A 55,013-nucleotide genomic window follows, 5' to 3' on the forward strand; every position below is an offset into this window, starting at 1 on the left:
GTGGTCAGCGGGGAGATCGGGGTGCACGGTATCGCGGTGATGAGTTGCCGCGAAGGCCTGGAGTTCGGGACGACGGTCCTCAGCGATACCGCGCCGCTGGGCGGCCTGGTGGCCGCCATGCTGGAGACGGGTGCCGATCTGCACGTCCTGCGCGACCCGACCCGCGGCGGGGTGGCCGCGACGCTGAACGAGATCGCCCGCGCCGCGGGGACGGGCATCGCGCTGGACGAGACGGCACTGCCGGTACCGGCGGCGGTCCGTGATGCCTGTGGGCTGCTCGGCCTGGACCCGATGTACGTCGCCAACGAGGGCAAACTGGTCGCTTTCGTACCGCCCGCGGACGGGGAGCGGGTACTGGCGGCGATGCGCGCCCATCCGCTCGGGGCGCATGCGGCGGTGATCGGCCGCTGTGTCGAGGAGCATCCGGGAATGGTGGTGGCGCGCACCGCGCTCGGCGGTACGCGGGTGGTCGATCTGCCCGCCGGTGAGCAGTTGCCGCGGATCTGTTGACACGGCGGGTCCGCGGGGACCACCGCCCGGAAGGAACGAGGTAGACCGACGGTGCGGAAATCGGTGGCGGCCCTGCGGGCGGGATGGTCGGATCTGGACCTCGCGCAGCGCCGCGGTGTGGCCGGGATGATTCTCACGATCGTCGCCTTACACCTCATCGGCTTCGCGACACTTCTGCTCCTGGTGGTCCCTGGCGGCTATCTCGTGGACGGCGCCGTTTTCGGCGCGGGTCTCGGAATCACCGCCTACACCCTGGGTATGCGGCACGCGTTCGACGCCGACCATATCGCCGCGATCGACAATACGACCCGCAAACTGGTGGCCGAGAATCAGAAGCCGCTGTCGGTCGGTTTCTGGTTCTCCCTCGGGCATTCCACCATCGTGTTCGTGCTGGTCGCCCTGCTGGCGGCCGGGGTGAAGGCGCTCGCGGTCAATCTGCAGGACGACAATTCGCGGTTGCAGCGGTGGACCGGCGTCTTCGGTACGGGTGTCTCGGGTACCTTCCTCATCCTGATCGGGTTGCTGAACCTGGTGTCGTTGATCGGGATCTGGCGCGTGTTCCGCGGTATGCGGGGCGGGGTGTACGACGAAGCCGAACTCGAACGCCGGCTGGACGACCGCGGCGCGCTGAACCGCGTCTTCGGTCCGCTGATGCGCGCGGTGCGCCGGCCCTGGCAGATGTATCCGGTCGGGTTGCTGTTCGGACTCGGCTTCGACACTGTCACCGAGGTGGGTCTGCTCGTGATCGCCGGTGGCGCGGCGGCCACCGATCTGCCCTGGTACGCGATTCTCGTACTGCCCGTCCTGTTCTCGGCGGGTATGTCGCTGTTCGACGCCCTGGACGGGACGTTCATGAACTTCGCCTACGGCTGGGCGTTCGCGGGCCCGGTCCGCAAGATCTACTACAACTTCGTGGTGACGGGCCTGTCGGTCGCGGTGGCCCTGTTGATCGGGGCGCAGGAGATCATCTCCATCCTGACCGAGAAGCTCGATCTGACCACCGGCCCGCTCGCCTGGATCGGTGCGCTCGATCTCGGTGCGATGGGGTTCATCATCGTCGGACTCTTCGTCCTGACCTGGACTGCCGCCGCGGCCGTCTGGCGGTTCGGCGACGTCGAGCAGCGGTGGCGGCGCGGGGTGCCGGTGGACCCATGAGCATGCCCGCCGAGGCCCGCAGTACCCGGGGAACGGAGATGTTCGCCCGGTATGCCTACGCGCCCAACCGGCTCGGCTACTGCGGCCCGGCCGAGATATCGGCCCTGCGCGGCGGTGCCGCGGACCGGGTGCGGGCCGCGGCGCGCCAATTCACCGGAGCATGGCCCTACCTGCGGGTGATGTCGCGCATGACCGGTATCGCCGATCCGCTCGATCTCCGGCTCGTCGAGTCGTACTGGATAGGCGGCGGCGTCGGCGCGGGACTGGATCCGGACGCATTCGTCACCGAGCTCCTCGCTGTGATCGGCCCGGCCGCGGGACACTATTGGCAGTACCTCGCCGAGGAGTCGCTGGCCGGCGAGGCGGCGGCCAACCACTGCTTCCACGTCTTCGGGATCTACCCCTGGAGCCGGCTGCTCGGTCGCGGCGGGGAGCAACCGATCCGGGTGCTCGACTGCTGCCGGATCAGCTGGGGCACAGTGACGGCCAGACACGACGACGAGCTGACGGTGCGGCGCCGCCGGCTGCGCTTCGACGAGGGACGGTTGCTGTTGAGCGAGCCGGCGGCGCTGTCGGTACCCGTGTGGGAGGACGGGTACTCCGCCGTGCCCGACGCGGCTCCGGGGCAGCTCGTCGCCCTGCACTGGGACCGGCTGTGCGGCCCCTTGACCCCGGTGCAACTACGCACACTCGCCGTGACGACCGCTCGGCAACTGCGGGTCACCAACCGGCGGCTGGCACATCAACCGACCGGCGTGGCCACCGCCGGTGATCGTCGTCGATGACGAAGGTGTGGGTGTGCCGGTAGCTGTTCGCGCCCACCGGTACCGCGTCGTGGAGATGCCCGGGATCGATCCGGCCGTCGTGGACGTGGCCGAGCGCGGCGGGATCGTGCCGGGGCCAGTACCGCACCGCCGCGACCAGCCCGGCGCCGGCGACGAGGCCCAGCACGATCCAGGTGGTGGCGAATCCCGTCGCGGTGGCGAGCCGCCCCGCGAGCGGATAGGTGAGCAACCAGCACAGATGCGATAGCGAGAACTGGGCCGCGAAGAGGGCCGGCCGGTCCTTCGCATGCGCCGAGCGCCGCAGTACCCGACCGGCGGGAGTGATCGCCAGCCCGGTGCCGGCGCCGATGACTGCCCAGACCGCGAGGGCGGCGGTCCGGCTCCCGGGCCCGCACAGCGCCATCGTTACGGCCGCCGCGATGCCGAGAACGAGGGTCCACGCCCCGGCGAGCACGATCGAGCGTTCACCGGCCCGGTCCAGTACCCGGGGCAGCGCCAGGGCCGCGAGCATCGTGCCGAAACCATTGGCCGCCAGCAGCACCGCGACATCGGAAGGCGAGCCGCCCAGCACATCGCGGACGTAGTTGACGGTATTGACCAGCACCACCGACCCCACCGCCGCCACTACGAGGTTCACCCCGAGCAGCCCCCGCAGCCGCGGAGTGGCGGCGAAGATCCGCATACCGGCGGCGGTCCGGTCCCATACTCCGGTCACCGCGCGGCGGACGGGATCCGGAATCGCCGTGCCCGCGACCAGTATCGCGGAGGCGAGGAAGCCGAGTGCGGTGCCGGCGAACAGCCGGTGGAAATCCAGTACGGTGAGCAACAGCGCCGCCAGCACCGGGCTGAGCAGGCTCTCCATCGTCGCGGCGAGTTGTGACGCGGACAGTGCCCGGGTGTAATCGTGTTCGTCGGGCAGGATATCGGGCAGTGCGGCCTGGAAGGCCGGGGTGAACACGGCCGAGGCGGTCTGCAGCACCGCGATCGACAGGTAGACCTGCCACACCTCGTGCACGAACGGCAGGGACAGCGCCGCCGCGACGCGCACCAGGTCCAGTGCCACCAGCAACCCGCGTCGCGGCAGCCGATCGGCGTAGGCCGCCGCCACGGGGGCGACAGTGACGTACACGGCCATCTTGATCGTCAGGGCGGTGCCGAGGACGAGTCCGGCGTCCTTCCCGGCCAGCTGATAGGCGAGCAGTCCCAGCGCCACGGTGGCCAGACCGGTGCCGCACAGGGCCGATACCTGCGCCGCGAACAGGCGCCGGTAGGCGCGGTGGGCGAACAGTGACAACCCTCGACTCCTCGATCCGTGCCGTGCAGGCAGAATATGTGCTCGTGTACGCACACGATTCTAGTAGCCATTGGTCCGAGCTTCCGGCCCCGGATCTCGTCGACGCGGCATCGACGGCACTGCGGATGCTGTCCGACCCCACCCGGCTGCGGCTGTTGTGGCTACTGAGCGGCGACGACGAACTGGACGTCGGTTCGCTGGCCGCACGGGTTTCGCTGGCCCGGCCGGCGGTCTCGCAACATCTGGCCAAGCTGGAACTGGCCGGGCTGGTGGTCCGGCGCCGGGCCGGCCGGCGCATGCTCTACCGAACCCGGGGTGGCCACGTGCGCCGTCTCCTGGTCGAGACGTTGAACGCCGCCGAGCATCGGGTGCGCGGAATACCGGACCACGACTGAGGTCCCGCGCCCACCGGCGGTGCCGGGCCGCCCGTTCCGGCCGGGCTCAGCCGGCCGCTTCGGGGCGGTCGGCGAGGCCCAGGCGGAGGTGTTCGCTGTGGTAGATCGCCTCGTCGAGCAGCTGGGCGACATGGCTGTCGTAGAGGCTGTAGACGATGCTGCGCCCGCTACGGGCGCCGGTGACCAGGCCGAGGTTGCGCAGGAGCCGTAGCTGGTGCGATACCGCCGACTGCTCCATCCCGACCGCCGTCGCGAGCTCGGTCACCGGGAGGGGCCCCTGACGTAGTTCGCTCAGGATGAGCAGCCGGCTCGGCGTGGCCAGTGCCTGCAGCGTGGTCGCGACGCGGGCCGCCGCGTCCCCGTCCAACCGCGCGATCGGGCGGTCCCGGCCTTCGACCCCGTGTCCCATAACACGACAGCATATCAACCAGCATAAATGAAGACGTCTTCATGTGTTCTGTTATGGTCGGTGAATCGTTCGTTCCCGCTGTGGAGGTGACCTGTGGCCGTTCCGACGCGTACGCCCGCCGATTCGACGCGCGTGCCCACCTCGGTGACCGTGCGCCGGACGAAACTGTTCGAGCTGCCCGAAACCCGTTGGGCGGCGACAGCGGTGATGCTCTTCGCGGCCGGAGTCGCGACGCAGCTGGCCGGTGGCCCGGCCTGGTCGTGGTGGACGCTGTACCTGGCCTGCTACGCCGCGGGCGGCTGGGAACCCGCCGTGGCCGGTCTGCGGGCGCTGCGGGAGCGGACGCTGGACGTGGATCTGCTGATGGTGGCCGCCGCGCTGGGCGCCGCGGCGATCGGGCAGGTCGGGGACGGCGCGCTGCTGATCGTCATCTTCGCCACCTCGGGCGCGCTGGAGGCCTTCGCGAGTGCGCGGACCGAGGATGCGGTGCGCGGGCTGCTGGATCTGGCGCCGGATACCGCGACCCGGGTCACCGCGAACGACGAGGAGACGGTCCCGGTCGCCGACCTGGAGATCGGCGATACGGTCGTGGTACGCCCCGGTGAACGGATCGCCGCCGACGCCACCGTGGTATCCGGCGGAAGCGAGGTCGATCAGGCCACCATCACCGGAGAGCCGCTGCCGGTGGACAGATCCGTCGGCGACGAGGTCTTCGCCGGCACCCTCAACGGCACCGGCGCCCTGTGGATCCGCGTCGACCGCCTGGCGCAGGATTCGGTTGTCGCCCGGATCGCGGCCCTGGTGGAGCAGGCGAGCCGGACCAAGGCCCGCACCCAGCTGTTCATCGAGAAGATCGAGCAGCGCTATTCGGTGGCGATGGTGGCCGCCACCCTGGCGATATTCGTGGTGCCACTGCTGTTCGGTGAGTCGCTGCAGCGGGCGCTGTTGCGTGCGATGACCTTCATGATCGTGGCCTCCCCGTGCGCGGTGGTGCTGGCGACCATGCCCCCGCTGCTGGCCGCCGTCGCGACCGCCGGGCGGCACGGGGTACTCGTCAAGTCCGCCGTCGTGATGGAGCGACTCGGGACCACCGACCTGCTCGCGTTCGACAAGACCGGAACCCTGACCCGCGGAGTTCCCGAATTGGTCGAGATACGGTGCACGACCGACTCGTTCGACGCCGAGGAGGTCCTGCGGCTCGCGGCGGCCGTGGAACGGCCCAGCGAACACCCGCTCGCCGCCTCCATCGTCCGGGCCGCTCGCGCGCGCGGGCTCGAGGTGCCCGCGGTCGGCGAATTCGCCGCCGAACCGGGGCGCGGAGTGAGCGCACGCGTCGGCGATCACCGCGTCGGGGTCGGATCACCGGCGGCGCTGGTCGCGGCGGCCGCGCCCTGCGCGGATACCGAGACGGCCACGGCCGCCGCGGCGGCCGTGCAGGCGCGTGGGTACACCGCGGTCGTGGTGACCTGCGACCACCGGCCGATCGGCGTCCTCGCCCTCGCCGACGAGATGCGCCCGGAAGCCGCTGCCGCGGTCGCGGCGGCGCGGCGGCTGACCGGGGCGAACCCGGTGCTGCTGACCGGCGACAATCGGGTGGCCGCCGAGCGGTTGGCCGCCCGGGTCGGCATCACTGACTTCCGGGCCGAGTTGCTGCCCGCGGACAAGGTCGCCGCCGTCCGGCAGTTGCGGGCCGGCGGCGCCGCGGTGACGGTGGTGGGCGACGGGGTCAACGACGCGCCCGCCCTCGCGGCCGCGCACGCCGGTATCGCCATGGGCGGCGCGGGTTCGGATCTGACGTTGCGGACCGCCGATGCCGTGGTGGTCCGCGACGATCTCACCGCCCTCCCCGCGGTGCTCGCGCTGGCCCGGCGGGCCCGCCGCATCGTGGTCGCGAACCTGGTGATCGCCGCGTCCTTCATCGCGGTGCTGGTGGTGTGGGACCTGGTGGGAACCCTGCCGCTGCCGCTCGGCGTGGCGGGACACGAGGGCTCCACGATCATCGTGGGTCTCAACGGCCTGCGGCTGCTGCGTGAGGCCGCGTGGCGCCGTGCGATGGGAGCCGGCTCGGCCACCTGACGGGTGGCCGGGAACGCGCTGCCGGCGGATCACCGTCCCGCGGCGGTTCGCCGATAAGGGCACATCCTCCGATTCGGGAGCACGGGCCCGGCCGGACTCAGCCCGGAAGCGGTGCGCGGAAATGGCTGGGCTCGGCATCGGCCGGTAGATCGGCGGCGGTGGCGAACGGTTCGACCTCGGCGCGCAGGTCCACGAGGTGACGGGCGTGGGCCGCCAGGGACCGGTCCTCGTCGGAGACCGGTGTCCACTGCTGGATGGGTCGCGCCTTGCCGGCGGCGTCCACCGCCACGACCACGGCCAGACCGTGCGCGGCGAGGGCCGGTTCGTCGGAATACGGGTCGGTCGCGGTGACGTGCACGCTGATGTGCATACTGCGCGGGCCGGTATGGATCAGCCGTGCGGTGACCTCCACGATATGGCCGATGACGATCGGCCGGTAGAAGCGGATCCCACCGAAATAGGAGGTGATCACATGCTGGCCGGCCCAGTCGGCGCCACAGACGTAGGCGGCTTCATCGATCCACCCCATCGTGCGGCCGCCGTGCACCTTGCCGCCCCAGTTGATGTCCGAGGGCGCCGCCAGGAATCGCAGCGTCGCGCTCGGGGCGGTGGAGGCGGCGGTGTAGCGCTGCGTGGCCATGGCCTCCTCGATGCGCTTGCGGACCGAGAGCCGGGCGCGGGCCTGCCGATGGCGCTGCAACTCGAGAATCGTGGCCGGTTCCCATTGGGGCACCGCGACCGTCCGCCGCGCCTCGTCGACGGCGACGAAGATGGTGAGGCACTGCGCCGTCTGGACCGGTTTCTGCCGGGTGGGGTCCGTCGAGTAGACGCTGACCAGAATGTGCATGCTCGTCCGGCCGGTATGGACGAGGTTCGCGTGCAACTCGACCAATTCGCCGACCGCGATCGGCCGGTCGAGGTGGATATTGCCCACATAGGCGGTGACGCAGTAGCGGCCGCTCCACTGGGCCGCCGCGGCATAGGCGACCTTGTCGATCCATTCGAGGAGCTTGCCGCCGTCCACCGCGCCCGCGATACCCGCGTCGGCAGGTTTGACGAGGAAGCGGTGGATCGCCTCGGACCGTCTACCGGACGCGGCCGGGGTCGGGAGGGGGTCGATGGTTGTGGCGTTCACGGGCCTGCCGATCTGCTCGGGTGGTGCGGAGGTACGGTTCCCGACTCCGTTGTCGTCGGAGCAGAATAGGCAGGTGCGGCGCTACGGGCGAGTAGGACACCGCCCGCGGCCGGGAACCCCGGCGATTCGCCCGGCGTACCAGGTCCCCGCCGGATACACGGGCGGCGCGGTGTCCGGGGAAAGGGCGCGGGCGGGTGTTTGAGGGGGCGCGCGGTGGTTATTCGCCCGACGATCGGCCAGACCGCCGGCCGGTCGCACCCGACGAGAGGGGACAGGCGATGAGTGCGAAGGACAAGCTCGACAACAAAGCCGAAGATCTCGCCGGCCAGGCCAAGGAAAAGCTCGGAAAGGCCACCGGCGACGAGGAGACGAAGAACGAAGGCAAGGCCGATCAGACCAAGTCCAACCTGAAGGACGCGGGCGAGAAGGTGAAGGACGCCTTCCGCGACTGATCGGGCCTGCGCACGGGCGACGCCGGGACACCGGCGTCGCCCGTGCGGTGTCCGGCCCGGAGTCGCGGATCCGGCTCAGCGGCCCCGGGGGCGGATCCCCCGAAGTCACGGGCCGAAGGGGACCGGTCCGTCCGCGCTCCCGGCGGGCCCGGGAATCGCCTCCGCGTCCGGCGATCGCCGGGGCGACGGGGTGTCGAATCCGGGTAACCGGCCGGCGACCAGCGGGATCATGAGCTGGATGAGCGGTCCGATGGCCACCGCGTAGACCACGGTGCCGAGACCGACGCTGCCGCCGAGCAGCCAGCCGGTGCTCAGGACCGACACCTCGAGGATCGTCCGGACGCGGCGGATGGACCATCCGGTCCGGCGGGCGAGCCCCGTCATCAGACCGTCGCGCGGACCCGGTCCGAGTCCCGCGCCGATGTACAGCACACTGGCCAGTGCGTTGAGTACGACCGCGAGCACCATCGCCCCCACTCGGACCGGCATCGACTCCCAGTGCGGGAGGAGCCAGAGTCCCGCGTCGACCGATACACCGACCAGCACCACATTGCTCACTGTTCCCACACCGGGCCACTGCCGCAGCGGAATCCAGGCCAGTAGTACCACCGCGCCGGTCAGCACGGTCACCGTGCCGAAGCTCATCGGCACCTGCCGGGTGACCCCCTGGTGGAAGACGTCCCACGGGTCCAAACCGACTGCGGCGCGGATCATCACGGCCATCGAGAAGCCGTACAGCCAGAGCCCGGCGAACAGTGCGGTGAGACGTCCGATCACGCCACGAGCTTTCCCGTATCTGGTCACTTCGTACAGAGCCACCTGTGTACAACTGGATACTCCTCTGGCCTCCGCCGCAGCCACTTCCCCTGTGGTCTGGGCCGAACCATGTCCCACGCAGGCCGCACCGGGCCCGCGTGTCGGGTGGTCGGCGCGTCGATGGGCAAAACGCCGGACCCGGTTGCACGGTGCCCGGGCGATGTGCATAAATTGTCCGGCGCACGATCTGATAGCTGTTTGCTCTTAAAGGTGTTCGCGTGGCAGGGGCGTGGACACCGCTTCGTCACGACGAAGTCGTACCCAGGCTCCGAGCGCGGCAGGGGGCGTTTTCTGCTGTGCTCCGGTGCCTCCGAGTCTGAGCGGAAGGTCGGAAGATGAATTCGAGATCGGCCATGGCTGTCGACCACGAACTGGATCTCATCCCGTTGTCGCGGGCGCAATACAGCATGTGGCTGGCCGACCATCTTCCGGGCAGGCCGAACGTCAATATCGCACATTACGTCGATATCCAGGGCGAGATCGATATCGACCTGCTCACCGAGGCAGTCAATATCGTCGGGCGGGAAACCGAATCACTCGTCGTACGAGTAGTCGAATACGACGGCCGCCCTTATCAATTCGTGGATCGAAGTATCATCTATGCCGACGCCCTGCTGGATCTGTCCGACGCCGACGACCCCTACGCCGCGGCCATGGAGTGGATGCGCCGCGACTACAGCACCAAGGCCGTCGACCTCGGCCGTGATCGGCTGGCCGTCGGAAAACTCATCAAGATCGGCGAACAGCGGTACCTGTGGTACGGCCGCGCACATCATCTGATCATCGACGGATACGGCGCGTTCAATTACATCGGCCGGGTCACCGAGCACTACAACGCGATCATCGAGGGTAGACAGACCCCGCCGCTGGTGGCGGCGGATCTGCGGGATATCGCCGAGGCCGACCGGGCGTACCACGCGAGTCCGCGCTTCGAATCCGACCGGGCGTACTGGCGCGAGAAGACATCCGGTCTCCCGACACCGGTGAGTCTTTCGGGGCGGGCCGCGCGCTGCAGCGACAACGATCGGGTGGCCGGCCGGCAACTGCCGGACCGGCTGTCCGAATTGCTGGAGCGGTTCGCGGAGAACCGGCGGGCCTCGCCCGCGCAGGTGGTCATCGCGGCGTTCTCCGCCTTCCTGGCCAGGATGACGGGTTCCGATGACGTGGTGCTGTCGCTGCCGGTGAGCGGCCGGGTGACCCGCCGCCTGCGGCACGCCGCCGCCATGCTGGCGAATATGGTGCCCATCCGGTTCGCGCTCACACCGCAGACCACGGTCGCGGAGTTGGTCGGTGCGGCGGTATCCGAACTCGTTTCGGCGATCCGGCACCAGCTCTACCGATTCGAGGATATGCGCCGCGAGACGAATATCGCCGATACGGTAACCAATTCGTTCGGCCCGGTCGTCAACATCCTGTTCTTCGACAGCGAGATCCGACTCGGCTCCGCTGTCGGGCGTTATCGTGCTCTCACGTCCGGCGCCCTCGACGATCTGCAGCTGAACCTTTACCGTCCCGGCGCCGACGGGCCCCTGTTGCTCGAACTGCACGGTAATCCGAATCTGTACAGCCAGGACGAACTCGAACTGCACACCACGCGGTTCGTCGAATTCCTGGGGCGCCTGCTGGAATCGCCCCCGGACACCCCCGTGGTCGATATTCCCCTCACCGATTCAGCGGAAGAGCAGCGCGTTGTCGGCGAACTCGCGGGCCGCGACGGTGCGGTCGCGGACACGACATTGGTCGGCCTGCTGGCCGGCCGGGCCGCGGCGACGCCCGACGCGGTCGCCGTGACCTGCGGCTCGACCGCCCTGACCTATCGGGAACTGGACGAGCGGTCCAATCGGTTCGCCCGCACCCTCATCGCGCGCGGCGCGGGGCCGGAAGCCCTGGTGGCCATCGCGATGCCGCGGGACGCGGATCTGATCGTCGCCACCCTGGCCGTGCTGAAATCGGGGGCCGGCTATCTGCCCCTGGATATCGCCCACCCCGCCGACCGCCTCGACTACGTGCTCGCCGATGCCGCGCCGGTGCTGGTGGTCACCAAGCCCGCCCTGCGCGAAAATATCCCGGGCGACCCCGACCGGCTCGTCGTATTCGACGACCGCACCGGATTCGACGGCGACAGTACGCCGGTCACCGATGCCGAACGGTCCCGCCCGCTGCGGCCGGACAATATCGCCTACGTCATCTACACCTCCGGCTCGACCGGTCGCCCGAAAGGCGTGCCGATCGGCCACCGCGCGGTGGCGTCATACCTGATCAATGCCTGCGCCGAGATCGAGGTCCGGGCCGGCGATGTGTGGACGCTGTTCCACTCCTTCGCGTTCGACTATTCGGTGTGGGAGATCTTCGGGCCGCTGGTCTCCGGGGGCCGGGTGGTCGTGGTGGACACCGCGACCACCCGGTCGCCCGACGATGTCGTACGCCTGGTGGCCCGCGAGAAGGTCACCGTTTTCAACCAGACACCTTCGGCCTTCCAGCAGTTCGCGGCCGCACGGGACCGCTACGCGGCCGACGGGGAGACCGCGGGGCCGCTGGCACTGCGGTCGGTGATCCTGTCGGGCGAGCGCCTGGATCCGGCGGGACTGGCCGCCTGGTACGAACACGATCCGCGGGTGCCGGTCGTGGCCAACAGCTACGGGATCACCGAGACCACCGTTTTCGTCACCTATCTGCCGCTGACTCCGGATATCGCGGTGCCCGGCGCCCCGAGCGCGATCGGCACGGCCCTGCCGGGATTGCGCACCTACATACTGGACGAGCGGTTGCGGCCGGCACCGCTGGGCGCCTGGGGTGAGATCTATGTTTCGGGAGCACAGCTCTCGCGCGGATACCTCGGGCGGCCCGCGCTGAGTGCTGCCCGCTTCGTCGCCGACCCGTTCGGCGCACCGGGGGCACGCCTCTATCGCAGCGGGGATATCGCCCGCTGGAACGATCGGGGCGAACTGGAGTATCGCGGCCGGGCCGATCAGCAGGTCCAGTTGCGCGGATTCCGGATCGAACTCGACGAGATCCGCAATGTGCTGCTGGCCGACAGCGCGGTGGCGACGGCGGCCGTGGTCGTCCATCGGCCCGGCACGGAGGCGGCCCGGCTGGTCGCCTATGTGGTGCCGGCCGGCGATCCGGGCGCCGACACAGCGGACACCCTGCGCGAGCGGGTGGCCGCGGTCCTGCCGGAGTACATGGTGCCGGCAAGTGTCGTGGTGTTGCCGGAACTGCCCTTGACCGTCAACGGCAAGATCGATCACCGGGCCCTGCCCGAGCCGGTATTCGATTCGGCCGCGGCCTATGTCGCACCGAGCACAGTGGTCGAGGAGACGATCGCCGATGTGTTCGCCGATGTCCTCGGCGTCGAACGGGTCGGCGTTCTGGACGACTTCTTCGCGCTGGGCGGCAATTCGCTCACCGCGACCGGCGCCGCCGTCCGGATCGGCGAACTGACCCGCTGCGAGGTCTCGGTGCGCGATCTGTTCGGCGCACCGACCGTCGCCGGGCTCGCGGCGTGTATCGCGGCCGCGCACCGCCCGGCCCGCCCCACCCTGCGCGTCCGGCCGCGGGTGGACCCACTTCCGCCGGCCCCCGCCCAGAACCGGATGTGGCTGATCAACCAGGTCGACCCGGATTCGGCGGCGTACAACATCCCGCTGGTGGTGCAGCTGACCGGCCACCTCGATGTGGCGGCGCTGCGGACCGCCCTCACCGATGTACTCGAGCGCCACGAGGCGCTGCGCACCGTGTTCCCGGCCGTCGAGGGTGCGGGGTCCCAGGTCGTCCGGCCGGCCGAGGAGGTGGTCGCCGGTCTGGACCTGATTCCCGAGACCGCGGACGGAGCGGATATCGCGCACCGGATCCGGGAACTCGCGGCGCAAGGCTTCGATGTCGGTTTACGGCCGCCGCTGCGCAGCGCCCTGTTCGCTTCGGCCGACCGGCGCCGGCACGTCCTGGCCGTCGTCCTGCACCACATCTGCTGTGACGGGTCGTCGCTGCGGCCGCTGTCGGCCGATCTCGCGATCGCCTACGAGGCCCGGGTGCAGGGCAAGACCCCGGACTGGCAGCCGTTACGGGTGCAGTACGCCGATTACAGCCTCTGGCATCGCGAACTGCTCGGGGACGAAGCCGATCCGGATTCGCCGGCAGCCCGCCAGCTGGATTACTGGACAGGGCAATTGGCCGGTAAGCCGCCGGTGCTGGAACTGCCCGCCGACCGGGCCCGGCCGGCCCAGCGGTCGCTGCGCGGTGACCGCACCGAGACCGCGATCCCGGCCGAGGTCTTCCGCGGGATCGAAGGGCTGGCCCGGTCGGCGAACGTCACCACCTTCATGGTCGTGCACGCCGCGCTCGCCGTCCTGCTCGCCCGGCTGTCGGGCTCCGACGACATCACCGTCGGCACCGCCGTGGCCGGCCGTGGCGAGCCCGCGCTGGAACCACTCGTCGGAATGTTCGTCAATACCGTGCCGTTGCGCACCGAGGTCCGCCCGGGCGAATCGTTCACCGACTTCCTGGCACGGGTGCGCACCGTCGATGTGGACGGCTTCGCCCACAGCGATCTGCCCTACGAGCGGGTCGTGGAGGAGGTCGACCCCCGGCGATCGGCCGCGTACGCCCCGCTGTGCCAGGTGTATCTGGCCTTCGAGAACATGGACCGGCCCGTGCTGGAACTGCCCGGTCTCACCGTGGAGATCCTGGACCCGGGAACCGGAACGGCGAAGGTGGACCTCGTGGTGACCGTGGCGGAGAACGCCTCCGCCGGTGGCGATGTCGCCCTGCGCGTCGACTACGCGACCGATCTGTTCGACCGGCGCACGGTCGCGGAATTCGCGGCCCGGCTGAACCGGATACTCGACGCGGTCGTGACGGATCCCGGTATCCGGATCGGTGCCGTGGATGTGCTCTCCGGAGCCGAACGGGCCGGGCTGGTCCCGGCCGCGGGCGCCCCGGCGGCGGCGCCCCGACTCCTGGCCGAGGTGCTGGCGGTAACCGACAGCGACGCGGTGGCGGTGATCGCGGGGGACCGGACGGTCACCTATGGGGAACTGGACGCATGGTCGAACCGGCTGGCCCGCGAACTCATCGCACGGGGTGTGGGCCCGGGTGACCACGTCGCGCTCGTGCTGGGGCGTTCGGTCGAATTCGTGGCCGGTATCCGGGCGGTAGCGGTGACCGGCGCGGCCTTCGTCCCGGTGGATCCGCGGAATCCGGCCGAACGCATCGCGCTGATGCTCGGCGACGCCGCGGTCCGGATCGCGGTGACGGTCGAATCCACGCGGGCACTGCTGCCCGAGTCGATCACGCAGCTGGTACTCGATGATCCGGACACCGCGGCCGCGCTCGACGCCGGATCGGCGGCGCCGGTGACCGACCGGGAACGGATACGGCCCGGTCATATCCTCGATACGGCGTACGTGCTGTACACCTCGGGCTCGACCGGTACGCCCAAGGGAGTCGCGGTAACGCACGAGGGTCTGGCGAACTTCGCCGCCGAACAGCGCGAGCGCTACCGGGTGGCGCCGTCCGCGCGGGTACTGCAGCTGGCGGCGCCCGGATTCGACGCGGTCGTCCTGGAACTGCTGATGGCGCATGCGAACGGCGCCACGCTCGTCGTCTCGCCGCCGGATGTCTTCGCCGGCGCGGAACTGGCGGAGCTCATCCGCGCCCAGCGGGTCTCGCACGCGTTCGTGACACCGAGTGTGCTGGCGACGATGTCACCGGCGGGCCTGGACTCGCTGCGGGTGCTGGTGGCCGGCGGCGAGGCGGTCCCGGCCGAGACGGTGGCGACGTGGGCGCCCGGTCGCGAATTGTTCAACGGATACGGGCCGACCGAGACCACCATCATGGTCGCGATCAGCGATCCCTTGTCGGTGGGCGACCGGGTGACGATCGGCGGACCGATCCGCGGGATCGACGTCGTGGTCCTCGATGCGGGATTGCGGCCGGTTCCGGTAGGGGTGACGGGTCAGCTCTTCGTCTCCGGTGTCCAACTGGCCCGCGGATACCTGCGGCGGCCCGCGGCCACGGCGGCCGCGTTCGTGGCCGCGCCCTTCGGTCCGCCCGGCACCCGGATGTACCACACCGGCGACCTGGCGCGCTGGACCGCCGACGGGACGCTGGAATACGCCGGCCGCACCGATTTCCAGGTCAAGATTCGCGGTCAGCGCATCGAGCTCGGCGAGATCGAGGCCGCGCTCGCCGCGCACCCGGCGGTGTCGGTCGCGCATGTGATGGGTGTCGGCGGCGAGCACGGTGCCCGGCTGGCCGCCTACGTGGTGCCCGCAGGCGCCGGGGTGGACACGTCGGAGCTACTGGCGTACACCGCGCAGCGCCTGCCGGCGCATATGGTCCCGGAGGCCGTGCTGGTCCTCGACCGGCTGCCGCTCTCGCCGGTCGGCAAGATCGATCGTGCCGCGCTGCCCGAGCCGGTGTTCGGTGCGGCCACCACGGAATTCGTCGCGCCACGCGACAGCGTGGAACAGACCGTGGCGCGGGTGTGCGCGGAGGTGCTCGGTCTCGAGCGAGTGGGCGCCTTCGACAGTTTCTTCGACCTCGGCGGCAACTCGCTGTCGGCGACCCGGGTGGCGGGTCGGTTGAGCGTCGATTTCGGTGTGGATATCGCACTGCGCACGGTGTTCGACGCGCCGACCGTCGCGGCCCTGGCCGATCGGCTGCGCACGAGCGCCCCCGCCGGCCGGCAACCACTGGTTCCGCAGCACCGTCCGGAGCGGATCCCGCTGTCGCCGGCACAGACGCGGATGTGGTTCCTCAACCGGTTCGACACGGCATCGCCGCTGTACAACATTCCGCTGGTGCTGCGCCTGTCGGGCGACCTCGATGTGGCGGCCGTGCAGGCCGCGGTCGCCGATGTGCTCGGCCGGCACGAAGCGCTGCGCACCCGCTACCCGGACAGCGACAGCGGACCACACCAGGTGATCGTGCCGGTGGCGGACGCCTGCGCGCCGCCGGAGCCGGTGACTGTCGCGGCCGATACGGTCGAGGCGCGGATCGCGGCGGCGACCGCGGCCGGTTTCGACGTCACCCGTGAGGTCCCGTTCCGGATCACGCTGCTGCGCAGTGCGCCCGACGACCACACCCTGGTCCTGGTCGTCCATCACATCAGCTTCGACGGCTCGTCGCTCGCCCCGCTCGCCGCGGATCTGATGACTGCCTACGGGGCCCGGCACCGGGGCCACGAGCCGCAGTGGGCGCCGCTGCCGGTGCAGTACGCCGATTACACGCTGTGGCAACGGGAACTGCTCGGCACCGAGGACGATCCGCACAGCCCTACGGTCGCGCAGACCGAGTACTGGCGCTCGGCCCTCGCCGAACTGCCCGAGGTACTCGACCTGCCCACCGACCGGCCCCGTCCGGCCCAGCAGAGCTTCCGGGGCGCCACCTACTCCACAACGCTGCCCGCGGACCTCCATCGCGAGGTGATCGCGCTGGCCCGCCGCCACGACACGACCGTGTTCATGGTGATGCACGCCGTCTACGCCGCGCTGCTGGCCCGTCTGTCCGGGGCCGGTGATATCGCCGTCGGGACACCGATCGCCGGCCGCGGCGAACCCGGCCTCGACGGCCTGGTCGGTATGTTCGTCAATACGCTGGTGCTGCGGACCCGGGTCGCGCCCGGCGCGTCGTTCGCCGCGGTTCTCGATCAGGTCCGCGCCGCGGATCTGGCCGCGTTCGAGAATGCCGATATCCCGTTCGAACGGCTGGTCGAAGTGCTCAATCCGCCCCGGTCGACGGCGCACGCGCCGCTGACCCAGGTGGGGTTCTCGTTCCAGAACATCGAGATCCCGGTCGTGCGCATCGACGGCCTGACGGTCACGGCCCGGATGATCGATCCGGCCGTGGCCAAATACGATCTGCACCTGAACCTGGTCGACACCTTGTCCGTCGACGGTGGCACCGGCGGCATGGCGGTCGAATTCGGGTATGCCACCGACCTGTTCGACGAGTCGTCGATCCGCTCGATATTCGATCGTTACCAGCTGCTGTTGCGCGCGGTCCTCGCCGATCCCACCGCGCCCGTCGGCGATATCGATCTGCTGACCGAGGCCGAACGGCAAGCCCTGGCCGAGCGGTCGGCCGGCGCGCGCACCGTCGCCGAGCCGGCGACGGTGGCGGATCTGTTCGCGGCACAGGTCGCGGCCACCCCGCGGAATACGGCTGTCATCGACGCCGCGACCGGCGAACGATTGGACTACGGGGACTTCGCGCAGCGAGTGAACCGGTTGGCCCGCGCCCTCATCGACCGGGGGGTGGGGCCGGGGACGGTGGTGGCGGTCGCCATGCACCGCTGCGCCGACCTGCTCACCGGCCTGTACGCGATCCACGCCGCCGGTGCCGCCTACCTGCCCCTGGATCCGGAACACCCGGCCGACCGGATCCGCTCGGTCTGCGCGACCGCCCGGCCGATCGCCGTGCTGACCCGGGGTGACGACGCGGATCTGCCCCTCGAGGTGCCGCGGTGGCCGATCACCGAATTGTCGGTGTCGCAGTCCGATCCGGCACCGGTCACCGACGCGGACCGGCTCCGGCCACTGCGTCCGGACGATCTGGCCTACGTCATCTACACCTCCGGCTCGACCGGCGTGCCCAAGGGCGTGGCCGTCCCGCACCGCGCGGTGGTGAACCAGCTGTGCTGGCTGCGCGACCACTACGGCCTCGACGGTTCCGATGTGCTGATCTGGCGTACACCGATGACCTTCGACCTGTCGGTGTGGGAACTGTTCGCCGCGGCCGTATGTGGCGCGGCATTGGTGGTCGCGGACGCCGACGCCCACCGCGACCCCAGGGTGCTGGCCCGGCTGCTGGCCGAACACCGGGTGACGACGGTCGATTTCGTACCGTCGCTGCTCGCCGCGTTCCTGGCCACCGCGCAGGGGCTCGAACTTCCGGACCTGCGGCGTGTCCTGTGCATCGGCGAAGCCCTGCCGGCCGAGACGGTCCGGCGTTTCACCGAGTTCGGCGCCGCGCGGATCGACAATCTGTACGGGCCGACCGAGGCCGCGGTCAGCGTCACCTCCCACCGTGTCGAGGAGGTCTCCGGCACCGCCGTGCCGATCGGGGTACCCGAGGCGAATGTGGTGGTCCGGGTGCTGGACGCCCGGCTGAATCCGGTCCCGGACGGTGTCACGGGCGAGCTGTACCTGGGTGGAGTGCAGCTGGCCCGCGGGTATCACGAACGTCCGGCCCTGACCTCGGCCACCTTCGTCGCCGACCCCTCGGGCACCGGCGCCCGGTTGTACCGCACCGGCGACCTGGTGCGCTGGGACACCACCGGCAGCCTGTGCTTTATGGGCCGAGCCGATTCCCAGGTGAAGCTGCGCGGTCTGCGGATCGAACCGGGCGATATCGAGGCCGCGCTGGTGGCCCACGCCGCCGTGGACGCCGCGGTGGTACAGGTACGCACCGATCACGGCGAACAGCGCCTGGTCGCCCATGTGGTCGCGCCATCGTCGTGCGACACCCAGGAGATCCGCGCGTCGCTGCGGGAACGGCTGCCCGCCTATATGGTTCCGGCCACGGTGATCCGGATCGATACGATCCCGCTCACCGCGAACGGCAAGGTCGATCATCGTGCGCTGCCGGCACCGGACCCGGCCCTGCGCACGGCCGAGTTCCGGGAGCCGCGGGGCCTGGTCGAGCAGACGGTGGCGGGTGTCTTCGGCGAGTTGCTCGCCCTGCCGGAGATCGGCGCCCAGGACGATTTCTTCGAACTGGGCGGTAATTCGCTGCTGGCGACGCGAGCGCTGAGCCGGATCGGCGATATCCTCGAGGTCACCGTCGCGGTGCGGGTGATCTTCGAAGCGCCCACGGTCGTCGACCTCGCCGAGCGCATCACCCGGTTGCGGGAGGTACCGAGCCTGCCGGCGCCCGCGCCCCGTCCGCGCCCGGATCGGGTACCGCTCTCGGCGGCGCAGACCCGGATGTGGTTCCTCAACCAGTTCGATCCGGCGGCCGCCGGGTATATCGTTCCGCTGGCGATCCGGCTCGACGGTGAACTCGATCTCGCGGCGCTCACCGCGGCCGTCGGCGATGTGGTCGAGCGGCACGAGAGTCTGCGTACCGTCTATCCGGCCGTGGACGGTGTTCCGGCCCAGGTGGTGCTCCCGGTCGAGGAGGTCGCCGCGCAGGGCGATCTCGTCCCGGAACCGATCGCCGAGTGCGAACTGCCGCGGCGGCTGGCGGAGTTCTTCGGCCGCACCTTCGATGTGGCCGAGGGCGTGCCTCTGCGGGTCGGGCTCTTCCAGCTCTCCGAATCGGTGTGGGTACTCGCGCTGTCCGCGCATCACATCAGCTGTGACGGTTTCTCGGTGGCACCGCTGGCCGCCGATCTGATGACCGCCTACCGGGCGCGTGCCCTGGGCGGCCCGCCGGAGTGGGCGCCGCTGCCGGTTCAGTTCGCCGATTTCGCGCTCTGGCAGCGTGAGGTGCTCGGGGCCCCGGACGATCCACGGTCGCGCGGTGCGCGCGAGATCGCCTATTGGCGTACCCGTCTCGCGGGCATCCCCGATGTCCTGGATCTGCCGACCGATCGGCCGCGGCCGCCGCGGCGGACCCAGCGCGGCGCGTTCGTACAGGTCACGATTCCCGGTGACCTGCACCGGCGGGTGCAGACGCTGGCGCGCCGCGGCGGCGCCACGACATTCATGGTGGCCCATACGGCGCTGGCTGTCCTGCTGGCGCGGCTCTCCGGGGGCGACGACATCACCGTCGGTGTGCCGCACGCGGGCCGCGGCCACCGCTCGCTCGACGGTCTGGTGGGTATGTTCGTCAATACCCTGGTGATGCGGACCCGGGTCGCGCCGGACCGGAGTTTCCGGGAGCTTCTGGAAGAGGTACGGCGGGCCGATATCGACGCCTACGACCACGCCACCGTTCCGTTCGAACAGCTGGTGGAAGCATTGAACCCGGTGCGTTCGGCCGCGCATACGCCGCTGTTCCAAGTGATGCTCGCCTATCAGAACATGGACCGCGCCCACGTCGAGCTGCCGGATCTCGCCGTGGACGATATCGATCCCGGCGACGATGCCGCGATCTACGATCTGCTGCTGATGATGTCGGAGGGCCACGGCGCTCACCACGAACCGGCCGGTATGACGCTGCGCCTCACCTACGCCACCGACCTGTTCGACGAGGACACCGCCGCGCGGTTCGCCGCGCAATTCGTCCGCGTACTCGACGCCGCGGCGGCCGATCCGGAAGCGGTCGTCGGCGATATCGACCTGCTCGACGAGTCCGATCGGACCGTGCTGCTGCACCAGTGGAACGCCACCGGTGGCCCCGTCGTCACCGGCCGGACCCTGGTCGACCTCTTCGACGACCAGGTGGCCCGCACCCCGGCCGCGCCGGCCCTGCGCGATCCGGCCGGCGCCGTGCTGACCTACCGGGATTTCGACAACCGGGTGAACCGGCTCGCCCGCCGGCTGATCGATCGCGGCGCCGCGCCGGAAACCATTGTGGCTGTCGCGATCCGGCGTTCGATCGACCTCGTCACCGCGCTGTACGCGGTGGTCAAGACCGGGGCCGCGTTCCTCCCGGTCGATCCGGACCATCCGGTCGCGCGGATCGGCCGTGTGTTCGCGGCGGCCCGGCCCGTACTGGTACTGACCACCTCCGCGGACGGAGGGGAACTGCCGGCGGAGTACGCCACCGAGTCGATCGACCTGGCGGACCTGAGCGGCTACGGCGACGACCCGGTCACCGATGCGGATCGCCGGGCGCCGCTGCGCCCGGACAACGCGGCCTATGTGCTGTTCACCTCCGGTTCCACCGGCCTCCCGAAGGGGGTCGCCCTGACCCACGCCGCGACCGCGGCGCAGCTGGCCTGGGCGCAACGGCAGTGGCCGCACGACGGGTCCGATGTGGTCCTGTACAAAACCCCCGTCACCTTCGATATCGCGGTGTGGGAACTGTTCTGGCCGTTGCAGACCGGCGCGCAGCTCGTGGTCGCCGCTCCGGACGGTCATCGCGACCCGGCCTACCTGGCGAAGACCATCGCCGAACACGGGATCAGCACAGCGCATTTCGTCCCGTCGATGCTCGATGTCCTGCTCGACACCACCGCGGCGTCGTTGCCGTCGGTCCGCCGGGTGTTCGTCGCCGGTGAGGCGCTGGCCCAGCGCACCGTCGACGAGTCGGCGCGGGTCTTCGGCAATGCCGAGGTCGTGAACTGGTACGGACCGGCCGAGGCCGAGGTCGTCACCAGCCACCCGAGCCTGCCCGGGGAGAGCCATCGCGCGACCGTGCCGATCGGGCGGCCGGTCGCCGGTATGCGCGTGTATGTCCTGGACTCCCGGCTGCGCCCCGTGCCGTTCGGCGCGACCGGCGAACTCTACGTCTCGGGCGTGCAGACGGCCCGCGGTTACCACGGCCGCCCCGACCTCACCTGCGCCACGTTCGTCGCGCACCCCTTCGGCGCGCCGGGGGAGCGGCTGTACCGCACCGGCGATCTGGTCCGCTGGATGCGGTCCGGCGATCTGGAGTTCGCGGGGCGCGGCGATTTCCAGGTGAAGGTGCGCGGGCAGCGGGTGGAGCCGGGCGAGATCGAAGCCGCGTTGTGCGCGCTGCCGGAGGTCGCCCGTTCCGTCGTCGTCGCGACGACCGAACGGATCGCGGGCTACGTGACGCTCGTCCCCGGCGCCGAGGCCACGGGCCGCGAGCTGCGCGACCGGATCGCGCGTACGCTCCCGGCCTATCTCGTGCCGGCCGCCGTACAGGTCCTGGCGACGATCCCGCTCACCGCCAACGGCAAAGTGGACCGTGCGGCGCTGCCCCGGCCGGTGTTCGAGGACCGGGCCGAATACGTGGCCCCGCGCACCGAGCGGGAAACCGTGCTGGCGCGCATCGTCGCCGGTCTGATCGGAACCGAGCAGGTGAGCGTGACGGCCGATCTGTTCGAGATCGGTGTCGACTCGCTGTCGGCCGCGCGGATCGCCGCCCGCGCCGAGGCGGCGCTGGATGTCGAAGTCGGTATCCGCGATATTTTCGACGAGCCGACGATCGCCGGCCTGGCGCAACGGGTCGCCACCCGCACCCGCGGCGCTGCCCTCCCCCTCACGGCGCGCGAGCGCCCGGCCGCCGTCCCGCCGGCCGCGGCGCAGCGCCGGATGTGGTTCCTCAACCAGTACGACACCGGATCCGCCGCGTACAACATCTGTTTCGCGGCCCGGCTCGGCGGTGCGCTGGATCTCGCGGCGCTGCGGGCCGCTTTGCGGGACGTGATCATCCGGCACGAGCCGTTGCGGACGATCTACCCCATGGTGGACGGCGAACCGTGCCAGGTCGTCCTGGACGCCCCGCACGCCGGGTCCGATCTGCTGCCGGAGGCCGAACCGGTCGCCGACGAGACCGAACTGGCCGACCGGATCCGGCGGGTCGCCGAAACCGGCTTCGATGTCGCGGTTTCGATACCCGTCCGGGCCGGGCTGTACCGCACCGCGGCCGGAGAGCACGCACTGGTCCTGGTGGCGCACCATATCGCCGCCGACGGCGCCTCGATGCCGGTGCTGGCCCGTGATGTGTTCACCGCCTATACGGCCCGGACGCGCCGGCAGCCGCCGCAATGGAAACCGATGGCGGTCCAGTACGGCGACTACGCGCTGTGGCAGCAGGAGCGCCTGGGCGCCGAAGACGATCCCGAATCGCTGATCTCGCGGCAGATCGCCTACTGGACCGAAGCGCTCGGCGACAGCCCGGAACTGCTGGATCTGCCGACCGACCACCCGCGCCCGGCCACCGTCACCACGGCCGGTGGCAGCGTGCGCTTCGATATCCCGCCGCGGCTGCACGACGCGATCGTGCGGCTGGCGCAGAACGAGGGCGTGACGACCTTCGTGGTACTGCACGCGGCGCTGGCGATCCTGCTCGCCCGGACGGCGCACACCGACGATGTCTCGGTCGGTACCCCGGTCGCGGGCCGGGGCCACGAGGCGCTCGATGATCTGGTCGGGATGTTCGTGAACACCGTCGTGTTGCGCACCCGGATCGCCGAGGACCGGTCCTTCCGCGCACTGCTCGCGGAGGTGCGCGATATCGACGTGGCCGCCCTCGCGCACGCCGATATCGCCTATGAACGGCTCGTCGATGTGCTCGATCGTCCGCGGTCGACCGCGTACACGCCGCTGTACCAGGTGATGTTCGGACTGCAGAACACCGGGCCGGCGCGGTTCGACCTGCCCGATGTGGATGTCACACTGCTCGATCCCGGGATCGCGCAGGCCAAAACCGATCTCACCGTGCTGCTGAACGAGCGGGCCGACGGTGATCGGCCCGGGGGTATCGACGGGGAGATCGTGTACGCCACCGATCTTTTCGCGGACCGGACCGCACAGGCGCTCGCCGAACGGTTCGTGCGTATCCTCGAGTCGGTCACCACCGACCCGGCCCGGGCGGTCGGGGGTATAGATCTGCTCACCGCGACGGAAGCCGAAGAGCTGGTACCGGCGGTCGGTGCCGGGGCCGAAACCCCGTGCCTGCTGCCGGATCTGCTGGCCGCGGCGGTTGCCGCGCACCCCGCGCAGGTGGCGTTGATCGGGGAGACCGAAACCCTGACCTACGCCGAGCTCTACCGGCGCGCCGACCTGCTGGCCGGCTATCTGGTGGCGCGCGGCGCGGGCCCCGGCGTTCATATCGCGCTGGCGGTGCCCCGCTCGGTGGACTACCAGATCGCCATGTGGGCGATCTCCCGGACCGGCGCCGCCTTCGTCCCGGTGGATCTGCGGTACCCGCGGGAGCGGGTGGCCCATATGATCGCCGACGCCGGCGTCGCCTTGGGTCTCACGGTCGCGGCCGCGGTGGCCGCGCTGCCGGACGGGGTCGAGTGGTCGGTACTCGACGATCCGGCCACGGCCACCGAAATCGCGGGGCGGCCGGGCCTTTCCGCGAGCGCGTCGGCGCCGCGGCGTGCCCGGACCGGGGACACGGCGTACCTGATCTACACCTCCGGTTCCACCGGCACGCCGAAGGGGGTGGTGGTCACCCATGAGGGGCTCGCGAACTTCGCCACCGCCCAGCGGGCGCGTTATCGGGTAGACCGGACCGCACGGGTGCTGCATGTGGCGGCACCGGCCTTCGACGCGGTACTGCTCGAGGCATTGATGGCCTGTGCGGCGGGCGCCGCGCTGGTGATCTCGCCGCCGGATGTCTTCGGTGGCGCGGACCTGGCCCGGCTCATCCGCAACCACCGGGTATCGCATGCCTTCCTGACGCCGAGTGTGCTGGCGACGGTATCGCCCGTCGATTTCGGATCGGTACAGATGCTGGCGGTCGGCGGTGAGATGGTGCCGGCCGAGCTGGTCGCCACCTGGGCTCCCGGACGTCGGTTGCACAATATCTACGGTCCGACCGAGACGACCATCGTCATCACGATGAGTGCGCCGGTGCGTGCCGGTGGCCCGATCGATATCGGTGGCCCGATCCACGGCGCGCAGGCCGTGGTCCTGGACGCCCGGTTGCGGCCGGTACCGGTCGGTGTGCCGGGTGAGTTGTATCTGGCGGGTCCCGGGCTGGCGCGGGGATATCTGAATCGACCGGCGCTGACCGCGAACGCGTTCGTGGCGAATCCGTACGGCGGCGCGGGAACGCGGATGTATCGGACCGGCGATATCGTGCGCTGGACTGCCGGCCATACGCTGGAATATGTCGGCCGCAGCGATTTCCAGATCAAGATTCGCGGTCAGCGCATCGAACTCGGCGAGATCGATGCCGCGCTGGTCGCGCAGCCCGGTGTCGCGTCGGCGGCCACGGTCGCCCGGCCCGGCCCGGACGGCCGGTCGCTGCTCGCGGCGTATCTCGTGGGTGAGCCCGGCGCGGAGCTCGCCGCGACCGCGGTGCTGGACCGGCTCGCGAGCGTGCTGCCGGCCCATATGCTGCCCGCGACAATCACCGTCTTGGACCGGATGCCGCTCGCCTCGACCGGCAAGGTGGACCGTAAAGCGCTGCCCGAACCCGTATTCGAGGGGCGCGAGAAGGACGCGGTCGCACCGGCCACCGACCTGGAACGCACCGTCGCGGCCGCGTTCGCGGAAGTGCTCGGGGTGCCGTCGGTGGGGGCGACCACGTCGTTCTTCGCGCTGGGCGGCGATTCCATCATGTCGATCCAGCTCGCCGCGCGGTTGCAGGCCGCCGGGTTGGTCGTCCGGGCCCGCGATATCTTCGAACGCCGCACCGTCCGGGCCCTCGCGCAGGTCGCCGCGACCACGAGTCGGGCGACGCTCACGGAACTGCCCGGCGGCGGCGTGGGGGATATCCCGAGCACGCCGATCGTGACCTGGTTCGGTGCACGCCTCGGCGCGGCCCGGGGATTCGCCCAGTCGATGCTGGTGCGGCTGCCGGGGGACGCCGCCATCGCCGAGGTCGGTGCGACGGTGCAGGCCCTGCTGGACCGGCACGATATGCTCCGCTCCCAGCTGCGCGACGGCTGCCTGCGGGTGCTGCCGGCCGGTTCGGTCGATGCGGCCGAAACCCTGCTCGTGCAGACCTTCCGGGCCGAGGACGCGCCGGGCGGTGACGGATTCACCGCGGTGGCCGAGGCCGCGCTGGCCGCGGCCACCGCCCGCCTCGATCCGGCCGCCGGCCGGGTCGTCCAGGTCGTCTGCCTGTTGCCCGCGGCGGGAGTCGACGCGGAGGGCCGGGCCCTCGTGGTGATCCACCATCTGGCCGTGGACGGCGTCTCGTGGCGCATCCTGCTGCCCGATCTCGCGACCGCCTGGCAGCAGATCGACGAAGGCCGGGCGGTGGACCTGCCCGCCCCGGGCACCTCCATGCGCCGCTGGGCGCACGCCCTGACCGAAGCAGTGACGGCTCGGACCAGCGAACTCGATCTGTGGCAGCGGATGAGCGCGGCCCCCGACCCGCTGCTGGGGCGGGCGGCACTCGACCCGTCCGTGGACACCCAGGCAACGGTCCGGCAGTTGCAGGTGTCCCTCCCGGCCGAGGTGACGCGGGTGCTGCTGGAGGTGGTGCCCGAAGCCGCCCGTGCCACGGTGGACGACGCACTGCTCGCGGGACTGACGGTCGCCCTGGGGCGCTGGCGCGCGCGCCGCGGAAGCACCCATCGGGGCGCGAAGATCCTGCTCGAGGGCCACGGCCGCGAGGAGCAGCTCGTCCCGGGCGCGGACCTCTCCCGTACCGTGGGCTGGTTCACCAGCGCCTACCCTGTCGCGCTCGACCCGTCCGGGGTGGACTCCGGTGATCCGCGTGCCGTGGTGAACGCGGTCAAGGAACAGTTGCGGGCGATACCGGACAAGGGGATCGGTTACGGCCTCTTGCGCTACCTCGATCCCGCCGCCGGAGAGCGGCTGGCGGGCGCACCGGAGCCACAGATCGCCTTCAATAATCTCGGCCGGGCCGGTGTCGATCTCGCCGCGCTGTCGGGACTGGCCTGGGTGCCGACCGGGGAGGAGTTCGACCAGCGCGGCGCGTTCGACCCGGATATGCCCGCGGCGGCGGCGATCACGATCGATGTGCACACTGCCGAGACCGCGGCGGGCCCCGTGCTGTCGGCGCAGATCGGCTACGCCACGCGGTTGCTGGACCGCGCGGAGGTCGCCGAACTGGCCGGCGACTGGATCGATGCGGTCCGCGAGATCGCCGCGGCGGCAGGTACCGACGAAGACTGGGGCCTGTGCCCCGCCGATGTTCCGCTCGTCGCGGTGACCCAGCCCGATCTGGATGTCTTCACCGGCCGCTACGGGCCGCTCACCGATGTGTGGCCGCTGGCGCCGCTGCAGGCGGGCCTGCTCTTCCACGCCGAATTCGCCGCGGGTGAACTGGACGTCTACACCGCCCAATCGGTGCTGACCCTGGCGGGCACGGTCGACGAGGGCCGGCTCGAACGAGCAGCGCGAGCGCTGCTCGACCGGTATCCGAACCTGCGCGCGGCCTTCACCCGGACGGCCGACGGCGTGGCCGCGCAGGTCGTTCCCGCCGCCGCGGCACTGCGCTGGTACCGCGCCGAGACCGGCGGGGACACCGCCGAACTCGATCGGTTGATCGAAGCCGAACGGGCCGTGGTCTTCGATCCCGCCGATCCGCCGCTGCTGCGTTTCCTCGCGGTCACGGTGGGACCGGGAGACTTCCGGCTGGTACTGACGGCGCACCATCTGCTGCTCGACGGCTGGTCGCTGCCGCTGCTGTGCCGGGAGCTGATCGGTCTCTACGCGGTGGACGAACGGACCGATCTGCTGCCGGCCGCGCCGTCCTACCGCGACTATCTGGAATGGCTGGGCCGGCGCGATCACGCGGCCGGTGTACAGGTGTGGCGCGCGGCCCTCGGCGAGTCGGTCGAACCCACCCTGATCACCGACCCGCATACAGCGACCGTCGCCGATATCCCGGTCGATCTGCCGGTCGTCATCGGACGCCTCACCACCGAGCGGCTGACCGAGTACGCCCGGGAGCACGCGGTCACGATGGCCACCATCGTCCAGTTCTCCTGGGCGGTGGTGCTGGGCAATCTGCTGGGCACCGAACGCGTGGTCTTCGGTAGCACCGTCTCCGGGCGGCCCGCCGATCTGCCCGGTGTGGAGTCGATGATCGGGCTGTTCATCAATACGATCCCGGTGGCGGCCGAGGTGACCCGCACCGGGACCGTCGCCGAACTGCTGGCTCGTCTGCAGGCCGACAGCACCCGGCTGCTCGACCACCACTATCTCGAACTGTCCGAGATCACCGCGGCCGCGGACAACCCGCACCTGTTCGACACCCTGGTGGTGTTCGAGTCCTATCCGGTCGACAGCAGCGGTCTGGGCGAGACCGATATCGACGGAATGCGGGTGCTCTCGGCCGAGGGCCGCGACGCCGCGCACTATCCGCTGCTGGTCCAGGCACACCAGACCGACGAGCTGCACATCCGGGTCCGCTACCAGCGCGCCCGGGTCGATGATCGGACGGCGGCCGATCTCGCGGATCGGCTGGCCCGCGTATTGCACGCGATCGCCGGCAATGCGGATAGACCGCTCGGGTCGATCGATCTGCTGTCGGCCGACGAACGGGCGGAACTGGTACCGGCGTCGGGTGGCACCGCCGAGGCACCGTGTTCGCTGCCGGAACTGCTCGCGGCGGGGGTGGCCCGCGACCCCGGGGCCCCGGCCCTGATCTCGGACGGGCCAACGGTCTCCTACGCCGAACTCGATGCCCGGTCCGATCGGCTGGCGCGGAAGTTGATCGACTGGGGCGTCGGCCCGGGCGACCGGGTGGCGCTGGCGCTGCCCCGGTCGGTGGAGTTCGTGGTGGGCCTGTGGGCGGTGACCAAAACGGGTGCCGCACTCGTGCCCGTCGATTCTCGCAACCCCGCCGAACGGGTCGCGCTCATGGTCGAACATGCCGATATCCGGGTCGCGCTGACGAGCGGATCCGCGGGCGGGTCGCTGCCGGACTCGGTGCGGCCGATGGTTCTCGACGACCCGGATACCCGGGCTTCCATCGCGGAATACCCGTCGGGTCCGATACTCGACGCGGACCGTGTGCGTACACCGCATCTCCGGGATACGGCCTATGTGCTGTACACCTCGGGCTCGACCGGGGTGCCCAAGGGCGTGGCGGTGACGCACGAGGGCCTGGCGAATTTCGCTGCCGAGCAACGGAGACGTTTCGCCGCCGACTCCGGGTCGCGGGTGCTGCAGGGTTCCGCGCCCGGGTTCGACGTCCTGATCCTCGAAGTACTGCTGGCGCACAGCAACGGTGCGGTGCTGGTGTTGCCGCCGCCGGGGGTGTACGCGGGCGCCGAACTGGCCGAACTGATCCGCGCGCAGCGGGTATCGCATGCCTTCCTGACCCCCAGTGTGCTGGCGACGCTGTCGCCGGAGGGCCTGGATTCGCTGCGTGTGCTGGTGGCGGGCGGTGAGGCGGTGACGCCGGAGACGGTGGCCGTCTGGGCGCCGGGCCGGTGCCTGCTGAACGGGTACGGACCCACCGAGACCACGATTCTTGCCTGTATGAGCGGACCGCTGCGACCCGGTGCCGCGGTGCCGATCGGCGAGCCGCTGCGCGGGATGGAAGCGGTAGTGCTGGACGCCTGGCTGCGGCCGGTACCACCCGGGGTGGTGGGAGAGCTGTATCTCGCGGGTGTACAACTGGCGCGCGGCTACCTGAGCCGGCCGGTGACCACGGCGGAAGCGTTCGTGGCGAACCCGTTCGGCGCGGCGGGAACGCGCATGTACCGCACCGGTGACCTCGTGCGCTGGACCCACGAACGCACGCTGGAGTACCTCGGCCGCCGGGATTTCCAGGTCAAGGTCCGCGGTCAGCGCATCGAACTCGGTGAGATCGAAAGCGTTCTCACCGGCTGTCCCGGTGTCGATCAGGCCGTCGTCGTCCTACGGCCCGACGAGCGGGGTCGCAAGCGGCTCGCCGGGTATCTCGCCGGTGCCGCCTCGGTGGACCTCGCGGCGGTGCGGTCGGCCGTCCGCGACCGGTTGCCGGCGCATATGGTGCCCGAGGCGCTGACCCTGCTGCCCGAGTTGCCGCTCACCACGAGCGGCAAACTCGACCGCCTGGCTCTCCCGGCACCCGAATTCGGCGCCCGCCGGGCGTGGGTCGCGCCGGATACCGACGTCGAGCGGGCGGTGGCGGAGGTCTTCGCACGCGTCTTGGACCTCGATGAGGTGGGCGCCGCGGACAGCTTCTTCGAGCTGGGTGGTAACTCGCTGTCGGCGACCCGGGTGGCGGCGCAGGTGAGCGCCGCGACCGGGGCCCGGGTCGGTGTCCGTGAGCTGTTCGAGGCGCCGACGGTGGCCGAGCTGGCCGCGCGGCTGACCGGTCTCGACCACGAGCACCGCGCACCCCTGGTGGCGCGGACCCGCCCCGCGCGGGTACCGCTGTCCCCGGCCCAGCAGCGGATGTGGTTCCTCAACCAGTTCGACACCTCGGTGGGCGCCTACAACATTCCCTTGGTGATCAGGCTGACCGGCGAGCTCGATATCGACGCGCTGCGCCGGGCCTGCGCCCTGGTGGTCGAACGCCACGAATCACTGCGCACTGCGTTCCCCATGGCCGAGGGTGTCCCGTATCAACGGGTGGTACCGGCCGCCGAGGTCGTGCCCGAGTTGCGGCCGGTCCCGGTGGCGGAGGATCAGCTGATGCGGCGAGCCGTCGCCGCGGTCGGCACCGGTTTCGATGTGACCCAGGCACCGCCGCTGCGGATCGAACTGTTCGAACTGGGCGAGCGTGACCACGTGCTGATGGTCACCGTGCACCACATCTGCGCGGACGGTCAGTCGATGCTGCCGCTCGCCCGCGATGTGGCGGTGGCGTACGAGGCGAGTAGGCAGGGCGGCGCCCCGCCGTGGCCGGAGCTGCCGGTCCAGTACGCCGACTACGCGCTGTGGCAGCACGAGATCCTCGGTGACGAGCACGATCCGGACTCCCTGGCCTCGCGGCAACTGCGATTCTGGAAACAGACACTCGGCGGGCTCCCCGAACTGCTCGAATTGCCGACCGATCTGCCCCGGCCGCCGGTGGCGTCGCTGCGCGGGCGCGCAGTCGAGTTCGAAATCTCCGCCGAACTGCACGCCCGGATCGGCGCGGCGGCCCGCGCCGGGAACGCGACGGTTTTCATGGTGCTGCACGCCGCGCTGTCGGTCCTGCTGGCACGGCTGTCCGGAGTCGGCGATATCGCGATCGGTACCCCGGTGGCCGGTCGCGGGGTGCGGGAACTCGACGATCTGATCGGTATGTTCGTCAATACGCTGGTGCTGCGGTCCCGGGTGGTGTCGCGGCAGACGTTCGCCGAACTGCTCGCCGGTATCCGGGAAACCGATCTGGCCGCGCTGGCGCACGCGGACGTACCGTTCGAACAGGTCGTGGAGGCGCTGAACCCGCCGCGATCGACCGCGCATCTGCCGCTCTACCAGGTGACGCTGGACGTCCAGAACCTGAGCCGGGCCGCGGTCCGGCTGCCCGGTCTCACCGTCGAACCGGTTGAGGACGGTTTCGAACAGGCACAGGCGGATCTGAGTGTGAAGCTCGCCGAGCGGTTCGACGAGGCCGGCCGTCCGGGCGGTCTCATAGGCCGGCTGACCTTCGCCACGGACCTGTTCGTCGCAGCGACGATGCACAGGTTCGCGCGGGCCTTCGTGCGGATCCTCGAAGAGGTGACGGCGGATCCGGAGGTAGTCGTCGGCGATATCGACCTCGTCGACGCCGCGCAGCGGCGTGCGCTGCTGGACGCGGCCGGGCCCACCGGTGCCGCGGTCCTCGAGACGACCCTCGCGCATCTGTTCGCCGCGCGGGTCGCGGAGCGGCCCGACGCCGTCGCGGTGACCGACGGCCGCTCGGCGCTGACCTACGCGGAGCTGGATCGGCGCGCCGGTCTGATCGCCGCCCGGTTGGCCGAGTGCGGGGCGGGTCCGGAAACGCTGGTGGCCGTGGCCCTGTCCCGTTCGGCGGACCTGGTCGCCGCACTGCTGGCCGTGGTGCGCACCGGCGCCGGATATCTGCCGCTGGATGTGGCCTACCCGGAACAGCGGTTGCGGTTCGTGCTCGACGACGCGCGCCCGGTGGCGGTGCTCGCCTCGGCGCAGACGATGTCGGCGGTACCCGAGTTCCCGGTTCCGGTGCTACTCGTGGAGGACTGCGCGACAGCGGCAGTGGATCCGGCTCCGGTGCTGCCGCTCGCCCGGCCGGACAACACGGCCTACGTGATCTACACGTCGGGTTCCACGGGCCGCCCCAAGGGCGTGACGGTGAGCCATCGCGAAGCGGTCACCCTGTTCACCGAAATCCTCGGGTGTTTCGAGTTCGGCCCGGATGATGTGTGGACCATGTTCCACTCCTACGCATTCGATTTCGCGGTCTGGGAGATGTGGGGCGCGCTGCTGACCGGTGGCCGGCTGGTCGTGGTCGACTATGAGGTGTCCCGGGCGCCGGAGGCCTTCGCAGAGCTGGTCGCCCGCGAGGGAGTGACGGTCCTGAGTCAGACACCGTCGGCGTTCTATGGATTCGCCGAGGCGGACCGGGAGCGCCGGGCCGCCGGTCGTGGCGGACCCGACCTCGCGCTGCGGTATGTCGTCTTCGGCGGTGAGGCACTGGACCCCGCGCGGTTGGCCGGATGGTTCACGGCCCACGAGCCCGGAATCCCCCGGCTGATCAATATGTACGGGATCACCGAGACCACGGTGCACGTGACCTTCGGCGAGGTCACCGGACCCGATATCGCCGGGATCGGTACGCCGCTGCCGGGTATGCGGGTCTTCGTACTCGACGAGCGCCTGCGCCCGGTGCCCATCGGGGTGCCCGGTGAGATCTATGTGGCCGGTGGGCAGCTCGCGCGGGGTTACCTGGGTGCCCCCGTGACGACAGCGGGCCGGTTCGTGGCGAACCCGTACGGGCCGGCCGGGTCCAGGCTCTACCGGTCCGGCGATATCGGCAGGTGGCAGGACGGCGAGCACGGACTCGAGCTTCGCTATCGCGGTCGCGCCGATGCCCAGATCCAGCTGCGCGGCTACCGCATCGAATTGGGCGAGGTCGAATCGGCGCTGCTCCGGCATCCCGGTGTCGTGCGCGCCGCCGCCGCGGTGCACCGGCCCGGCCACGGGATCGACCAGCTGATCGGCTACGTGGTGGCCGCCGAGGGCGGGCAGCTCGACCCGGCCGCGGTCCGGGCGACCGCCGCCGAGGCGCTGACCGGCTATATGGTTCCGGCGGCGATCACGGTACTGCCCGATCTGCCGTTGACGGTCAACGGCAAACTCGACCGCGCGGCCCTGCCCGCACCGGATCCCGCCACCGCCACGAGTGAGTTCGTCGCCCCCCGGACGGGGACGGAGAAAGCGATCGGCGAGGTGTACGCCGAGGTGCTGGGTGTCGAGCGGGTCGGGGTCTCGGACGGATTCTTCGATCTGGGCGGCAACTCGCTGCTGGCCACCATGGTGGTACGCGAACTGAAGGCCCGCGGGGTGACGATCGCGCTGCCGTGGATGTTCGACGACGCCACACCGGAGGCATTGGCGCGCCGGGCCGACGAGGCCGAGGGCGGGTCGGGTCTGCAGGTGCTGCTGCCCCTGCGGGCGAGCGGATCCGAGCCGCCGCTGTTCTGTGTGCATCCGGCGGGTGGGCTGGCCTGGTTCTACGGGGGTCTTGTGGAACACGTGCACGCGGACCGTCCTGTCTACGGCCTGCAGGATCCGCATGTGGTGGCCGGTGAGCCTCCGGCGGAATCGGTGGACGAGCTGGCCGAACGCTATGCGCGCGAGATCCGCCGGGTACAGCCGGACGGTCCGTACCACCTGCTCGGCTGGTCGCTCGGTGGGCAGATCGCGCATGCCGTGGCGGTCCGGCTCCGGCGCGCGGGCGCGGAAGTCGGGTTGCTGGCACTGCTGGACAGTGCGGTGGAGCTGTCCGGTGACGTCGCCGCGCCGGAGACGGCCGGCGATCGGCTGCCGGGCCGGTTGATGGCGGATCTGCTCGGCGGCTGGCGTGAGCTGTTCGACCTCGGCGACGACGTCCGTGCCGATACCCATGAGCAGGCCTGGGCGGTCGTCCGGGAACAGGTACTCGGTACCGCGATGTTCACCGCCGAACAGGTGGACCGGGTGATGACGAGTTTCGAGACCGCCGCGGCGATCGCCGACCGGTACCGGCCGGCGATCTTCGACGGTGACCTGTACTTCTTCACGGCCGGAAAGGACCACACCGACCACGAGGCACTGGCCCGCTCGTGGCGACCCTATGTGACCGGGGAGATCCACAACCGGGTGGTCGATGTCCGGCACCTCGAGCTGAGCCATCCCGAGGCACTGACCGTTGTCGGTGCGGTAATAGAAAGGGCCGTAGCACAATGCTGAACACGCAACAGACGCTGAAACTCGACGACGGCAGAGTGGTCGACTGCCCTAGCCCGGCGGAGGCGAGGTTTCTCTGGGGTGAGATCACCTCGGCGACCGGTTTCTACCGGCAGGCCGCCGCCCGGCTACGGCCGGGGGACCTCGTCCTCGATATCGGCGCGAACATCGGGCTGGCCGCGATGCTGTTCGCCGATATCTGTCCCGGCGCCCGGGTGCTCGCGGCCGAGCCCGTGCCGGCGACTTTCCGCTGCTTGCAGAGCAATCTGAACGCTCATGTCCCGCACGCCGTACCCGTGCGGACCGCTGTCGGCGCCGAACCCGGTGTCCTCCCGCTCACCTGGTATCCGCAGGCGCCGGCCAACTCGGGTCTGTACGCCGATCGGGCCGAGGACGACGAGGCCACCCGGGTTTTCCTGCGCAACAGCGGCCTCGATGACGAGGCGATCGACCTCATCACCGCCGGCCTGCACCAGGGTGAACAGATCGATGTCGAAGTGACGACGGTGTCGGCGATCCTGGACGAACACGGGCCGGATGCCGAGATCGGTGTGCTGAAGGTGGATGTGGAACGAGCGGAACTCGATGTGCTGCGGGGTGTGGCCGCGCGGGATTGGCCGCGGATACGCACGGTGGTGGCGGAGGTGCACGACACCGCAGGGCGCCTGGGACAGTTCCGCGAGCTGCTGAGCATCCACGGCCTGACCACCCGGATCCGGCAGGACCCGAGTCTGCGCGGCACCGACCTGTACGAGGTCTACGCGAGCCGAGCCGCGTGACCCCCGGCCCACTCGACGGCCGGCACACAACAACGACGACTTGGGAGAGATGATATGAGCGCGAACCCGTTCGACGACGCGGACGGCCGCTTCTTCGTACTGGTCAACGACGAGAACCAGCATTCCCTGTGGCCGGCCTTCGCCGAGGTGCCGCACGGGTGGCGGATCGTCTTCGGTGACGCCGGCCGGGCCGCCTGTGTCGACTACGTCGAGCGGAACTGGACGGATATGCGGCCCAGCGGTGTGCGCGAGGCGGTCACCGCCGATCAGGGGCCGGCCACCGTTCGATGAAGCGGCACGGTCCGGCGGCCCGCGGGGCGGCGATCACCTGGTCGTAGAGCTGGGTCGCCACCCCCGTGGATTCCCGCCGGTCGATCGACAGGGACGCGGTTTCCGGCCGATACCCGTGGGCGGTCCGGCGGAAACCGCGTCCGGTGAACAGGCCCCGGCCCACCGGGCCGGGGCAGGGACAGAGTTCAGCAGTTCGACGGTGCCGGGCCGCCGCGGAAACGGCCTTCGAGCCACGCCATTACGGCGGGCAGGCCGAGGACCGCCGCGGACAGATGTTCCGGCGATACGGTGAGTTCGGCTTGCAGCGGTACACCGGCCGCGCAGTAACGCTGGTTCGTGCGGACGATGGAATCCACCGGAATCAGCGGATCGGCGGCCGAATGCCATTCGAAAACGGGTATATCCGGTACGCCGTCGAATAATTCGAGGCTGTTCTCCTCGAGTACTGCGCGGGCGTCCGGACTGTCCACCAACGACATACTGCCGGCGAATTCGGCCACACTGCGTCCGGCCCCGGTGGCCAGAATTTCGTCGACGCATCCGTTCGCGAGCGTGTTACGGGTCAGCAGCCCCCGTGTGTTCATCGACTCGCTGATCGGAAAACGGTTCGGATATTCACGTTCGAGACCGATTCCGGCCGCCATCACGAGGCCGAAGGCCGGATGCGGTTCGGTGTTCACGGCTTCGATCATGCGCACCAGATTCATCGGCACACCGCCGATCGCGGCACCCGCGATATCCAGTTCGGGCGCATAGTCCGGGGCGAGCGCGGCCGCCCAGCCGGTGGCCATGCCGCCGCCGGAGTAACCGGCCATGGCGACGCGGCTGTCGCGCAGGCCCAGACCGGCCGCGCGGACCGCGCGGATGCCGTCCAAGGTGATCTGACCGCCCAGCCTGGCCGCACCGTAGGCGGATGTCGGACCGAGATGGTCGGGCAGCGCCACACTCCAGCCGCGGACCAGGACCGCGTTCAATGCCGTGGCCTCGCGGGCCTGCAGAGCGGGGTCGGGACTGTAGAGCACCCGGGAGACCGCACAGCGGGTGCCGAGCCCGTTGATGATGTGTTGATAGGACAGCAACGGTCCGCCGGGAGCACGCCGCTGCGGCGTGAGCACGGTGGTGGTCGCCGCGATCGGTCGGCCCGTCGAATCGGCCGAGCGGAATTTCACCAGGGTCACCGTGGACCCCGGGAACATCGGCAGCGGGGCCATCTTCCGGGTTTCCAGCACCTCCCCGGGCGATTTACCGGAGATATCGTCTGGCGCGGCATAAAACGGATCGGGATCGGGTAGGGGGTAGATGGGCGCGGCCACGGCAGGGCTCACGCCGATCACGGATGCCCCGGCGATACTGCCGAGGAGTACGGCGCCGAAGGCGCGCACCAATAGATTTCGATCGGATCTCGGAATCTGCACGCGACAAGTATCAGGGATCGCCGCGCAAATTCGTGAACGCACACGTTCCAGTCTTGTTGTGTCGCGTGTTCTTCCGGAACAGCGCGGTGTTGGTCGCCGAAATATCGGCGGCCGGCGCAGGCCCGGCGACTCCGCTTACCAGGTGACGTTGATGGGGCCGGGACTCTACAGCCCGGAATGTACTTCCCGGGTGACGCTCGGCGCGGCCGGGCGGGCCGAGGTGTCCACGGGCGTCAGCCGCTGCAACTGCCCCCAATCGTGACTCCAGTCGTCCTTCAGATAGGTGGCCAAAGTCTGGGAGCGCAGCAATTGGCGACTCCAGCCCAGCGGCCCACCACCGTCGTGGCGTTGCCAGAGGTTGGTGGTGTTCGCGGCGGGACGGTCGGGCAGGATGCGCCAGCCGGGCGCCTGGGCGATGCCGTCCTTGTGATCGAACGGGCGCTGGCACGGGAACTGCAGGCCTACCGCCCAGTCGAGCAGCACCGGCTGGTCGGAACCGATCAACTCGTCGAGCGTGCGCGTCTGCGGAATCCGTGGCGGGGTCAGGGCGATCCACTGCTCGGGATCGAGTGTTCTGTCCTCGACGACGATCCGGACCACATCGGCCCGGTCCGGAATCTCGTCGAGTGGAACACGCAGATTGCGCCACGACGGCGTCGGGCCGATATCGATGGGGATCACCTGCCCGAGCGAACGGGCCCCGGACGCCGGATCCATGACACCGTACTCGATATCGACGGGTTGTCCCGGCATGACCTCGCCGTCCTGGGTGATCGCCCGGAACCGGCCCGCCGCGGTGATGGCCATGATCCCGGCGCGGTCGGCCGGGTCGGGCAGCCGGTACCAGCCGGTGCTCAGTTCGGCCGATTCCTGCTGACCGGCGGTACCGAGGACAGGGGTGGTGTTCGACAGCCCGAACGGCAGTGGCGCGCCGTCGGTCTGGGTGACCGAGGTGCCGTCGGAGGTATCGCTCAGGGCATCGGCGAGGCTGTTGTCGTCCGCGGGCTGATCGTCGTCGGACGTGACATCGGCGACCCCGCCCGGGACGAAGCCATCGGCGTCCGCCGCGAACGTCGTGGCGGCGTCACCGGTCAGCGGCGGGAGCATCGAGGTATTCGGGTCGGATTCGACCAGGACATCGTTGGCCAGTCCGCACGGCTTCCCCAGTACGGCATCGACATTCGAGCGGGCCAGGGAGAACGCCGGATACTGGGTGGCCGCGGCGGTAGCGAAGGAACCCACCTGGAAGATCACGATCACGGCCGCCGCCACCGTCAACGGCGGAATCTTCACCAGCCGCCAGGCGCGCGGCGAAACCCGGTGCGGGGTACCCGGTTCCGGTGCCCGCAGATGCCACCATCCGGCGAGCGCCAGGCACAGCACGGCGACGGTCAGGAATATCTCGCTCATCCCGACGCCGCCGATCGCCGGAGCCGTATCCCACCACGGAATACCGTGGCCGGACGCGTAGAACCATTTGTTGACGCCGGTGAAGATCTGCGCCAGCGCCACCGCCACGATGGCGGCGAACAGCGCGCGGTACCGCGGCGCCCGCATCACCGTCGGACCCACCGCCACCGCGGTGACCACGGCGACGGCGCCGGCCAGCCCGGCGAAGACACCGTTGTGGTGGGTGAACTTCGTGGGCACGGTCGCCATCAGCAGCATCGCCCCGAAGGTGATTCCGAGCAGGCGTTTCGCCGGGCCCGAGGTGACGAAGGGGATGCGCCCGCCCTTGCGCAACAGTACGAAGGCGCACACCAGCAGCCCGAGCCACATCGCGACGACCCCGAAACGGCGTCCGATGGAACCGTCGGCGGTAGCGGTGAACAGCCGCTGATAGGCCTGGTAGTCGTCGAACCAGGGCACCGACGGGCCGACCGCGTTATGCACCCGGGTCATCTCGAGCATCGCCGACAGCGGTTGGACGCCGAAGGCGAAGACCAGCACCAGGGTTGCGGCCGCGGTCGGCGGGGCCAGTAATGCTCCGTAGACGGAAATCCGTGTGGGCCATCCGATATCCGCGCCACGTCGTGCGGTGGCGGCTGCCATAGCGCGGGCCCGCCGGATGCCGAACCGCACCACCGAGCGCGCACCGGCCGCCAGCGGCGCGAAACAGATCACCCCCGACGGCGCCGCGGTCAGACTGAATGACGCGATCAGGATCGCGATGGCATACGGCAGCAGGCGTCTGCTCGCAATGGCGTGCTCGACGAAGACCCAGGTGAGCAGGACGGCGACCGCGATCACCGGTTCCGGTCGCAGCCCGTTGTTGTAGGGCAGCCAGATGGCCAGGAAGCCCAGCGCGCCGGTGCCGACCACAACGCGGTCACGCGCAGCCCGGCGCCGAGCCGCGGGATCACCTCACGGCTCAGGGTGAGCCAGTAGGGTGGGCAGGCGCACCCACGGACTGGCGATACTGATCTCGGTCAGCTGCGCGATCACGTCGTAGGGCGGCGTACCGACCGGGTTCTCCGGCACCCCGAAGAACCGGAAGTAGTTGGCCATATAACCGGAGACCAGCGAGGTGCGGGCCATACCGAATTGGTAGCCGTCGTCGGAGGTGGTGGAGCCGATGAAATGCCACAGCAGCAGGGTCGCGAGGACCCCCGCGTCGATACCGGTGAAGGTGCGCCAGCGTTGTGGGACGAGACGCCGGATCCGGCGTCCGTCGGACCGGTCGAGCCGTAGCAGTGCGATCAGGGCGAACGCCGCCAGCACCACCGCCAGCACGGTCGCGGCGCGTTTGGTGAACGTCGGGGCGACCGTGAACCGGCTGTCGACTTCCACCTCGACACTGGCGCCGGCCGAGGTGGTCAGATCGCTGAACACCCCGACCACCTGCGGCCGGAAGTCCCCGGCCAGGAAGAGCGGTTCGGTCTCGGCACCGGTGAGCTCGGCTGTTGTCGCGGCGCTGTCGGAACGGACCGTGAGCGTGGCCGCACGCCCCGGAACTGCCACGGGCACTGTCCAATGCGATGCCCGTCGATCTGGTGGAACCGCTCGACGTCTCCCATGCCATCGCCCGGCTGGTCTCCGACGAGGCCCGCTATGTCACCGGTACGGTCGTGCCCGTCGACGCGGGCCGGCTGAACAAGCGGTAGGTGCCGGGCGCGTACCCGGCGGTCACCGCCCGTTCGGCCGTCCCCCGGCCGGGATCGGTGTCCCGGCGTCGGTGAGCCCGTGCAGCGCCGCCGGCAGCGGCTGCCGGTGCAGGACACCGAGCCGCTGGGTGGCCCGGGTGAGGGCCACGTACAGTTCGGCCGCGCCCCGCGGTCCGTCGGCGAGGATCCGTTCCGGCTCCACGACCAGGACGGCGTCGAACTCGAGGCCCTTGGTCTCCGACGCCGCGACCGCGCCCGGTACATCCGGTGGGCCGATCACCACGCTGGTGCCTTCGCGGCCCGCTTCCGCCTCGACGAACTCGGCCACGGCGTCCGGCAACTCCTCCTCGGTCACCTGCCTGGACCACGGCCGGCTACCGCAGGCGCGCACCGACTCCGGTGGCTCGATCCCGGGTGCGAACTCGGCCAGTACCGCGGCGGCGACGGTCATGATCTCCGCCGGGGTGCGGTAGTTCACGGTCAGCGACCGGTACACCCACCGGCCCGGTACATACGGCCGCAATACCGCGTCCCACGACCGCGCGCCCGCCGCCGACCGGCGTTGCGCGAGATCGCCGACGATGGTGAAGGACCGGCCCGGGCAGCGTCGCATCAGCACACGCCAATCCATCTCGGACAGTTCCTGGGCCTCGTCGACCACCACGTGCCGGTAGGTCCAGTTCCGGTCGGCGGCAGCGCGTTCGACGAGTTCGCGGGTATCGCGTTCGAGGAAGCGATCCGCCAGGTCCTCGGCGTAGAGGAGGTCCTGCGCGAACAGGTGGTCCTCGTCGTCCATCATGTCGGTGCGGTCGATCATGATGTCCAGTACGCCCGCGGCGTACTGGGCCTCGGCCGCGCGTGCACGGTCGGCGGCTCGCTCATCCGGATCGCCTCCACCCAGCAGGTCGGCCAGCTCGTCGAGCAGCGGCACGTCCGAGACGGTCCAGGCCGTGCCCGCGGTGCGGAACAGGGCCGGGTCGGCGCCCGCCGCGCGCAACCGCTCGGGGGACGAGTACAGCGACGCCAGCAGGTCCGGCGGGGTGAGGACCGGCCAGAGCAGGTCCAGCGCCCCGGTGAACGCGGAGTTGTCCGCGAGTTCGGCGATCAGATCCTTGCGCATGTCCTCCCATGCCGCTGTGTCGTCACGGGTCAGCCATCCCCGGCCGATCCGGCCGATTGCCCGTTCGGTGAGCACATAGGTGACGATCTCGCGGAACACCGCCCGAGCCTCGTTGTGCGGTAGTTCGCTGGCCCGCGCCTCCTCCCGGGCCCATTCGGCGGTCCCGGCATCGATGCGCACGGTCACGTCCGCCAGTTCGATGGGCAGCGATTGGTCCGGTAGCCGCTGCCGATCCGCGATCGCCGCGGCGAGTACATCCAGGATCCGCAGCGACCCTTTGACCCGCGCCGCCTCCGGCGCGTCTTCGGCCGTGACCCGCAGGCCCGGCACGAAGTCACCGGTGGTCATGAAGACCACATCGGATTCGCCGAGCGAGGGCAGCACCCGGCCGATGTGGTGCAGGAAGGCCGGGTTGGGTCCGACGACCAGCACACCGTGACGCTCGATGCGCTCCCGCTGTGTATAGAGGAGGTACGCGACACGGTGCAGCGCGACCACGGTTTTCCCGGTACCGGGACCGCCCTCGATCACCAGCACACCGGGATGGTCCAGCCGGATGATCTCGTCCTGTTCGGCCTGGATCGTGGCGACGATATCGCGCATTCCCTCGCCACGCGGCGCGGCGACCGCCGCAAGCAGGGCGGCATCACCGCGCAGGTCGCCCCCGGGGCGCCCCAGCACCTCGTCGGTGAACTCGGCCAGCCGGCGCCCGCGGGAATGGAACTGGCGGCGGCGCCGCATGTTCTCCGGGCTGGCGGCGGTCGCGACGTAGAACGGGCGCGCGGCCGGCGCCCGCCAATCCAAGAGCAGGGGTTCGTATTCGTTCGCTTCGTCGTAGAGGCCGATCCGCCCGATATAGGAGACCTCGCCCGCCACCGAGTCCAACCGGCCGAAACACAGTGTGTTGTCCGCCACGTCCAGTCGCTTCACCTCTTTGGCCAGCGCCCGGACCTCGGCATCACGTTCCAGCAGGGTGGTGCCGTTCCCGCGCAGGGCCGCGTGGTATCTCCCGTTCGCCCGGGCGCGTTCGGCATCGAGCCGGGCGTAGAGCTCGTCCACGTAGGCCCGTTCGGATTGCAGCTCGTCTTCGTATCCCCGGTCCGTCATATGCCCTCACTTCGTTCGACGATCGCTGCGTTGTCGCGGCGGCCGGGTGCGCTTCCCGGCTTCCGACCGGACGATTCTGCGGCATCACCCGGGCCTTGCCGCAAGGCCCCGGGTGCGCTATAGATTGATGGTGGAAAGGGGTCTGGAATCGCCTCTTCCACTGTCGATCTCATCTGCCGCAGTCGTTCCGGTGGCCGCCCACCCGAATTCGATCCTCTCGATCCACCCGTGCGATGTCGTCCCGTGCCCGGCCGAGGGCATCGTGGGTTCACGGCGCAGCCCCGGGGAGCGAGCCGTCCGGCGAATGTCGAACCTGCCGCATCGGAACGTGCCGCCGGTATCGCACACCTCGCCGGGCGGCGTGACCGGCGGCCTCGCCGCGCCGTCCGGGTGCGCTCGCCCCGCGGTCTACTGCCCGGCGGCCCGTGGTGGCACCAGGCGCAGCGTCTGACCGGAGACGGGAGCGCGGGCCACGAGCCAGACCACCACGCTCTGCTCTTGGCCGCTCTCCAGCGTCTCGAACGGGACGTCGACCGCACCCAGCTGCGGGTGGTCGAAACGCAGGGCCGGCGCGACCGGGTGACCCGGGCCCTGCGGACGCCAGCGTGCCGCGAACTCCGGAATCCGGTGCAGGGTGTCGATGGTCTCCCGCAGGCCGGCGTCGCCGGGCCAGCGCAGACTCGCGCGGCGCAGGGTCTCGGCGAAGGTATCGGCGGCCTCGGCCCAGTTCCGCAGCGTTTTCCGGGCCATCGGATGCCCGTAGACGTAACGGGCGAGATTCACCGTGTCCCGGTCGTCCAACAGACCCAGCGGTGTGACGAAATCCTCCCAGGCCGCGTTCCAGCTCAGCACATTCAGGCGCCTGCCCAGGACGAATGCCGCGGTGGGCGCCAGGGCTCGCAGCACTGCCTCGATCGTCTCGGGCACCTGGTCCTGCTCATCGGTGGGCTCCGGGCAGCGCGACTCGTTACTGCTGGTCAATGCGAGCCAGCCGAAGGTGCTGCGCTCCCGCTCGTCGAGCAGCAGGGCGGTGGCCAGCGCTTCCACCACCGCTATCGAGGGATTGGTGTCCCGGCCCTGTTCGAGCCGGGCCAGATAATCGGCACTGACGCCCGCCCGGACGGCCACCTCCTCGCGCCGCAGCCCCGGGGTGCGCCGGCGCCTGCCCGCGGGCAGTCCGATATCGCTGGGTCGCAGTTCGGCGCGGCGTCTGACCAGGAACTCCGCGAATGCGCTTCGGGTCATAGGACCATCGTGCCCTGTTCCGGGCCGCGCAGCCGCGCCTTGCCAGGTCCAGGATAACGGGGGTCTGGTTACCGGACCCCGGTCCGGCGATGGTCGATGACATGACCACACCACCGGAAACCACCGATACCACCCTGCGTCCCGGCGCCTGGGCACTCGACAGCGCGCACTCCTCGATCGCCTTCACCGTGCGGCATCTCGGTATCGCCAAGGTGCGCGGCGGCTTCACCCGCTTCGAGACCGAGTTCGTCGTGGACGGGTCCGGCGCAGCGACCCTCGGCGCGACCGTTCATCTCGACTCGTTCGACACCGGCAACCCCGACCGGGACGCCCATATACGCACCGCCGATTTCCTCGATGTCGCCAACCGCCCGACCCTTACCTTCCGGGCCGTCGAACCGGTCCGTATCGCCGAATCGTTCACCGTGCCGGGTGAGGCCACGCTGGGCGAGGTCACCCGGCCGATCACCCTGGACGTCGAATGGGGCGGTATCGGCGACTTCGGTCCCAGCGGCGAACGGCACGCCGGTTTCTCCGCGACCGGCACCATCAAACGCACGGAGTTCGGTGTCGGGGGAGCGTTGCCCGGGATGCTGAGCGACGCGGTCAAGATCGAACTGGAGATCCAGCTCATCGAGCCGAAGTAGGCAGGACCGCCGCACTGCCGCCGGGGCCGGACGTAGCGGGCGCCCGGCTCCCGCGCGCCGCCTGCGCTCGCTTTCCCGCCTCTGTGGGACGCTCGACACCGGACCGGATCGATGAGGTCCGCGGGCGTCGGTGGCGAGCGAGAGGAAGATTCCAGTGCCGAACGACGGCGAGCAGGAGCGCTGGCTGCGCGAACTGAAGCCGGGCCGCACCGGATATCCCGCCTTGGTCTGCTTCCCGCCCGGCGGCGGTTCGGCCACGAGCTACCGGGGCCTCGCGGCGAGCTTCGGGCCCGGCCCGTCGGTCTACGCGGTGCAGTATCCGGGGCGCCAGAACCGGATCGGGGAGGAGTTCGTGTCCTCGATCACCGATCTCGCCGACCATATCGTCGCGGCCACCGACTCCCGGGTTTACGGGAGTCCGGTGCTGTTCGGGCACAGTATGGGGGCCACTGTCGCGTTCGAAACGGCCCGGCGGCTCGAGGCGCGCGGGCGGACGGTTGCCGCGCTGTTCGTCTCCGGGCGCCCGGATCCGGCGTTCACCGACCAGGGCACGCTGCACCGCGGGGCCGACGCCGATCTGATCGGCGAACTCGAGCGACTCGCGAACGACCCGGCCACGGTCACGATTCTGCGCGACGAGCCCGCACTCGCCGACATGGTGCTGCCCGCGGTACGCAACGACTATCGAGCGGTCGAGACGTATCGGTATCAGGAAGGCGAGCGGCTGCGCTGCGATATCGTCGCCCTGCTCGGGCGCTCCGATCCGACGACGACCCCGGAGCAACTGGCGCGGTGGCGTGAGTACACGAGCGGTGACTTCGCGGTCCGGCTGTTCCCGGGCGGTCATTTCTACCTCGACGAGCACACCCGCGAGATAGCGGATCTCCTCACCCCGGTCCTCGCTTCCGGCGGCCCCCCGGCGACATGAGGTTCGGCGTCACCCGAGCACGGTCCGCTTCCGGCGCAACACGGCCCGGGCCAATTCGGCGGGAGTCCCCGCGGTGGTGTCCACCACCGTGTCGTAGGGGTGACCGTGCGCGTGGACGGTCGCCAGGTGGCCCCGCGCCAACCCGGCCGGGTGGCCGCGAGCCAGTTCCCGCCGGTCGGCGACAGCCGGTGGGCAGGTGACCCGGACCAGTTGGACCTCGAGACCGGACAGAGCGTCCAGCCACATCGGTAGCAGGTCCGGGGTCAGCAGCATCTCGTCGACGACGAGATGATCGCCGCCGTGGGCGAACGCGGCGGCCGCGGCACACGCCGAGCGCAACATTCGGCGTCCGACGCCGCCATAGCGGATGACCACCGTCGGCCGGCCCTCCGTGTCGTGGCCCGTCCGGTCGTACCAGAAGCCGTCGCGGCTGCGCGGGCCGTCCCGGCCGCCACCCCAGTTCGGCGGAACCAGCTCGAACAAAGTGTCGATTCCCCAGTAGACGAACGGAATATCGCTCTCGTCCTGGATGGCCCGGGCCAGTGTCGTCTTACCGGAGCTCGATGTTCCGTTGAGGAAGATGACCCGGCAGGGGAGTTCGGGACTGTGCACCGGATCACGGTAGCCGTGCAACCTCGACGAGGGCGGCCATCCGGCCGAGGAGCGGTCCGATATGCCGCGGCCGGTCCTGAGTGTGCGGCAGATGATTTGCGCGCCCTGCTCGGGAGTCCGCGCCGCCGTGTCGTGCATTGGGTGCGATCATCGGGGTGCGCACCCGCGGCATGTACACCGAGCTGAAATCACTGTGCGCCGCCACCCCACCTACGCGGGGAAGACGGGCGGTCGCGGGCGTGGTCCGACGGTGTTCCGGGGCCGTAGGAGAATAATGGGCCCGTGGCTTCCGAACCGAATGCTCCCGATATGAAACCGCGCAGCCGCGATGTCACCGACGGGCTGGAGAAGACCGCGGCCCGCGGCATGCTGCGCGCGGTCGGTATGGGCGACGACGACTGGGGTAAGGCCCAGATCGGCGTGGCCTCCTCGTGGAATGAGATCACGCCGTGCAATCTGTCGCTCGACCGGCTCGCCGGCGGATGTAAGGACGGCGTATTCGCCGCCGGTGGTTTTCCGATGCAGTTCGGCACCATCTCGGTCTCCGACGGTATCTCGATGGGGCACGAGGGAATGCACTTCTCGCTGGTCTCGCGCGAGGTGATCGCCGACAGCGTGGAGACCGTGATGCAGGCCGAACGGCTCGACGGGTCGGTGCTGCTCGCGGGCTGCGACAAATCGCTGCCCGGCATGCTCATGGCCGCGGCCCGGCTGAACCTGGCGAGCGTATTCCTCTACGCCGGTTCCATCCTGCCCGGTATCGCGAAATTGTCCGACGGCAGCGAACGTGAGGTGACCATCATCGACGCCTTCGAGGCGGTGGGCGCCTGTTCGCGCGGCCTCATGAGCAGGGCCGATGTGGACGCGATCGAGCGGGCCATCTGCCCCGGTGAGGGCGCCTGCGGTGGAATGTACACGGCGAATACGATGGCCAGCGCGGCCGAAGCGCTGGGGATGTCGCTGCCCGGCAGCGCGGCGCCGCCGGCCACCGACCGCCGGCGCGACGGCTATGCCCGGCGCAGCGGGCAGGCCGTGATCGAACTGATCCGGCGCGGGATCACCACGTCCGACATCCTGACCCATGAGGCGTTCGAGAACGCCATCGCGGTGGTGATGGCATTCGGCGGATCCACCAATGCCGTACTCCATCTGCTGGCGATCGCGCACGAGGCCGGCGTGGCGCTGAGCCTCGACGATTTCGCCCGGGTCGGCCGGCGCGTCCCGCATCTGGCCGATGTGAAACCGTTCGGCCGGCACGTGATGACCGATATCGACCGGGTGGGCGGTGTGCCCGTGCTGATGAAAGCGCTACTGGATGCCGGACTTCTGCACGGTGACTGCCTCACCGTCACGGGCCGGACGGTGGCCGAGAACCTGGCCGATATCGCGCCGCCCGATCCGGACGGCAAGGTGGTGCGCGCGCTGTCGGCGCCTATCCACCCGACCGGCGGTATCACCATCCTGCGCGGTTCGCTCGCGCCCGGTGGCGCCGTGGTCAAATCGGCCGGTTTCGAATCCGATGTCTTCGAGGGCACCGCACGGGTTTTCGACCGGGAGCGGGCCGCGATGGACGCCCTCGAAGACGGGACCATCTCGGCAGGCGATGTGGTGGTCATCCGCTACGAGGGGCCCAAGGGTGGCCCCGGGATGCGGGAGATGCTGGCCATCACGGCGGCGATCAAAGGCGCCGGACTCGGCAAGGATGTCCTGCTGCTGACCGACGGACGGTTCTCCGGCGGTACGACCGGTCTGTGTGTCGGCCATGTGGCCCCGGAGGCGGTCGACGGTGGCCCGATCGCATTCGTCCGGGACGGTGACCGTATCCGCCTCGACGTCGGCGCGGGCACTCTGGACCTGCTCGTGGATCCGGCGACGCTCACCGGCCGCGGTGAAGGCTGGGCGCCGCTGCCGCCCCGCTATACCCGCGGGGTGCTCGCCAAGTATTCGCGACTGGTGGGTTCTGCCTCGAACGGTGCCGTATGCGATTGAGCCCGTGGCGGATTCGGCCGTGGACGGAGTGTGGGAAGGCGGCATTGTTACGGGACAACCCCGAGCCGGCCGGTACGGCGACCGAGGAGCTGCTGCGTTACGACTCCCCGGTGTAGCTGCTCACCTCCCGCACCGCGCCGGAGGAACTGTACAGCGGTGGTCTGACGCTGCCCGCCGGACAGCGCGTCGTCCTGCTGCCGGGCGCGGCCGATCGGGATCCCGAGGTCTTCGCCGAGCCGGACGTACTGCGCCTGGACCGGGCGGGCGAACCGCCGCTGTCGTTCGGCGGCGGCGTGCACTACTGCCTGGGCGCGCCGCCGGCCCGGCTGGAAGCCCAGCTCGCTTTCCCCGCGCTGCTGCGTGCGTTCCCGGGGCTGACGCAGGCGGGGCCGGCGGTGGCGCGGAAGGGACTGGTGCTGCACGGCCTGACCGCCCTGCCCGTCACCGCCGGACCACGGTCCCGCTGAATACCGCCCCGAGCCGGAAAGTAGCCGTTCGTGCGGGTCGCCGGCTATCCGGACCGCTCGGGTCCGGCCGCCCGGCCGACGGTGTGCAGGTGTCCGAGGGCCCGGGCGTAGGAGTCGAACAGGCCCGTCTCGCAGTAGGGCACGCCGATTTCCGCGCAGTATTTCGCGACGATCGGCTGGGCCCGCCGGAGGTTCGGCCGGGGCATGGAGGGGAACAGATGGTGTTCGATCTGGTAGTTGAGGCCACCGAAGGCGGTATCGATCACGACTCCGCCGCGGACGTTGCGGGAGGTGAGGACCTGGCGGCGCAGGTAGTCCGTCGTATCGCCGGCCGGGAGTACCGCCATACCTTTGTGGTTGGGCGCGAACGTGGTTCCCATGTAGAGCCCGAACAGACCCTGCTGTACGGCGATGAAGCCGAGGGCGTGCAGTGGCGGGAGCACCAGGAAGACGATGCCGAGGTACCCCACGGCGTGCGCGGCCAGTAGCGCGGCCTCCAGGCCGCGCCGGGGGATATCGCGCCGCACGATTGCCCGGACACTCGAGAAGTGCAGGCTGAAGCCCTCCAGGAGCAGCATCGGGAAGAAGAGCCAACCCTGGTAACGGAAGATCACCCGGCGTAGGCCGCGCGCGGCGCGTGCCCGGACACTCGAATGCGCCAGCACGCCCATGATGTCGGGATCGGCGTCCTCGGTATTGGGATGCGCGTGGTGACGGTTGTGGTTGCTCGTCCACCAGCCGATGCTCACGCCGATGGCGAGATTGCCGAAAATCGCGCCGAGCAGGTAGTCCGCCCGCCGGCTGCCGGCGATCTGCCGGTGCCCCGCGTCGTGGCCGAGAAAGGCGAACTGAGCGAAGAGCGCGGCGAGGAAGACGGCCGTGGCCAGCTGCCACCACGAGTCGCCGATCAGGACGAACGCGGTCCATCCGGCGGCCAGTGCCAGCAGTGCGGCCCCGCCCTTCCAGAGGTAGTACCGGGGGCGCCGGTCCAGCAGGCCCGCGTCGCGCACCTGCCGCAGCAGCACCGCGTAGTCGCTGTGGCGTGCGGCACGGGCCGGGGCCTCGGGAGACGCGGAGACCTCGGTCCGGTCGACAGGAACAACGTGTGTGGCGGCGTTTGCCGTCATTTCCTCACCGATCTGTGCACGGGTGTCGCTTCACCGGCCGACGGGTCGGCATCACGCGCGCCCGCCGTCCTTGCCGACTTTCGCGTTCACCCTACCCGCGTCGCGGGCGCCCGGCCGCCCGGCCGGCCCAACCGGGCGAGCGTGCGCGCGGCCCGGGGGAGGAGGCATCTAACGCCGGCCGCGGCCCGGGCCCGGACAAAACTAGAACCTGTTCTTGCTAAGCGGGCGCGGTTGCCCGATGCTGGGGCGATGGATATCGGGATCGCACTACCCACCATGTGCCGCGGCTACCACCGGGCGGCCACCGTCGATTGGTGCCGGCTCGCCGAGCAGGGGCCCGTCGCCAGTATTTCGTGCGGCGAGCGGATGACCTTCCACAATCAGGAGATGTGGACTACCCTCGCCGCGGCCGCCGCGGTCACCGAACGGGTGCGGATCTTCGCGAACCTGTCGGTGCTGCCGGCCCATCCGGTGGCGTTGGTTGCCAAACAGGCCGCGACGATCGATGTGCTGTCCGCGGGACGCTTCGCTCTCGGTGTGGGCGTCGGAGGTCGTGGCGACGACTATCGCAGTCTCGGTGCGGGATTCGAGCGCCGCCACGATCGGCTGGATCGCGCGGTCGCCGAGTTGCGCGCGCTGTGGGCGGGGGAACCGGCCGTCGCCGGAGGTGATCCGCTCGGGCCGCCGTGTGTGCAGCCCGGCGGCCCGCCCGTGCTCGCCGGCGCCCTCGGCCCGAAATCGCTCGCGCGCGCCGCCCGGTGGGCCGACGGAGTCGTGGCGTTCAGCGTGGGCGGGGTGCCCGCCGAGATCCGCTGGTCCGCCGAGGCCGCCCGCCGCGCCTGGGCCGAGGCGGGCCGGGACGCGCCGCGACTGGTGAGCGGGTGTTTCTACGCGCTCGGTGTGCCCGAGCCCGAGGAGGTTCTGCGCGATTTCACCGCGGAGTACCTGGGCTTCCTCGGCGGCGAGGCGGCTGCGGGAGCGGCTTCCTCGATGAAGACCTACGACGCCGCGGCGCTGCACCGCACGCTCGACGCCGCCGAGGAAGCCGGGCTGGACGAGTTCATCCTGGTCCCGAGTGCGGTCCCGCTCACCGTCCTGGAGGAGACGCTGGAACTCATCGCGTCCCGCTGACGGGGGTAGGTCAGCCCTCGGGATAGAAAACGAACAGCACACAACCCGTCACGGTCTGCGGTATGTGCCAGGATCCGGCCGGTGCGTGAATGAACGAGCCGGCCGGGTAATCGCGGACGCCGTCGTTGAAGGTGCCGGACACCACGAACACTTCTTCCGGCCCGGGCCGGTGCACATCGACGCCCTCCCACCGGCTGCCGGGTGTCATCTCCAGAACATGGGCCGAGGCACCGCCCGGGCCGGACCACAGCGAGCGCAGGCGGATACCGGGAAACAGCTCCCGGACGGGCGCGTCGGCCAGGGCCGACCAGGCGTAACCGGGCATGGCCGGGCCGTTTTCGAAGTGCGGGGTGACGGTCATACGGCCAGCATGCCGAGCCGGCGGCGAGGGGTGCCAGTGTCAGGAAGGTCATCCTCGAGTACTTTCCTGTCATGACTGATCGGTGGGCCGGCCCGGCCGGACGGCATCGCGTCGCCGCCCTGGTGACACCGCCGCAGGCCCCGTTCGAACTCGGTTGTGTGGCGGAAGTCTTCGGTACACCGCGCGAAGGGCTGCCCGGCCGTTACGACTTCCTGGTCTGTACCGAACACCCGGGCGAGGTCACGACCACCGCCGGGTACACGATGCGGGTGTCGGCGGGCCTCGAGGCCATGGCGACCGCGGATACGGTCGTGATCCCCGGCTGGCTGCCGTTCACCGCGGAGGTGTCACCCGCCGTGCTGGAGGCGTTGCGCGCGGCCGCCGCGCGGGGAGCGCGCCTGGTCTCGATCTGCACCGGCGCGTTCGCGCTGGCACAGACCGGGCTGCTCGACGGACGGACCGCGACGACCCACTGGGCCCGCACCGATGAACTGCGAATCCACTTCCCTCGGGTCCAGGTGGAACCCGGTGTGCTGTACGTGGACCACGGAGACATCGCCACCAGCGCGGGGGCGGGCGCCGGTATCGATCTGTGCCTGCACCTGGTGCGCAGCGATCAAGGCGCGTCGTATGCGTCCGAACTCGCCCGGCACATGGTCATGCCACCGCACCGGGAAGGCGGGCAGGCCCAGTTCGTGCCCGCGCCGGTCACCCCGCACACCACCGGTGAATCCGTCGCTGCTCTGCTGCACTGGAGCATCGCCCACCTCGATCGGCCCATCACACTGTCCGATCTGGCCGGCCGGGCGGGGGTCTCGTCGCGAACTCTGGCCCGCCGATTCGACGATCAACTCGGTACCAGCCCGGGGCGCTGGCTGCTGACCCAGCGGGTCACCGCGGCGCGCCGGCTGCTCGAGGAGACCGATCTGCCCGTCGAGGCGATCGCCGCCCGGGTCGGGCTCACCTCCGCCACCAATCTGCGGCGGCGGTTCCACACACTGCTCGGCACCACCCCCGCGGCCTACCGGCGCGCGTTCCGCGGCTGACGTCCCGCGCGGCAGGCCGACCGGCCGCTCCCACAGGCGGGAGGGCGGGTCGGGGCGGCGGCTGGGCTAGGCTCGGGCGCGCGCCCGGCAGGGGCGGCTCACCCGAAACACCGCTGGCCCGGATCCAGCGCATTAGCCGGATTTCACGGCTCAATCGTCCGCCGCCGAATGAAAGCGAAGCAGGGTATGTCAAGCCAGCGTCCGGTGCGGTCGAGATACCTCGTCGTCGTTCTCACGGCGGTGTTCCTGGCCAATATGGCGGCCCTGGGCGGTGCGGTGCGCGCCGCGGCATCCGAGCTGGATACCGCCTGTGGCACACCGCTGTCGGCCGCGGAACTCGCCGAGATCGTCGAACTGTCCGATACGTCCACGAGTGACGACGCGGGCGGCGGTTCGTCGCTGGACCGGCTGGAACGGGCGGTCGAACGGCATCGGCGGATCACCGAGATCCTGGTGGCGCACCGGGATCGGCGTGGCCTGCTCGCTCTGGGACTCGACGCGGTCGAACAGGCCGCGGTGATGCCGCTGCAACGCGATCCGGCCGCGTTCGACGACCCGGAATGGGCGCATCGCATCAGTCTCGATCTGCTGCTTCGGTTCCTGCGCACTGTGCACGCGGAATTCACCGGCGCGCCCGGCGAACCCCAGTGGAACCACTATTTCCGGCTCGCCCACCGCTGCGAGCTGTCACCGGCCCGAGTCGCGATGGCGGGCTACAACGCCCACCTCACCGTCGACCTGTCCAATGCCGTCGCCGCCACCCGTGCCACGCCCGCCAATGCGCCCGACCACTTCCGGATCGTCGACGCGATCGCGAGTCACGGGTCACTCATCGTCGATCTCACCCGCGAGCTCTACGGCGGCGATCTCGGCCCGCTGTGGCGGTTCTACTTCCTGGGGGAGGGGCTCGATGCCGTCCTGGGAGCGGGCGTGGCCACCGGCCCGCTGTTGCGGCTGGCCGATCTGGGCGCCAATGTGGTGATCTTCGGCAACGGTCTGGCGCTGCAGGATCCGCGGGCCGAACCCGCGGTGCGCGCGGAGCTGGATGTATTGTGGCGCAGCGCCGACACCGCGTTCGAGGTGCTCGCCGCGAACGGCGCCTTGTGAACGACCGTGCCGCGCACACCATCGGTGCGCGCGGCACGGAGCAGGGCGGCAGTTGCGGGTAGGTCAGGCGCCGACTTCGTCGAGCCGTCCGGTGGCGACGTCGAAGACGAAACCGCGCAGCGACGAGGTCTTGGTGATGAACGGGCTGGTTTCGATTCGCCGGAGCGACTGCCGCACATCCTCGTTCAGATCGGAGAAGGCCTCGGCCGACCAGGTGGGTTTGATACCCGTCTCATCCTGGATGCCGCGTTTGAAAACGTCGTCGGTGAAGGTGAGCATTCCGCAATCGGTGTGGTGGATCAGGATGATCTCGGTGGTGCCCAGCAGCCGCTGGCTGATCGCCAGCGAGCGGATCTCGTCATCGGTCACCACGCCGCCCGCGTTCCGGATGACATGCGCCTCGCCCTCCCGCAGACCCAGGATCCGGTAGACGTCCAGCCGGGCGTCCATGCAGGCGACCACCGCGACGTGCTTGCTGGGCGGCAGGGGGAGCGGACCGCTGAACTGTTCCGCGTAGCGTGCGTTGTTGGCCAGGTAGTCATCGGTCACCGTCATAGGTACCGACCTCCGTTCTTCGACGTCTCGATATGCGAATGTCCGCATTCACATTCCCAACCTGTCGTTCGCGATCACGACCGATAGAACCGGGCAGAGTCCAACTCTGGCGTGTCGCCAACTGTCCGCGTCGCGCCGAGCGCGGTGGGTTTTCACGGTACGTGGTCACCGGCGCCCGATCCGGTCACCGCGCCGCGTGCCCGTGGGGACGGGGCGCGGTGAACGCCATCGCGAATCGGGACGCCCGGCGGCCGTGCGACGCCACGCCCGACCTCGGGGCACGGAGCACGGACTCGGGCCCCGCTGCCGCCGGCGGGTGGTCGCGGTTCGCGGGTCAGTCACCTGCCGTGGATCCGCCGCCGGGCATCGGTTCGACCCGGAAAACCGGGCAGCGCGGTGCCGCGGCGGCGAAAGCGTCGGGGTCGGCGGATTCGACGGCGCCGGCGGTGATCATGAAACGCACGCCGTGCGGCACCTGGCGCGGGAAAGTGCGCAATACCGGCTCACGCTCGGCCACCGGCAGTTCCACCAGCGCGACCCGGCGTCCGCGCCGTCCCTCGGCCAGCACGCCCCACCCCGCGGCGCGTGCGTTGCGCACCCAATCGGCGTTGTCGAACCCACCCACCACATACATCACCCCGTCGACGGTCAGCGGTGAGACGGGGGTGGTGCGTAGTGTCCCGGTTCGGCGCCCGGGCACCGAGAGGACGCGCATGGTGCCCACCGCGAGGCCCAGTCGCTGGAAGGTCACCACCACCCGATTGAGGGGTTTGAGGCGTCGCCGCATGCGGTCGTTGTTCACAGTCGCTCCGTGTCGTCGTTCCGTCCGGCTCCTGCGTCCGGCCACGGCATACCGTGGTCGATCTCGCTCGCGGTGCGTTCCAGCCACTCGATTTCGGCGGCGCGCAGATGGGCGAGGTATTCGGATTCCAGTAGGACTGCCCGGGGGAGGTCCGCGGACTGTTCCCGTTGCCGGGCGGCGCCGGCCGTCTGCTCGCGCAGGGATGCGGCCCGGCGGCGCAGGAGCCGTGCCGCGACCGGCGGCGCCAGCGCGGGGAGATGCGCCAGCGCGGCGACGAACCGCGGGTATTCGTTCACCGGCTCGGCGACGAACCGCTCCAGCAGAGTGTCCAGCAGTTCGCGGCCGGATTGGGTGATCCGGTAGACGGTGCGTTCCGGCCGGGCTCCGGCGCGCGCGGTACCGGTGCGGCACACCAGTTCGGCCTTTTCGAGGCGGCCGATCGCGTCGTAGAGGGATCCGCCGCGCAGTTTCACCACCTCGGCCACCTGCCTTTCCCGGAGGGTGGTCTTCATGTTGTAGGGATGCCGGGGCCGTTCGGCGAGCAGGGTGAGCACGGCCAGCGTCAACGGTGTTTCGATGGCGCGGAGTTCCCGGGTCACGGTCACCTCTCGAGGCAGGTCAATTAGTCGAGTTCGACTATATGCACGATACGTGCCGTCGCCGTGGTGAGCAAGCGTGGTAGTTCACGGGAGTGTGCGCCTCGGTGCCGGGTGCAGGTGGTAACGCCGCCCGGTCGGGGGGCCTCGATCCGTTCCTGTTGGAGTGTCGCGCGTCGAGGGCGCGGCTCTACTCGGCCGTGCGGCGGAGGTCACCCTCGGTCTCGCGCAGCAGATCCTCGGCCGCCGATCCGACGGCCAACCTCACCACGGTGAGTCTGGACGCGGTCTACCGGTCACGCGCCCACCCGAGGCCCGCGGTGAACCGGCCGTCGCCGAGCCGATCCAGGGAGCTGATCTGCCCGGCCACCACGAACGGGTTCCCCTGGTAGCCGATGTTCAGCACGGTGCTCACCAAGCTCGGCGGTGGTGGTGTGCACGGCGGCAGCCGCCAGTGTCACCAGTGGGTCGAGGCTGTCGTAAACGAGCCGATCGGTGGCTCCGAGTGCGGCGAACCTCGCGCGTTCACCGTGCGGGCCCAGGCCTCGATCGCGTCCGGGGTCGCCCCGGGGACCGCTGAGGGCAGGCCGATTCCGATCCGCGCCGTTGTCTCCTCCGAACATCCACACGCTCGTAAGAACATGTCTCGCAAGCTATCTGGGTCTCACCGGGTTGCCCACGCCAACACGCGGCCGCCGCCGCGTCCGGGGTATGCGACCGCGCGGGGGGGGACCCCACGCAGGACCCACCACCCGCCCGGTAGGTGAGACCCGCG

Annotated in this window: 31 protein-coding genes and 2 pseudogenes (1 of these 33 cut by a window edge); 17 read left to right on the plus strand and 16 right to left on the minus strand. The window is 70.2% G+C overall.

The genetic code is table 11. The features are described 5' to 3' along the window. The 3 genes from hypE to AB0H42_RS02395 all read left to right on the plus strand — a co-directional run. Positions 1 to 510, plus strand: the final stretch of a protein-coding gene (hypE, locus tag AB0H42_RS02385) for a hydrogenase expression/formation protein HypE (RefSeq protein ID WP_357048537.1). 570 nt of this gene lie to the left of the window's left edge; only the last 510 of its 1,080 coding nucleotides appear in the window; its start codon lies off the left edge, out of view; its stop codon occupies positions 508 to 510. Between the two features lie 93 nt (positions 511 to 603). Beyond that, positions 604 to 1,665, plus strand: a complete 1,062-nt coding sequence (locus tag AB0H42_RS02390) for a HoxN/HupN/NixA family nickel/cobalt transporter (protein WP_357048669.1) — start codon at positions 604 to 606, stop codon at positions 1,663 to 1,665. Then, complete coding sequence (locus AB0H42_RS02395) at positions 1,662 to 2,450, plus strand: DUF6390 family protein (RefSeq protein WP_357048539.1); 789 nt, start codon at positions 1,662 to 1,664, stop codon at positions 2,448 to 2,450. Before AB0H42_RS02390 ends, AB0H42_RS02395 begins: the two co-directional genes overlap by 4 nt. Here AB0H42_RS02395 and AB0H42_RS02400 read toward each other — a convergent pair. Then, a complete protein-coding gene (locus AB0H42_RS02400) occupies positions 2,386 to 3,744 on the minus strand; it encodes an MFS transporter (RefSeq protein WP_357048543.1) in 1,359 nt (452 codons plus the stop codon). The genes AB0H42_RS02395 and AB0H42_RS02400 overlap by 65 nt on opposite strands. Here AB0H42_RS02400 and AB0H42_RS02405 point away from each other — a divergent pair. Next, complete coding sequence (locus tag AB0H42_RS02405; protein ID WP_357048546.1) at positions 3,738 to 4,139, plus strand: metalloregulator ArsR/SmtB family transcription factor; 402 nt, start codon at positions 3,738 to 3,740, stop codon at positions 4,137 to 4,139. The genes AB0H42_RS02400 and AB0H42_RS02405 overlap by 7 nt on opposite strands. Before the next feature lie 46 nt (positions 4,140 to 4,185). Here AB0H42_RS02405 and AB0H42_RS02410 read toward each other — a convergent pair whose 3' ends face one another. Next, the gene (locus AB0H42_RS02410; protein ID WP_030520078.1) at positions 4,186 to 4,548 is read right to left on the minus strand and encodes a metalloregulator ArsR/SmtB family transcription factor; all 363 of its coding nucleotides are present in this window, start codon (positions 4,546 to 4,548) and stop codon (positions 4,186 to 4,188) included. 132 nt (positions 4,549 to 4,680) lie between these two features. Between AB0H42_RS02410 and AB0H42_RS02415 the strand changes: the two genes are divergently transcribed. Beyond that, on the plus strand, positions 4,681 to 6,624 hold the full coding sequence (locus tag AB0H42_RS02415) for a heavy metal translocating P-type ATPase (RefSeq protein ID WP_357048672.1): 1,944 nt from the start codon (positions 4,681 to 4,683) through the stop codon (positions 6,622 to 6,624). Between the two features lie 97 nt (positions 6,625 to 6,721). Here the strand turns inward: AB0H42_RS02415 and AB0H42_RS02420 are convergent, their stop codons facing one another. Then, positions 6,722 to 7,759 carry a hotdog domain-containing protein gene (locus tag AB0H42_RS02420; RefSeq protein WP_357048549.1) on the minus strand — a complete coding sequence of 346 codons (1,038 nt, stop codon included), beginning with the start codon at positions 7,757 to 7,759 and terminating at the stop codon, positions 6,722 to 6,724. A gap of 278 nt (positions 7,760 to 8,037) precedes the next feature. On the opposite strand from AB0H42_RS02420, the gene AB0H42_RS02425 reads away from it, so the two are divergent. Then, the gene (locus AB0H42_RS02425) at positions 8,038 to 8,211 is read left to right on the plus strand and encodes a CsbD family protein (RefSeq protein WP_030520075.1); all 174 of its coding nucleotides are present in this window, start codon (positions 8,038 to 8,040) and stop codon (positions 8,209 to 8,211) included. Positions 8,212 to 8,316: 105 nt separating this feature from the next. Here the strand turns inward: AB0H42_RS02425 and AB0H42_RS02430 are convergent, their stop codons facing one another. Next, positions 8,317 to 8,934, minus strand: a complete 618-nt coding sequence (locus AB0H42_RS02430; RefSeq protein ID WP_357048675.1) for a hypothetical protein — start codon at positions 8,932 to 8,934, stop codon at positions 8,317 to 8,319. Positions 8,935 to 9,362: 428 nt separating this feature from the next. Between AB0H42_RS02430 and AB0H42_RS02435 the strand changes: the two genes are divergently transcribed. Genes AB0H42_RS02435 through AB0H42_RS02445 form a run of 3 tightly spaced genes read left to right on the plus strand, consistent with a single transcriptional unit; the run spans position 9,363 to position 34,879 of the window. Beyond that, positions 9,363 to 33,812, plus strand: a complete 24,450-nt coding sequence (locus AB0H42_RS02435) for a non-ribosomal peptide synthase/polyketide synthase (RefSeq protein ID WP_357048551.1) — start codon at positions 9,363 to 9,365, stop codon at positions 33,810 to 33,812. Further along, a complete protein-coding gene (locus AB0H42_RS02440; RefSeq protein WP_357048554.1) occupies positions 33,806 to 34,588 on the plus strand; it encodes an FkbM family methyltransferase in 783 nt (260 codons plus the stop codon). Before AB0H42_RS02435 ends, AB0H42_RS02440 begins: the two co-directional genes overlap by 7 nt. A 54-nt stretch (positions 34,589 to 34,642) precedes the next feature. Then, positions 34,643 to 34,879 (plus strand): MbtH family protein, encoded by a 237-nt coding sequence (locus AB0H42_RS02445; RefSeq protein ID WP_357048557.1) that lies wholly within the window; start codon positions 34,643 to 34,645, stop codon positions 34,877 to 34,879. A gap of 185 nt (positions 34,880 to 35,064) precedes the next feature. Here AB0H42_RS02445 and AB0H42_RS02450 read toward each other — a convergent pair whose 3' ends face one another. From AB0H42_RS02450 to AB0H42_RS02460, 3 genes and pseudogenes are all read right to left on the minus strand, one after another. Further along, complete coding sequence (locus AB0H42_RS02450; protein ID WP_357048678.1) at positions 35,065 to 36,213, minus strand: lipase family protein; 1,149 nt, start codon at positions 36,211 to 36,213, stop codon at positions 35,065 to 35,067. A 246-nt stretch (positions 36,214 to 36,459) separates the two neighbouring features. Further along, positions 36,460 to 37,677 (minus strand): arabinosyltransferase C-terminal domain-containing protein, encoded by a 1,218-nt coding sequence (locus AB0H42_RS02455; protein ID WP_357048681.1) that lies wholly within the window; start codon positions 37,675 to 37,677, stop codon positions 36,460 to 36,462. Further along, positions 37,651 to 39,261 (minus strand): annotated as a pseudogene (locus AB0H42_RS02460) (arabinosyltransferase domain-containing protein); the annotation flags it as partial. The gene AB0H42_RS02455 and the pseudogene AB0H42_RS02460, both read right to left, overlap by 27 nt. Here AB0H42_RS02460 and AB0H42_RS02465 point away from each other — a divergent pair. After that, positions 39,261 to 39,398: pseudogene (locus tag AB0H42_RS02465) on the plus strand (SDR family oxidoreductase); the annotation flags it as partial. The pseudogenes AB0H42_RS02460 and AB0H42_RS02465 overlap by 1 nt on opposite strands. Before the next feature lie 22 nt (positions 39,399 to 39,420). Here the strand turns inward: AB0H42_RS02465 and helR are convergent. Both helR and AB0H42_RS02475 read right to left on the minus strand, forming a co-directional pair. Continuing rightward, positions 39,421 to 41,625 carry an RNA polymerase recycling motor ATPase HelR gene (gene helR, locus AB0H42_RS02470; RefSeq protein ID WP_357048560.1) on the minus strand — a complete coding sequence of 735 codons (2,205 nt, stop codon included), beginning with the start codon at positions 41,623 to 41,625 and terminating at the stop codon, positions 39,421 to 39,423. A gap of 408 nt (positions 41,626 to 42,033) precedes the next feature. Continuing rightward, positions 42,034 to 42,870, minus strand: a complete 837-nt coding sequence (locus AB0H42_RS02475) for a helix-turn-helix transcriptional regulator (protein ID WP_357048563.1) — start codon at positions 42,868 to 42,870, stop codon at positions 42,034 to 42,036. A 101-nt stretch (positions 42,871 to 42,971) separates the two neighbouring features. On the opposite strand from AB0H42_RS02475, the gene AB0H42_RS02480 reads away from it, so the two are divergent. After that, on the plus strand, positions 42,972 to 43,517 hold the full coding sequence (locus AB0H42_RS02480; protein WP_357048566.1) for a YceI family protein: 546 nt from the start codon (positions 42,972 to 42,974) through the stop codon (positions 43,515 to 43,517). 154 nt (positions 43,518 to 43,671) lie between these two features. Then, positions 43,672 to 44,445 carry an alpha/beta fold hydrolase gene (locus AB0H42_RS02485; RefSeq protein WP_357048569.1) on the plus strand — a complete coding sequence of 258 codons (774 nt, stop codon included), beginning with the start codon at positions 43,672 to 43,674 and terminating at the stop codon, positions 44,443 to 44,445. 9 nt (positions 44,446 to 44,454) lie between these two features. Here AB0H42_RS02485 and AB0H42_RS02490 read toward each other — a convergent pair whose 3' ends face one another. Further along, the gene (locus AB0H42_RS02490) at positions 44,455 to 45,057 is read right to left on the minus strand and encodes a chloramphenicol phosphotransferase (protein ID WP_357048571.1); all 603 of its coding nucleotides are present in this window, start codon (positions 45,055 to 45,057) and stop codon (positions 44,455 to 44,457) included. A gap of 309 nt (positions 45,058 to 45,366) precedes the next feature. On the opposite strand from AB0H42_RS02490, the gene ilvD reads away from it, so the two are divergent. After that, positions 45,367 to 47,046 carry a dihydroxy-acid dehydratase gene (ilvD, locus tag AB0H42_RS02495; RefSeq protein WP_357048684.1) on the plus strand — a complete coding sequence of 560 codons (1,680 nt, stop codon included), beginning with the start codon at positions 45,367 to 45,369 and terminating at the stop codon, positions 47,044 to 47,046. Positions 47,047 to 47,213: 167 nt separating this feature from the next. Further along, entirely contained in the window at positions 47,214 to 47,513 is a 300-nt protein-coding gene (locus AB0H42_RS02500) for a cytochrome P450 (RefSeq protein ID WP_357048687.1), read from the plus strand. 44 nt (positions 47,514 to 47,557) lie between these two features. Here the strand turns inward: AB0H42_RS02500 and AB0H42_RS02505 are convergent, their stop codons facing one another. Beyond that, on the minus strand, positions 47,558 to 48,640 hold the full coding sequence (locus AB0H42_RS02505; RefSeq protein WP_357048574.1) for an acyl-CoA desaturase: 1,083 nt from the start codon (positions 48,638 to 48,640) through the stop codon (positions 47,558 to 47,560). A gap of 249 nt (positions 48,641 to 48,889) precedes the next feature. On the opposite strand from AB0H42_RS02505, the gene AB0H42_RS02510 reads away from it, so the two are divergent. After that, positions 48,890 to 49,771 carry an LLM class flavin-dependent oxidoreductase gene (locus AB0H42_RS02510; RefSeq protein WP_357048577.1) on the plus strand — a complete coding sequence of 294 codons (882 nt, stop codon included), beginning with the start codon at positions 48,890 to 48,892 and terminating at the stop codon, positions 49,769 to 49,771. A gap of 10 nt (positions 49,772 to 49,781) precedes the next feature. Here AB0H42_RS02510 and AB0H42_RS02515 read toward each other — a convergent pair whose 3' ends face one another. Beyond that, positions 49,782 to 50,132, minus strand: a complete 351-nt coding sequence (locus tag AB0H42_RS02515) for a cupin domain-containing protein (RefSeq protein WP_357048580.1) — start codon at positions 50,130 to 50,132, stop codon at positions 49,782 to 49,784. 71 nt (positions 50,133 to 50,203) lie between these two features. Here AB0H42_RS02515 and AB0H42_RS02520 point away from each other — a divergent pair, with 71 nt between their 5' ends. Then, positions 50,204 to 51,178: a helix-turn-helix domain-containing protein gene (locus AB0H42_RS02520; RefSeq protein ID WP_357048582.1), complete on the plus strand. Its 975-nt coding sequence runs from the start codon at positions 50,204 to 50,206 to the stop codon at positions 51,176 to 51,178. Between the two features lie 186 nt (positions 51,179 to 51,364). Then, complete coding sequence (locus AB0H42_RS02525; RefSeq protein ID WP_357048585.1) at positions 51,365 to 52,285, plus strand: DUF5995 family protein; 921 nt, start codon at positions 51,365 to 51,367, stop codon at positions 52,283 to 52,285. A gap of 63 nt (positions 52,286 to 52,348) precedes the next feature. Here the strand turns inward: AB0H42_RS02525 and AB0H42_RS02530 are convergent, their stop codons facing one another. The 4 genes from AB0H42_RS02530 to AB0H42_RS02545 form a co-directional block, all read right to left on the minus strand. Beyond that, positions 52,349 to 52,840: a carbonic anhydrase gene (locus tag AB0H42_RS02530; protein WP_357048588.1), complete on the minus strand. Its 492-nt coding sequence runs from the start codon at positions 52,838 to 52,840 to the stop codon at positions 52,349 to 52,351. Positions 52,841 to 53,174: 334 nt separating this feature from the next. After that, on the minus strand, positions 53,175 to 53,627 hold the full coding sequence (locus AB0H42_RS02535; RefSeq protein WP_357048690.1) for a nitroreductase/quinone reductase family protein: 453 nt from the start codon (positions 53,625 to 53,627) through the stop codon (positions 53,175 to 53,177). 11 nt (positions 53,628 to 53,638) lie between these two features. Next, positions 53,639 to 54,241, minus strand: coding sequence for a PadR family transcriptional regulator (locus AB0H42_RS02540; protein WP_357048590.1), 603 nt, complete (start codon positions 54,239 to 54,241; stop codon positions 53,639 to 53,641). Positions 54,242 to 54,527: 286 nt separating this feature from the next. Beyond that, positions 54,528 to 54,653, minus strand: a complete 126-nt coding sequence (locus AB0H42_RS02545; protein ID WP_357048593.1) for a hypothetical protein — start codon at positions 54,651 to 54,653, stop codon at positions 54,528 to 54,530. Positions 54,654 to 55,013 lie beyond the last annotated feature (360 nt).

Source organism: Nocardia sp. NPDC050799 (genome assembly GCF_040654015.1).
In the GTDB taxonomy this organism is placed as follows: domain Bacteria; phylum Actinomycetota; class Actinomycetes; order Mycobacteriales; family Mycobacteriaceae; genus Nocardia.

What these genes read in the sequence shown, in the direction of transcription:
- AB0H42_RS02395 (WP_357048539.1), top strand. Translation starts at nt 1,662, where the DNA reads ATGAGCATGCCCGCCGAGGCCCGCAGTACCCGGGGAACGGAGATGTTC.
- AB0H42_RS02410 (WP_030520078.1), bottom strand. Translation starts at nt 4,548, where the DNA reads ATGGGACACGGGGTCGAAGGCCGGGACCGCCCGATCGCGCGGTTGGAC.
- AB0H42_RS02425 (WP_030520075.1), top strand. Translation starts at nt 8,038, where the DNA reads ATGAGTGCGAAGGACAAGCTCGACAACAAAGCCGAAGATCTCGCCGGC.
- AB0H42_RS02430 (WP_357048675.1), bottom strand. Translation starts at nt 8,934, where the DNA reads ATGGCCGTGATGATCCGCGCCGCAGTCGGTTTGGACCCGTGGGACGTC.
- AB0H42_RS02435 (WP_357048551.1), top strand. Translation starts at nt 9,363, where the DNA reads ATGAATTCGAGATCGGCCATGGCTGTCGACCACGAACTGGATCTCATC.
- AB0H42_RS02440 (WP_357048554.1), top strand. Translation starts at nt 33,806, where the DNA reads ATGCTGAACACGCAACAGACGCTGAAACTCGACGACGGCAGAGTGGTC.
- AB0H42_RS02445 (WP_357048557.1), top strand. Translation starts at nt 34,643, where the DNA reads ATGAGCGCGAACCCGTTCGACGACGCGGACGGCCGCTTCTTCGTACTG.
- helR (WP_357048560.1), bottom strand. Translation starts at nt 41,625, where the DNA reads ATGACGGACCGGGGATACGAAGACGAGCTGCAATCCGAACGGGCCTAC.
- AB0H42_RS02475 (WP_357048563.1), bottom strand. Translation starts at nt 42,870, where the DNA reads ATGACCCGAAGCGCATTCGCGGAGTTCCTGGTCAGACGCCGCGCCGAA.
- AB0H42_RS02480 (WP_357048566.1), top strand. Translation starts at nt 42,972, where the DNA reads ATGACCACACCACCGGAAACCACCGATACCACCCTGCGTCCCGGCGCC.
- ilvD (WP_357048684.1), top strand. Translation starts at nt 45,367, where the DNA reads ATGAAACCGCGCAGCCGCGATGTCACCGACGGGCTGGAGAAGACCGCG.
- AB0H42_RS02505 (WP_357048574.1), bottom strand. Translation starts at nt 48,640, where the DNA reads ATGACGGCAAACGCCGCCACACACGTTGTTCCTGTCGACCGGACCGAG.
- AB0H42_RS02510 (WP_357048577.1), top strand. Translation starts at nt 48,890, where the DNA reads ATGGATATCGGGATCGCACTACCCACCATGTGCCGCGGCTACCACCGG.
- AB0H42_RS02515 (WP_357048580.1), bottom strand. Translation starts at nt 50,132, where the DNA reads ATGACCGTCACCCCGCACTTCGAAAACGGCCCGGCCATGCCCGGTTAC.
- AB0H42_RS02520 (WP_357048582.1), top strand. Translation starts at nt 50,204, where the DNA reads ATGACTGATCGGTGGGCCGGCCCGGCCGGACGGCATCGCGTCGCCGCC.
- AB0H42_RS02525 (WP_357048585.1), top strand. Translation starts at nt 51,365, where the DNA reads ATGTCAAGCCAGCGTCCGGTGCGGTCGAGATACCTCGTCGTCGTTCTC.
- AB0H42_RS02530 (WP_357048588.1), bottom strand. Translation starts at nt 52,840, where the DNA reads ATGACGGTGACCGATGACTACCTGGCCAACAACGCACGCTACGCGGAA.
- AB0H42_RS02535 (WP_357048690.1), bottom strand. Translation starts at nt 53,627, where the DNA reads ATGCGGCGACGCCTCAAACCCCTCAATCGGGTGGTGGTGACCTTCCAG.